The 57,671-nt window shown below is 31.7% G+C and carries 51 protein-coding genes and 1 tRNA gene (1 of these 52 only partly in view); 29 read left to right on the forward strand and 23 right to left on the reverse strand.

Annotated features, from left to right (window positions below; all coding sequences use genetic code 11):
* Positions 1–1,059 carry the 5' portion of a tyrosine--tRNA ligase gene (tyrS, locus tag ABD766_RS12435; RefSeq protein ID WP_344816988.1) on the reverse strand. 237 nt of this gene lie to the left of the window's left edge, so the window shows 1,059 of its 1,296 coding nt (coding positions 1–1,059); the start codon lies at positions 1,057–1,059; the stop codon falls past the left edge of the window.
* Positions 1,060–1,234: 175 nt separating this feature from the next.
* Here tyrS and ABD766_RS12440 point away from each other — a divergent pair, with 175 nt between their 5' ends.
* Complete coding sequence (locus ABD766_RS12440) at positions 1,235–2,236, forward strand: NAD-dependent epimerase/dehydratase family protein (RefSeq protein ID WP_298304872.1); 1,002 nt, start codon at positions 1,235–1,237, stop codon at positions 2,234–2,236.
* Here ABD766_RS12440 and ABD766_RS12445 read toward each other — a convergent pair whose 3' ends face one another.
* From ABD766_RS12445 to ABD766_RS12455, 3 genes are read right to left on the reverse strand one after another with little or no spacing between them, the layout of a single operon-like run.
* Complete coding sequence (locus ABD766_RS12445; RefSeq protein WP_344816989.1) at positions 2,237–2,611, reverse strand: DUF4296 domain-containing protein; 375 nt, start codon at positions 2,609–2,611, stop codon at positions 2,237–2,239. It abuts the gene before it with no gap.
* 3 nt (positions 2,612–2,614) lie between these two features.
* Positions 2,615–3,955, reverse strand: a complete 1,341-nt coding sequence (locus ABD766_RS12450; RefSeq protein ID WP_344816990.1) for a dihydroorotase — start codon at positions 3,953–3,955, stop codon at positions 2,615–2,617.
* 7 nt (positions 3,956–3,962) lie between these two features.
* Positions 3,963–4,688, reverse strand: a complete 726-nt coding sequence (locus tag ABD766_RS12455; protein ID WP_298304877.1) for a polyprenol monophosphomannose synthase — start codon at positions 4,686–4,688, stop codon at positions 3,963–3,965.
* 104 nt (positions 4,689–4,792) lie between these two features.
* Here ABD766_RS12455 and ABD766_RS12460 point away from each other — a divergent pair, with 104 nt between their 5' ends.
* A complete protein-coding gene (locus ABD766_RS12460; protein WP_344816991.1) occupies positions 4,793–5,458 on the forward strand; it encodes a DUF4271 domain-containing protein in 666 nt (221 codons plus the stop codon).
* An 18-nt stretch (positions 5,459–5,476) separates the two neighbouring features.
* Entirely contained in the window at positions 5,477–6,226 is a 750-nt protein-coding gene (locus ABD766_RS12465) for a uroporphyrinogen-III synthase (protein ID WP_298305033.1), read from the forward strand.
* Between the two features lie 79 nt (positions 6,227–6,305).
* On the opposite strand, the gene pckA is transcribed toward ABD766_RS12465, so the two are convergent.
* Both pckA and ABD766_RS12475 read right to left on the reverse strand, forming a co-directional pair.
* Positions 6,306–7,931 (reverse strand): phosphoenolpyruvate carboxykinase (ATP), encoded by a 1,626-nt coding sequence (pckA, locus tag ABD766_RS12470; RefSeq protein WP_344816992.1) that lies wholly within the window; start codon positions 7,929–7,931, stop codon positions 6,306–6,308.
* Between the two features lie 80 nt (positions 7,932–8,011).
* On the reverse strand, positions 8,012–8,398 hold the full coding sequence (locus tag ABD766_RS12475) for a DUF423 domain-containing protein (protein WP_344816993.1): 387 nt from the start codon (positions 8,396–8,398) through the stop codon (positions 8,012–8,014).
* Between the two features lie 124 nt (positions 8,399–8,522).
* On the opposite strand from ABD766_RS12475, the gene ABD766_RS12480 reads away from it, so the two are divergent.
* The 5 genes from ABD766_RS12480 (at position 8,523) to ABD766_RS12500 (ending at position 11,962) form a co-directional block, all read left to right on the forward strand.
* Positions 8,523–9,284 (forward strand): DUF3108 domain-containing protein, encoded by a 762-nt coding sequence (locus ABD766_RS12480; protein WP_344816994.1) that lies wholly within the window; start codon positions 8,523–8,525, stop codon positions 9,282–9,284.
* A gap of 24 nt (positions 9,285–9,308) precedes the next feature.
* Entirely contained in the window at positions 9,309–9,644 is a 336-nt protein-coding gene (locus ABD766_RS12485; protein ID WP_344816996.1) for a hypothetical protein, read from the forward strand.
* Between the two features lie 106 nt (positions 9,645–9,750).
* Positions 9,751–11,127, forward strand: a complete 1,377-nt coding sequence (locus tag ABD766_RS12490) for a saccharopine dehydrogenase family protein (RefSeq protein ID WP_344816998.1) — start codon at positions 9,751–9,753, stop codon at positions 11,125–11,127.
* Positions 11,128–11,180: 53 nt separating this feature from the next.
* Positions 11,181–11,651, forward strand: coding sequence for an Lrp/AsnC family transcriptional regulator (locus ABD766_RS12495; RefSeq protein ID WP_298118511.1), 471 nt, complete (start codon positions 11,181–11,183; stop codon positions 11,649–11,651).
* Between the two features lie 32 nt (positions 11,652–11,683).
* On the forward strand, positions 11,684–11,962 hold the full coding sequence (locus tag ABD766_RS12500) for a hypothetical protein (protein WP_344816999.1): 279 nt from the start codon (positions 11,684–11,686) through the stop codon (positions 11,960–11,962).
* Positions 11,963–12,010: 48 nt separating this feature from the next.
* On the opposite strand, the gene ABD766_RS12505 is transcribed toward ABD766_RS12500, so the two are convergent.
* The 4 genes from ABD766_RS12505 to ABD766_RS12520 all read right to left on the reverse strand — a co-directional run bounded on the left by ABD766_RS12505 (position 12,011) and on the right by ABD766_RS12520 (position 16,846).
* Positions 12,011–12,700 carry a zinc metallopeptidase gene (locus tag ABD766_RS12505; protein ID WP_298304899.1) on the reverse strand — a complete coding sequence of 230 codons (690 nt, stop codon included), beginning with the start codon at positions 12,698–12,700 and terminating at the stop codon, positions 12,011–12,013.
* Between the two features lie 73 nt (positions 12,701–12,773).
* Entirely contained in the window at positions 12,774–12,959 is a 186-nt protein-coding gene (locus tag ABD766_RS12510; RefSeq protein WP_344817000.1) for a hypothetical protein, read from the reverse strand.
* Positions 12,960–13,008: 49 nt separating this feature from the next.
* Positions 13,009–13,680 carry a hypothetical protein gene (locus ABD766_RS12515; protein WP_344817001.1) on the reverse strand — a complete coding sequence of 224 codons (672 nt, stop codon included), beginning with the start codon at positions 13,678–13,680 and terminating at the stop codon, positions 13,009–13,011.
* Positions 13,681–13,861: 181 nt separating this feature from the next.
* Complete coding sequence (locus ABD766_RS12520; RefSeq protein WP_344817002.1) at positions 13,862–16,846, reverse strand: leucine--tRNA ligase; 2,985 nt, start codon at positions 16,844–16,846, stop codon at positions 13,862–13,864.
* 220 nt (positions 16,847–17,066) lie between these two features.
* Here ABD766_RS12520 and ABD766_RS12525 point away from each other — a divergent pair, with 220 nt between their 5' ends.
* From ABD766_RS12525 to ABD766_RS12545, 5 genes are all read left to right on the forward strand, one after another.
* Entirely contained in the window at positions 17,067–17,942 is an 876-nt protein-coding gene (locus tag ABD766_RS12525; protein ID WP_298304910.1) for a cell division protein FtsX, read from the forward strand.
* Positions 17,943–18,027: 85 nt separating this feature from the next.
* A complete protein-coding gene (locus tag ABD766_RS12530; protein WP_298304913.1) occupies positions 18,028–18,273 on the forward strand; it encodes a DUF3098 domain-containing protein in 246 nt (81 codons plus the stop codon).
* 80 nt (positions 18,274–18,353) lie between these two features.
* A complete protein-coding gene (locus ABD766_RS12535; RefSeq protein WP_344817003.1) occupies positions 18,354–19,163 on the forward strand; it encodes an undecaprenyl-diphosphate phosphatase in 810 nt (269 codons plus the stop codon).
* Positions 19,164–19,166: 3 nt separating this feature from the next.
* Complete coding sequence (gene truB, locus ABD766_RS12540; RefSeq protein ID WP_298304919.1) at positions 19,167–19,850, forward strand: tRNA pseudouridine(55) synthase TruB; 684 nt, start codon at positions 19,167–19,169, stop codon at positions 19,848–19,850.
* A gap of 3 nt (positions 19,851–19,853) precedes the next feature.
* A complete protein-coding gene (locus ABD766_RS12545) occupies positions 19,854–20,453 on the forward strand; it encodes a hypothetical protein (protein ID WP_344817004.1) in 600 nt (199 codons plus the stop codon).
* A 6-nt stretch (positions 20,454–20,459) separates the two neighbouring features.
* Here ABD766_RS12545 and ABD766_RS12550 read toward each other — a convergent pair whose 3' ends face one another.
* Positions 20,460–21,050, reverse strand: a complete 591-nt coding sequence (locus ABD766_RS12550) for a thioredoxin family protein (RefSeq protein ID WP_344817005.1) — start codon at positions 21,048–21,050, stop codon at positions 20,460–20,462.
* Positions 21,051–21,278: 228 nt separating this feature from the next.
* Between ABD766_RS12550 and ABD766_RS12555 the strand changes: the two genes are divergently transcribed.
* The 4 genes from ABD766_RS12555 to ABD766_RS12570 all read left to right on the forward strand — a co-directional run bounded on the left by ABD766_RS12555 (position 21,279) and on the right by ABD766_RS12570 (position 26,028).
* Positions 21,279–22,064: a patatin-like phospholipase family protein gene (locus ABD766_RS12555; protein WP_344817006.1), complete on the forward strand. Its 786-nt coding sequence runs from the start codon at positions 21,279–21,281 to the stop codon at positions 22,062–22,064.
* A gap of 78 nt (positions 22,065–22,142) precedes the next feature.
* Complete coding sequence (gene pyrH / locus ABD766_RS12560) at positions 22,143–22,850, forward strand: UMP kinase (protein ID WP_298304931.1); 708 nt, start codon at positions 22,143–22,145, stop codon at positions 22,848–22,850.
* Positions 22,851–22,883: 33 nt separating this feature from the next.
* Positions 22,884–23,444, forward strand: a complete 561-nt coding sequence (gene frr, locus ABD766_RS12565) for a ribosome recycling factor (RefSeq protein WP_344817007.1) — start codon at positions 22,884–22,886, stop codon at positions 23,442–23,444.
* A gap of 103 nt (positions 23,445–23,547) precedes the next feature.
* The gene (locus ABD766_RS12570; protein WP_344817008.1) at positions 23,548–26,028 is read left to right on the forward strand and encodes a DUF5686 family protein; all 2,481 of its coding nucleotides are present in this window, start codon (positions 23,548–23,550) and stop codon (positions 26,026–26,028) included.
* 1 nt (position 26,029) lies between these two features.
* On the opposite strand, the gene ABD766_RS12575 is transcribed toward ABD766_RS12570, so the two are convergent.
* Positions 26,030–28,297, reverse strand: coding sequence for a cation:proton antiporter (locus ABD766_RS12575; protein ID WP_344817010.1), 2,268 nt, complete (start codon positions 28,295–28,297; stop codon positions 26,030–26,032).
* A 188-nt stretch (positions 28,298–28,485) separates the two neighbouring features.
* Between ABD766_RS12575 and ABD766_RS12580 the strand changes: the two genes are divergently transcribed.
* The 4 genes from ABD766_RS12580 (at position 28,486) to ABD766_RS12595 (ending at position 34,616) form a co-directional block, all read left to right on the forward strand.
* A complete protein-coding gene (locus ABD766_RS12580; RefSeq protein ID WP_344817011.1) occupies positions 28,486–30,906 on the forward strand; it encodes an efflux RND transporter permease subunit in 2,421 nt (806 codons plus the stop codon).
* Positions 30,907–30,981: 75 nt separating this feature from the next.
* Entirely contained in the window at positions 30,982–32,415 is a 1,434-nt protein-coding gene (asnS, locus tag ABD766_RS12585; protein WP_344817012.1) for an asparagine--tRNA ligase, read from the forward strand.
* A gap of 90 nt (positions 32,416–32,505) precedes the next feature.
* Positions 32,506–33,972 (forward strand): RNA polymerase factor sigma-54, encoded by a 1,467-nt coding sequence (rpoN, locus tag ABD766_RS12590; protein ID WP_298304949.1) that lies wholly within the window; start codon positions 32,506–32,508, stop codon positions 33,970–33,972.
* Positions 33,973–34,010: 38 nt separating this feature from the next.
* Complete coding sequence (locus tag ABD766_RS12595; protein ID WP_344817013.1) at positions 34,011–34,616, forward strand: hypothetical protein; 606 nt, start codon at positions 34,011–34,013, stop codon at positions 34,614–34,616.
* Here the strand turns inward: ABD766_RS12595 and ABD766_RS12600 are convergent.
* The 5 genes from ABD766_RS12600 to ABD766_RS12620 form a co-directional block, all read right to left on the reverse strand.
* The gene (locus tag ABD766_RS12600; protein ID WP_344817014.1) at positions 34,611–35,309 is read right to left on the reverse strand and encodes a porin family protein; all 699 of its coding nucleotides are present in this window, start codon (positions 35,307–35,309) and stop codon (positions 34,611–34,613) included. The two genes, ABD766_RS12595 and ABD766_RS12600, sit on opposite strands and share 6 nt — an antisense overlap.
* 385 nt (positions 35,310–35,694) lie before the next feature.
* A tRNA-Ser gene (locus tag ABD766_RS12605) sits at positions 35,695–35,781 on the reverse strand.
* Positions 35,782–35,830: 49 nt separating this feature from the next.
* Positions 35,831–36,856, reverse strand: a complete 1,026-nt coding sequence (locus ABD766_RS12610) for an asparaginase (RefSeq protein WP_344817015.1) — start codon at positions 36,854–36,856, stop codon at positions 35,831–35,833.
* Positions 36,846–37,982: a 1-acyl-sn-glycerol-3-phosphate acyltransferase gene (locus ABD766_RS12615; RefSeq protein WP_344817052.1), complete on the reverse strand. Its 1,137-nt coding sequence runs from the start codon at positions 37,980–37,982 to the stop codon at positions 36,846–36,848. The genes ABD766_RS12610 and ABD766_RS12615 overlap by 11 nt, the downstream gene beginning before the upstream one ends.
* Positions 37,983–38,179: 197 nt before the next feature.
* Positions 38,180–38,947, reverse strand: coding sequence for a TatD family hydrolase (locus tag ABD766_RS12620; protein WP_344817016.1), 768 nt, complete (start codon positions 38,945–38,947; stop codon positions 38,180–38,182).
* 160 nt (positions 38,948–39,107) lie between these two features.
* Between ABD766_RS12620 and ABD766_RS12625 the strand changes: the two genes are divergently transcribed.
* Positions 39,108–39,545, forward strand: coding sequence for a retropepsin-like aspartic protease (locus ABD766_RS12625; RefSeq protein WP_344817017.1), 438 nt, complete (start codon positions 39,108–39,110; stop codon positions 39,543–39,545).
* A 69-nt stretch (positions 39,546–39,614) separates the two neighbouring features.
* Positions 39,615–42,251 (forward strand): T9SS type A sorting domain-containing protein, encoded by a 2,637-nt coding sequence (locus ABD766_RS12630; RefSeq protein ID WP_344817018.1) that lies wholly within the window; start codon positions 39,615–39,617, stop codon positions 42,249–42,251.
* Positions 42,252–42,326: 75 nt separating this feature from the next.
* Here ABD766_RS12630 and ABD766_RS12635 read toward each other — a convergent pair whose 3' ends face one another.
* From ABD766_RS12635 to ABD766_RS12650, 4 genes are all read right to left on the reverse strand, one after another.
* A complete protein-coding gene (locus ABD766_RS12635) occupies positions 42,327–43,544 on the reverse strand; it encodes a TCR/Tet family MFS transporter (protein WP_344817019.1) in 1,218 nt (405 codons plus the stop codon).
* An 87-nt stretch (positions 43,545–43,631) separates the two neighbouring features.
* Entirely contained in the window at positions 43,632–44,852 is a 1,221-nt protein-coding gene (odhB, locus tag ABD766_RS12640; RefSeq protein WP_344817020.1) for a 2-oxoglutarate dehydrogenase complex dihydrolipoyllysine-residue succinyltransferase, read from the reverse strand.
* A 71-nt stretch (positions 44,853–44,923) separates the two neighbouring features.
* Positions 44,924–45,514, reverse strand: a complete 591-nt coding sequence (locus ABD766_RS12645; RefSeq protein WP_298304998.1) for a hypothetical protein — start codon at positions 45,512–45,514, stop codon at positions 44,924–44,926.
* 3 nt (positions 45,515–45,517) lie between these two features.
* Positions 45,518–48,289: a 2-oxoglutarate dehydrogenase E1 component gene (locus tag ABD766_RS12650; protein ID WP_344817021.1), complete on the reverse strand. Its 2,772-nt coding sequence runs from the start codon at positions 48,287–48,289 to the stop codon at positions 45,518–45,520.
* A gap of 115 nt (positions 48,290–48,404) precedes the next feature.
* On the opposite strand from ABD766_RS12650, the gene ABD766_RS12655 reads away from it, so the two are divergent.
* Complete coding sequence (locus ABD766_RS12655) at positions 48,405–48,947, forward strand: hypothetical protein (protein WP_298305003.1); 543 nt, start codon at positions 48,405–48,407, stop codon at positions 48,945–48,947.
* Positions 48,948–48,997: 50 nt separating this feature from the next.
* Positions 48,998–49,360: a hypothetical protein gene (locus ABD766_RS12660; RefSeq protein WP_344817022.1), complete on the forward strand. Its 363-nt coding sequence runs from the start codon at positions 48,998–49,000 to the stop codon at positions 49,358–49,360.
* Here ABD766_RS12660 and ABD766_RS12665 read toward each other — a convergent pair whose 3' ends face one another.
* Both ABD766_RS12665 and ABD766_RS12670 read right to left on the reverse strand, forming a co-directional pair.
* Positions 49,361–49,711, reverse strand: coding sequence for a hypothetical protein (locus tag ABD766_RS12665; protein ID WP_344817023.1), 351 nt, complete (start codon positions 49,709–49,711; stop codon positions 49,361–49,363).
* Between the two features lie 86 nt (positions 49,712–49,797).
* Positions 49,798–50,772, reverse strand: a complete 975-nt coding sequence (locus ABD766_RS12670) for a polyprenyl synthetase family protein (RefSeq protein WP_344817024.1) — start codon at positions 50,770–50,772, stop codon at positions 49,798–49,800.
* A gap of 169 nt (positions 50,773–50,941) precedes the next feature.
* Between ABD766_RS12670 and ABD766_RS12675 the strand changes: the two genes are divergently transcribed.
* From ABD766_RS12675 to ABD766_RS12690, 4 genes are all read left to right on the forward strand, one after another.
* Positions 50,942–51,535, forward strand: coding sequence for a TetR/AcrR family transcriptional regulator (locus ABD766_RS12675; protein ID WP_298305012.1), 594 nt, complete (start codon positions 50,942–50,944; stop codon positions 51,533–51,535).
* A 10-nt stretch (positions 51,536–51,545) separates the two neighbouring features.
* Positions 51,546–52,868, forward strand: a complete 1,323-nt coding sequence (locus tag ABD766_RS12680; protein WP_344817025.1) for a TolC family protein — start codon at positions 51,546–51,548, stop codon at positions 52,866–52,868.
* Between the two features lie 51 nt (positions 52,869–52,919).
* Complete coding sequence (locus tag ABD766_RS12685) at positions 52,920–54,065, forward strand: efflux RND transporter periplasmic adaptor subunit (protein ID WP_344817026.1); 1,146 nt, start codon at positions 52,920–52,922, stop codon at positions 54,063–54,065.
* 75 nt (positions 54,066–54,140) lie between these two features.
* On the forward strand, positions 54,141–57,611 hold the full coding sequence (locus ABD766_RS12690) for an efflux RND transporter permease subunit (protein ID WP_344817027.1): 3,471 nt from the start codon (positions 54,141–54,143) through the stop codon (positions 57,609–57,611).
* The last annotated feature ends 60 nt before the right edge of the window (positions 57,612–57,671 follow it).

Raw genomic sequence — 57,671 nt, forward strand, 5'->3', positions numbered from 1 at the left:
GGCATTTGGCACACCTTCAAAAACTTCTACAAAAGTAGCATCATCCAATTGGGCTAAATCGTCCATAGTTGGACTAAAAAAAGCATTCGAAGCAAAAATCGCTCTTTCCAACTCTTCTTTTCCGTGAACAAAAGTAGTTACTTCTTCTGCTAAACGTTTTTGTAAAACACGTAAATGTGGTGCTTCACGATGTTCTGCGATTAAAGCATCTACTGTGTTTTTATCTAAAAATGTGAAAATCTTAATGTACTTTTCAGCATCAACGTCGGTTGTATTCAACCAAAATTGGTAAAATTTATAAACCGATGTTTTATCGGCAGTCAACCAAACATTTCCACCTTCTGATTTTCCAAATTTAGAACCATCAGCTTTAGTAATTAATGGACAAGTCATTGCATAAGCTTTTGCTCCTTCTCCGTTCATTCTTCTCACTAATTCTGTTCCTGTAGTAATATTACCCCATTGGTCAGAACCACCCATTTGCAACAAGCAATTATGTGATTTGTACAAATGATGAAAATCATAACCTTGAATTAATTGGTAAGTGAACTCTGTAAAACTCATTCCTTCGCCAGTTTCTCCACTCAAACGTTTCTTTACAGAATCTTTTGCCATCATATAATTTACCGTGATTCGTTTTCCGACGTCACGAGCAAAGTTTATAAACGAGAAGTCTTTCATCCAATCGTAGTTGTTTACTAAAATTGGAGCATTAGCTGCAGTTGAATTAAAATCTAAAAAACGAGATAAAACACCTTTTATTCCGGCAACATTTTTTTCTAAAGTAGCTTCATCAAGTAAATTTCTCTCATCAGATTTTCCTGAAGGATCACCAATCATTCCAGTAGCACCACCAACAAGAGCAATTGGTTTGTGTCCAAATTTTTCTAAATGAACCAATAAAATAATTGGCACCAAGCTTCCAATATGCAACGAATCACTTGTTGGGTCAAATCCAATATAGGTCGTTGTCATTTCTTTTAAAAGTTGCTCTTCTGTGCCTGGCATAATATCGTGCACCAATCCGCGCCATTGTAATTCTTCTACTAAATTCCTCATTTTATTCGATAATTTGCGCAAATATAGTTCTAAGATTTCAGATTTCAGATTTCAGATTTCAGATTTTGAATTATTTTGCTAGAAAAATATTGAATACCACTTCTAAACTCCTAAACCTTTAAACTTTTAAACCTTTAAACTTTTAAACTTATTTCATAAATCCTATCTTTACAAAATGATATTAGTTACTGGTGCAACAGGATTAGTCGGAGCTCATTTAGTACTTCATTTGTTAGAAAATGGTGAAGAAAATATTCGTGCCCTTTATCGAAATCCAAAAAATATAGAGAAAACAAAATCTCTTTTTGATTTGTATAAAAAAAGTGAACTATTCTCTAAAATAAACTGGACACAAGGTGATATTCTAGATGTTCCTTCGTTAGAAATTGCTTTTGAAAATATTGATTATGTCTATCATTGTGCGGCATGTATTTCTTTCAACCCAGATGATGAAGATCAACTTCGAAAGGTAAATATTGAAGGAACCGCCAATATTGTAAATTTTTGTATTGACAAAAACGTTAAAAAACTATGTCACGTTAGTTCAATTGCTGCTCTTGGAGATTTAGCACAGCACGAAACCATCATTACTGAAGAAACAGAATGGAATCCTGAAGTTTTGCATAGTGATTATGCTATTTCAAAATATGGCGCCGAAATGGAAGTTTGGCGAGGTCAGCAAGAAGGATTGAATGTAGTAATCGTAAATCCGGGAGTTATTTTTGGACCTGGTTTTTGGCAACAAGGTAGCGGTGCTTTTTTTACCTCTATTGAAAAAGGAATTCCATTTTACACTTATGGTTCCTCTGGTTATGTTGCTGTTACAGATGTTGTGGAAATAATGCATAAATTAATGAACTCTGATTGTAATGGAGAACGATTTGCATTGCTGTCTGAGAACATTACTTACAAAAATATTATCTACAGTATCGCTGAAAAAATAAAGGCTAAAAAACCAAAAATTGAGGCAAAACCCTGGATGCTCAATATTGGATGGCGATTGGATTGGGTGCTCTCTTCTATTTTTAGAACCAAAAGAAAAATATCTAAACATGCGGCGCAATCAATTCTAAATAGTGATGCGATTTCAAATGAAAAAATAAAAAACTATTTGAATTATGATTTTGAGGCTATTGACTCTTACTTAGATAAAATTGTAGTTCATTATAAAAAATAATTACTTCACAATTCCCTCTTCAAGATTTTGAACCGGAATTGGAGCACCGCTTAACTTCTTATTTTCTTTATCTAAGCGCTCTTTAACTTCTTCATACATTTTTTTATACTCTTTAATATCTGAAGCATAATATTGAGTACTTTTTGCGAAAGTTAAACTATCTACTTTATATTTTTCTTTTAAAAAGACACTTGCTTTAGGATAATTTCGAGTAGCCGAACCTTGATTTCTAGCCGCTTCCAGAATTGCTAAATCATAAATAATCTCTTTCATCTTATCCTTGTCGATAAGATTATCTGGCTTTTCAATTATTTCATTTTTGCAACTTGGTAGTACAAATGAAATTATAAATAAAATAAATACTATTTTTTTCATTTCTTATCTATCAAATAGTAAACGTTTTCCGGCTTTAATTTCTTTGACTTTAGAATTTTCGTAAACCAATTGTCCGTTTACAAAAGTATGTGTAATTCTTGATTTAAAATTGGTTCCTTCAAATGGTGACCAACCGCATTTGTATAGAATATTTTCTTTATTTACACTCCAAGGCATCGCCGGATTAACAATTGCCAAATCGGCATAAAAACCTTCTTTTATAAAACCTCTATTTTCTATTTTGAAAATCTTAGCTGGATTGTGAGCCATTTTCTCAACGATTTTCTCCACAGAAATTTTACCTTGATGATGCGCTTCAAACATAGCCACAACAGCGTGTTGAACTAATGGTCCTCCTGATGGTGCTTTTGTGTAAACTTGTTGTTTTTCTTCTAATGTATGTGGTGCATGATCTGTAGCTATAACATCAATTCTATCGTCTAACAATGCTTTCCAAAGTCCTTCTCTATCTGCAGCGGATTTTACTGCTGGATTCCATTTGATGAAATTTCCTTTAGTAGCATAATCTTCGTCTGAAAACCATAAATGATGGATACAAACTTCAGCTGTAATTTGTTTTTCTTCCAACGGAATTTTGTTGGTAAACAGATCCAACTCTTTTGCCGTTGAAATGTGAAATACATGTAACCGTGCACCAGTTTCTTTAGCTAACTTAATTATCTTTTCAGTAGATTTATAGCAAGCTTCAACACTTCTAATTTCAGGATGTAGCGCTACAGGAATATCGTCTCCGTATATAGCTTTATAATGTTCTAAATTACTTTTTACAGTATTTTCATCCTCGCTATGAACAGCAATTAATAATTTTGTGCTTGAAAATATACTTTCTAAAGCGGCAGAACTATCAACCAACATATCACCAGTTGAAGATCCAAGAAATAATTTTAACCCAGCAACATTTTTGGGATTTGTCTTAAGAATTTCTTCTAAATTATTATTGGTTCCGCCCATCATAAAAGAATAATTGGCATACGAAGTTTGAGCAGCAATTTGATATTTATCTTCTAATAATTCTTGTGTAACAGCATTTGGAACTGTGTTGGGTTGCTCAATAAAAGAAGTAATTCCACCAGCAACAGCCGCACGACTCTCTGATTCAATAGTACCTTTGTGCGTTAAACCTGGTTCACGAAAATGCACTTGATCATCGATTGCTCCTGGAATTAAATAATTTCCTTCGGCATCGATAACTTTACAATTGGAACTTTTGTGGCTAATACTTTCGGCAATTTCTTTTATAAATTCGCCTTCAATAAGAACATCGCCTTCAAAAATTTTGCCCTCATTTACAATCCTTGCATTTTTAATTAAAACGGTATTCATATATTTTCTATAATCTATTAAATAATTTTTTTATTCTAAGTGATAAAACTCCAAAAATGGCTTCTTTAATAATAGAACCACTCATTTTAGATTGTCCTTTGGTTCTATCGGTAAAAATTACTGGCACTTCTTGAATGTTGAAATTCTTAGAAAATGCTCTGTATTTCATTTCAATTTGAAAAGCATATCCAATGAATTTAATTTTATCAAGATTAATTGCTTCTAAAACTTCTCTGCTATAGCAAATGAATCCTGCAGTAGCATCCATAATTTTCATTCCGGTAATCATTCTCACATAAACTGAAGCAAAATAAGATAGCAAAACTCTACTTAAAGGCCAGTTTACAACATTCACTCCGGTAACATATCTTGAACCAATGGCTAAATCGGCACCACCAAAATGACAAGCATCATACAATCGTTCTAAATCATGAGGGTTGTGTGAAAAATCGGCATCCATTTCAAAAATAAATTCATAATCATGAGCTAGTGCCCATTTGAATCCATGAACGTAAGCAGTTCCTAATCCGGCTTTTTTTGTTCTAACTTCAAGAAAAAGTTGATTTGGAAATTCTTTTTGAAGTTCTTTTACTTTATCTGCTGTTTTATCTGGCGAATTATCATCTACAATAAGAACATGAAAAGGTTTATGTAAAGAAAATACAGCTCTCACTATACTTTCAATATTTTCAATCTCGTTATAAGTTGGAATAATTACAATGCCGCAATTCATGTTTATCGATAAAAGTTTGTGCAAAAATACTCATTTTATTACTTCATAATCTTAATAATATTATAATACTAATCAACAAATAAAATTTAGTAATTTTGCGGTTCATGATAGCATTAGAATTACATCCACGAATTATAGAAAACAAAGATTGGGCAACAATTATTTTTGTGCTTTCCTTATTTCTAATTGTTTTAGCAAAATCAGTCTTTGAAACGAGATTTAACGATTATATTCGATTAATTGTATCAGATAAATATACAAAAATATATCGAGAAAGTAGTCATTTAATGAGCGGATTTAATGTAATTCTATTTATAGTAAATATAATTTCACTTTCGTTTTTTATTCAATTAGTTTTAGTACACTACAATTATGGTATTAAAACCGATTGGATTCTTTTTACAAGAATTTTTACCCTATTGACAGTTTTTATACTTTCTAAATTTCTTGTAGAGAAGATTATTGCCGCAACATTTGGGATTGAAGAAATCATCGAGCAGTTTAATTTACAGAAAGTTACCTTCAGAACCTACATTGGATTACTACTATTACCAGTTTCAATTATCCTGTTTTATGGTAATTATTCAACGAATTCTTTAATTATTACCGTAATTAGTATATTATTAATAATAAATTTAGTAACTTATCTTATTTCTTTGAAGAATTATCAAAATTTAGTATTCGGTAAGTTGTTTTATTTTATTTTGTATCTTTGCGCACTTGAAATAGCTCCATATTATTTCATATTTTATTTGATTACAAAAAATTAGAGTTTAAACATGGCAAATTTGAAAGTAAGAACGATTTTGGTTTCGCAACCAGAGCCAAAAGTAGAAAATTCGCCTTATTTTGATTTACAACAAAAGCATAAGGTAAAGATAGATTTTCGTTCTTTTATTCACGTAGAAGGCGTAAGCGCGAAAGATGTTAGAGCTCAAAAAATTGACCTTAACAATTTTACTGCAATCATATTAACAAGTAGAAATGCAGTAGACCACTTTTTTAGAGTGGCTGAAGAAATGCGTTATAAAGTTCCAGAAGATTTGAGATATTTTTGTCAATCAGAAGCTATTGCTTTTTATCTACAGAAATATGTGGTTTATAGAAAACGTAAAATTTATGTTGGTCAAAAAGATTTTGCAGACATGAGTTCACTTTTCAAAAAATATAAAGATGAAAAGTTTTTACTTCCTGCTTCAGATCAATTAAATGCTGACGCGCCTGTGACTTTAAACAACCTAAAAATCAATTGGACGCAAGCAGTTTTCTACAAAACGGTAATGAGTGATTTATCTGATTTAGCTGATGTTTATTACGATGTTTTGGCATTTTTCAGTCCAACTGGAATTAAATCATTATTTAAAAACTTCCCAGATTTTAAACAAAATGATACCAGAATAGCTGTTTTTGGAAGCACTACTCAAAAAGAAGCTTTAGAACATGGATTAAGAATTGACATTCTTGCTCCAACACCAGAAACACCTTCTATGACAATGGCTTTAGAAAAATATGTAGCCGAAGCTAATAAAGGAAAATAAAATTTTATTTATAGTTATCAAAAAAGCCCAACATCACTGTTGGGCTTTTTCTTTGTTTAGGTATAGTTTGTTTGTTATTTTATAATTGTGGTCCAGCATTTACTAAATTCTGTCCCTCAGCATTGTCTGTATATTGAACGAAGTTTTTAATGAATCTTCCGGCTAAATCTGTTGCTTTAGTTTCCCATTCAGAAACATCTGCATAAGTATCTCTTGGATCTAAAATAGCAGAATTAACATCATGTAAAGATGTTGGAACCTCAAAATTGAACGTTGGAATTACTTTAGTTTCTGCTTTCTCAATTGAACCATCAAGAATAGCGTCAATAATTGCACGAGTATCTTTTATAGAAATACGTTTTCCTGTTCCATTCCAACCAGTGTTAACCATATAAGCTGTAGCATTGTGTTGCTCCATTTTTTTCACTAATTCTTCACCATATTTAGTTGGATGCAATGATAAAAATGCTTTTCCGAAACAAGCCGAGAAGGTTGGTTCAGGTTGTGTAACACCTCTTTCAGTTCCAGCTAACTTAGCCGTGAAACCTGATAAGAAATAATATTTAGTTTGCTCTGGAGTTAACTTAGAAACTGGAGGCATAACACCAAAAGCATCTGCAGTTAAGAAAATCACTTTTGTTGCATGACCAGCTTTAGAAACTGGTTTTACAATATTGTGAATATGATTAATTGGATAAGAAACACGAGTATTTTGTGTTACAGAACCATCTTTAAAATCAATTTTTCCGTTGGTATCAACTGTTACGTTTTCTAATAATGCATCTTTTTTGATGGCGCCAAAAATATCTGGCTCATTTTCTGCACTCAAATCGATTGTTTTTGCATAGCATCCACCTTCAAAATTGAAAACCCCATCGTTATCCCAACCATGTTCGTCATCACCAATCAATTCACGTTTTGGATCTGTAGATAAAGTTGTTTTTCCTGTTCCAGACAATCCGAAGAAAACGGCTACATCGCCATCTTTTCCTTTATTTGCTGAACAGTGCATAGAAGCAATTCCTTGTAATGGTAAATAGTAGTTCATCATTGAGAACAATCCTTTTTTCATCTCACCACCATACCAAGTTCCACCAATTAATTGTACTTTCTCAGTAAGGTTGAAAGCTACATAAACTTCAGAATTTAATCCATGAGCTGCGTAGTCTTTGAAACTAGTTTTTGAACCATTCATTACAATAAAATCTGGTTCACCAAAATTTTCAAGTTCTGCATCAGTTGGACGGATGAACATATTTTTCACAAAATGTGCTTGCCATGCTACTTCCATAATGAAACGAACTTTCAAACGAGTATTCTCGTTAGCGCCACAAAAAGCATCAACAACAAACAATCTTTTTCCTGAAAGTTGATTTACTGTTGTTTCTTTAAGAGCATTCCAAGTTGTTTGAGAAATTGGTTTGTTATCGTTTACCGCTTTTTCAGAATTCCACCAAATAGTATTTTCTGTAACAGCGTCTTTTACAATGTATTTATCTTTAGGCGAACGACCCGTGAATTCACCAGTCATTACGTTTACAGCTCCAAGTTCAGTCAATTGACCTTTTTCGTAACCTTGTAAACTTGGACTTAATTCTTCATTATATAAAAATTCAAAAGATGGATTGTATATAATTTCTTGGACATTTTTGATTCCATATTGTTCTAACGAAATCGATTTCGTAGATTGGGCAGTATTCTCCATAAAATTGTATTGTGTTGCAATTAATAAATTGACTGCAAAGGTAAAAATTAATTATTACAACGTTGTAGTTTATTAAAAAATTATGATTTTTTCTTTAAAAAATGTATTGTCAATATCGCCCAAGCCATTATTAATAGCAGTCCGCCAATAGGAGTTATAAATCCAATTATTTTAAAATTAAAATCATTTAAACTATCTGTAGCCAATAAATAAATAGAACCAGAAAAGAAGATAATTCCTAAAATAGTAAGCACTAAAATTGTTTTTTTTGTATTAAAACTCAGATGATTGTTTAATCCTAAAAACAGCAAAAACAAAGCATGATACATTTGATATTTTACTCCAGTTTCAAATGTAACTAATTGATCAACAGTTAAAACTTTCTTTAAAGCATGAGCACCAAAAGCTCCTAAAACAATTGCTGTCATTCCGAAAAAACCTGCTGCAGAAAATATTTTCTTGTCCATAATAATCGTTCTTAATAATTTTTAACAAAAATATCAGTTATATATGGAATGCTAAAGGATTTTTATGTTTTCCTTTAGATTTTAACAATTATAAAATTTTATATTTGTACCATAATTTTAAGAAATGAAAAAAGCAACATTTATTATCGCTACTCTATTGATTTTCTGTTCATTTAAAGCAGATACGAAAGTAGTTATTCCATCAGGTGAAAAATTAGTTTATGCTGGTTCTTATAATATGAGTGGATTGATGACACAATTGGCTCAAGTAACCATGTCAACAGAAACTCAGAATACTTCAAAAAACACTTATTTACATTTGAATTGTGAATTAGCAACGTTTAGCAAATGGGATAAGTTTTTCAAAATAAGAGATATTTATGAAGCTTACGTAAACCCGACCACTTTAAAACCAAGTTTATATAAAAGAAGTGTTGACGAAGGTGGTTACACTAAAAAAGAAAAATACGTTTTCAAAGGAAATTCTGTCACAAGCACCTCTAAAAAAAGGAATAATCCCGAAACAATTCGTACTTTCAATATTGGTGCTTCGACTCTAGATGTAGTATCGTTACTTTATAAAGTAAGAACTATCGATTTTTCCAAAATGAAATCAGGACAAACTAAATCATTTACCATTGTTTTTGACGAAAAAGAGATTCCTGTTACATTGAAGTACATGGGAACAGAAAGCGTTAATGCCGGGAATCTTGGACAAAAAGAATGCTACAAATTATCTATTGGCGCAAAAACTAACAAGCTAAAAGGAACAGACAAAAACTTAATTTGGCTTACTGCTGATGCAAAAAAAGTACCAGCATTAATGAAATTTAGCATTCCTGTTGGAACAGGACAATTAGCATTAACTTCTGCAACTGGAATTTAATTACTGAAATAAATTCAGCATAAAATGAGAAAGGCTTTATTAATTTTATCTTTTATATTTGTTATCTTGAGTATTGTTTTTTCAATTCTTCCATTTGACACTTTAGCTCTTTTACCAATTGGAGTTGCCTTGATTTTGATTTTTATAACTTTCAAAAAATCAGATACTAATCAACGTAAACTTGTTAAATGGTTGTTTGCATTAACTTATATCTGCGCAATATTTGTATTGGGAAAAACTTATCTAATAAAAGATGAAGTGGAAAAAGATCAACAATTTGAACAACAAAAAATTGAAACTAAACAAGAAGCAAAAAAGGAACTTGAAGATTTAGAAAAAGACCTTGAAGGTTTAGAATAAAATATCAAATTCTAAAATATAAATTCCAAATTCCGATTATAAATGTTGGGATTTGGAATTTTTTTATTGGAATTTCTTTAGTTTTGTATCCAATTACAAACAAACCATGAGAAACATTCTTATCATAGGAGCAGGTCGTTCGGCTTCATCTTTAATTCAATATCTTTTAAACAAATCTGTTGAACAAAATCTTCATATAACTATTGGTGATTTATCTTTAGAATTGGCTAAAAGAAAAACCAACAACCATCCAAATGCAACAGCAATTCAATTGGACATCAACAATGAAACACAACGTCATGCAGAAATTCAAAAAGCTGATATTGTAATTTCGATGTTGCCAGCTCACATGCATATTGAGGTTGCTAAAGATTGTATCACTTTCAAAAAACACATGGTAACTGCTTCTTATGTTTCAGACGCAATGCAAGGTTTGGATGCTGCTGCGAAAGAAAAAGGATTGATTTTCATGAATGAAATTGGGCTTGACCCAGGAATTGACCACATGAGTGCCATGAAAGTCATTGATGAAATTCGTGAAAAAGGTGGAAAAATGATTTTATTCGAATCCTTCTGTGGTGGATTAGTTGCTCCAGAAAGCGATAATAATCTGTGGAATTATAAATTCACTTGGGCACCAAGAAACGTAGTTTTAGCAGGTCAAGGTGGCGCAGCAAAATTCATTCAAGAAGGTAAATATAAATACATTCCTTACAATAAATTATTTCGTAGAACCGAGTTTTTATTAGTAGAAGGCTACGGAAAATTTGAAGGTTACGCCAACAGAGATTCTCTAAAATACAGAAGCGTTTATGGTCTTGACGACGTGTTAACTTTATATCGTGGAACTATCAGAAGAGTTGGTTTTTCTAAAGCTTGGAACATGTTTGTCCAACTCGGAATGACCGATGATACTTACGTAATGGAAAACTCTGAAACGATGAGTTTCCGTGAATTTACTAATTCTTTTTTACCTTATCATCCAACGGATTCTGTTGAAATTAAAATGCGTTTGGCTCTAAATATCGAGCAAGATGACATTATGTGGGACAAATTATTAGAATTAGATTTATTCAACCCAAACAAAATTGTTGGTTTAAAAAATGCAACTCCTGCACAAATTCTAGAACGCATCTTGAATGACAGTTGGACTTTGCAACCCAACGACAAAGATATGATTGTAATGTACCATAAATTCGGTTACGAATTAGAAGGAAAACAACAACAAATTGATTCTAAAATGGTTTGTATTGGTGACGATCAAACTTACACTGCTATGGCAAAAACTGTTGGATTACCTGTAGCTATGGCAACTTTACAAATCTTAAACGGAAATATAAAAACACCTGGAGTTCAATTACCAATTAGAAAAGAAGTTTACGAACCTATTTTGAAAGAATTAGAAGAATTTGGAGTGATTTTCAAAGAAACTGTTATGCCTTACATTGGATATAATCCTGATAAATTGGTAACAACTAACTAATATTTGTTTTAATTTAAAACAAAATATATACTTTTGCTTTAAAATTACAACCAATGAAAATCAATCAGCTTCAAATTGAAATTGACGGAATCGATAAAGAAATTCTTCGTTTCTTGATGGAAGATGCTCGAAAACCAATTTTGCAAATCGCCAATAAAATAGGGATTTCAGGAGCTGCTATTCACCAACGATTAAAAAAATTGGAAGATGCTGGTGTGATTTCGGGTTCTAAATTTATCGTAAACAACAAAGTTTTAGGATATAAAACCATGGCTTTTATTGGTGTTTACTTAGAAAAAGCGGCGTCCAATGCTGAGGCTGTAAAAGAATTAAAAAAGATTCCTGAAGTTTTAGAATGTCATTACACTACAGGAAATTGGAGTATTTTAATCAAAATTATTTGTAGAGATAACGAACATTTAATGCAACTTTTGAATAAAAAAATCCAACCTATTGATGGCGTTTCTCGAACAGAAACTTTTATTTCATTGGAACAACAAATAGAAAGACAGATACAACTTTAGATATTAGATTTTAGATATTAGATATTAGATATATGAACCTCAACAAATTTTCAAAAGAAAACCTTACAATTGCTTTTTACACTATCTATATTTTGATAGCAGGTATTTGTTATGAACTTTTTCCTGGTGATGCAAAAACTCCTAACTTTGGTGTGCTTTTGTTCTATTTATTTGTTCCTATTAGTTTGATTTACTTTATGGTGCATTTAATTCGTCAATTGTATAGTGGAAAAAGTCATGTGAAATGTCTTATCATACATGGAGTAGTTTGGTTGTCAATATTGATTATTTTATCAACCTTTGTAAAATAAAAAAATCCGTCTGTTATAGACGGATTTTTGTTTTAAACTTTATTCAAATTATTCATCATTACTTCTACCCATAAAGATAGAAATGTAATACAGTAATGTTCCTATCGAACCAATTGCGGCTACAACATAAGTTCTTGCTGCCCATTTTAGTGAATCTTCTGCTCCTGCATATTCGGCTTGGTTTACCATGTTTTTGTTTTTCAACCATGCTAAAGCTCTATTACTTGCATCGTATTCAACTGGTAAAGTGATTATTGTAAACAAAGTTGTTGCAGAGAAAATCACAATTCCAACAAGTAATAACGATGGAAAAGTATTTACCATTAGTATTCCAGCAAGTAAAATCCACTGAACAATATTGGATGCAAAAGAAACTATTGGCACCAATTTAGAACGTAATTGCAACATACTATAAGCCGTTGCATGTTGCACAGCGTGTCCACATTCGTGCGCGGCAACTGCAGCAGCAGCAGCATTTCTTTGATTATAAACTGACTCACTCAAGTTAACTGTTTTATCAGCTGGATTGTAATGATCCGTTAATTGTCCTGGTGTTGAAATTACTTTTACATCATAGATTCCGTTATCTGCTAGCATTTTTTCAGCAATTTCAGCACCAGACATTCCGTTTTGTAAATGCAATTTTGAATAAAACTCGAATTTGCTTTTCAATCGGTTGCTTACGAACCAACTCATTAGCATGATAATTCCAGCTAAAACCATATATCCCATTCCCATAATTTTATTTTTAAAGTTTATAAAGTAATATCAAATTACAAGCCAAATTTAAAAAATGACAAGTTGACATTTATTATCTACAAATAGTTATAAACGCAATCAACTCACTAGCTTCATAATAAGTAAAAGAAATATTGACTATTCCATATCCTTCATTTACTTTTTTATCAAGAAAATGTTCTACTTCTTTAGCTAATTCTTCTTTCATTCCGCCAAAACCAGCAGTTTTCTTTAGAATGTGGACTTCGTGTTTTTTCATTGTACTTGTTTCTTACTTATACGTAAAAAATGAAAAATGTTACAAAATTCTACAATAAAGTAATCCCAAAAACTAAACGATTATTTCCTTGTTCCTTAACAGTGTTGTTCACATCGGCGTAATCTGATTTCCATTTTCCGTTTGTAAATGCAAATTCATATCCAACATTTAATCTCAGTTTGGTAGATTTATTATTAAAAAGATACAACGATGCTGATGGTCCTACAAAGAACATATTATTTCTTAAAGACAGATTTCCAACATTATTGGCTGGTGTTAAATCATTAAGATCAATAAGGTTATTTTTAGTGAAAACTACCAATTCTCCTGTAGTATTTGAAAGATTTAACCCTGTTGTGAAGGCAACTTTTTCTTTATTTATTAAATTGTAGTGAACTCTTAATCTGGTGGTAAAACCTGTATATCTATTTTCATTATTTCCGACCTCATTTTTAGAATTTAAAAATCCAAAATCGATGTCTCCAGAATATTTTTTTCCAAACAAGGTCATACCTATAAAAAACTCTGGAGTAAAACTATTAACCTCAGGAAGTCCGGCAGCTTTCAGCTTTTTATCAATGCTTAACTCATCCTGAACTTGAGCATTTATTCCATAAGTGAAATAAAATTTTGCTTTATTAGAAGTTGTAGTTTCTTCTTTTTCCTGAGCAAATGACCAACTAACAAAAAATAATGCGATTAAAACTTTTAAATTTCTCATATTTAGTTTGATTAATGTTATTTATTCAAAGTTACTAATCAGATTTTTTTTCTAGTTCATTTTTAACTTTAAATTATAAATTATCTAACGTTTATTTTTTGGCAAAAAACTCAATAAAAAAGCCACAGATTCACTGATTTAAAATTAATCTGCGAATCTGTGGCTATTACTCTTTTTAAAATTATCCCACCAAGTTAATCACTTTTCCAGGAACAATAATCACTTTATTTGGTGTTCTTCCGTCCAATTGTTTTATAGTACGTTCGTCTGCCATTACAATTTCTTGAATTTGCGGAACGGTTAAATCTAAAGATAATTTAATCGTGAAACGCATTTTACCATTAAAGGAAACTGGGTATTCTTTTTCAGATTCAACTAAATATTTTTCTTCACAAATTGGAAAAGCAACTGTTGAAACCGAACCTTCATGACCTAATTGCGACCATAATTCTTCAGCAATATGTGGCGCATACGGCGAAACCAAAATCGCTAATGGCTCCAGAATTTTTCTACTATTGCATTTCATTGTTGCCAATTCGTTTACACAAATCATAAACTGTGAAACCGATGTGTTGAACGAGAAATTCTCAATGTCTTCAGTAACTTTTTTGATGGTTTTGTGTAACGATTTGTACATTTCTGCTGTTGGTTCGTCGTTAGTTACAATCAAACCATTATCATCAAAATACAAACGCCATAGTTTTTTCAAGAAACCAGAAACTCCAGTAATTCCTGCAGTATTCCAAGGTTTTGCTTGTTCCAATGGGCCTAAAAACATTTCATACAAACGCAATGTATCTGCACCATAATCATTACATATTTCATCTGGATTGACCACATTGTATTTTGATTTTGACATTTTTTCTACTTCTCGAATAACTATTATTTCATCAGTATCAATCACATCATTTCCATCAAAGTATGATGCATTTAACAATAGTTTATATCTTTCATCTTTTGAAAGATTAGTTAAATTAATTTCATTTTTCAAATTGACATAACTCACATCAATTGCAGATTTAAAACAAACAAAATTTCTTTCTAAACCTTCTAATCTATTATTTGAACTTTCAAATAAAGATAATCTCTCATCTAAAAACTGATATAATTTATTAGGCAAAATATCTATTGAACCTCCATTTATAAAGTTCTTGTAAGTATCAAGATTTAGTAAAACTTGATCAGGAGCATTTTCATCTCCTAATTTAGTTTGCAAAACAAATACAAAAGCACTTTCTCCCAAAATCATTCCTTGATTGATCAATTTTTTGAATGGTTCTTCTGTTGGAGCGTAACCTCTATCTTTTAGGAATTTGTTCCAAAAACGAGAATATAATAAATGTCCTGTTGCGTGTTCGCTTCCACCAATGTATAAATCTACGTTTTCCCAATATTTTAGTGCATCGGCTGAGGCAAATTCGTTTTCATTGTGTGCATCCATATAACGCATCCAATACCACGAACTTCCTGCCCAACCTGGCATCGTGTTTAATTCTAAAGGGAAAATAGTCACGTTGTCAATCAACTGATTACTGACCACTGAACACTGAACACTATTCCACGCCCAAGTTGTTGCGTTTCCTAATGGCGGTTGTCCGTCTTCGGTTGGTAAATACTTTTCTACTTCTGGCAAGACAATTGGTAAATATTTGGCATCAATCATTTGTGGCAATCCATTCACATAATACACCGGAAATGGTTCACCCCAATATCTTTGACGAGAAAAAACCGCATCACGCAAACGGTAATTGGTTTTGCCTTTTCCTTGTCCGATTTTTTCTAGTTCTTCGATGATTTTTTTCGTTCCGTCTTTGTAACCCAATCCGTTTAAGAAATCAGAATTTACTAATTCGAAACCACCTTTTTCACCATAAGCTGCTTCAGAAATATCTTGATTGAAAATATTTTTAATTTCAGGCATTCCGAGCGTTCCTTTGAAGAAATTCGCGAAAGCATAATCACGTTCATCACCACATGGAACTGCCATAACAGCACCTGTTCCGTAACCAGCCAAAACGTAATCGCCAATCCAAACCGGAATTGGTTCTTTGGTAAATGGATGTTCGGCAAACGCACCAGTGAAAACTCCTGAAATGGTTTTTACATCGGCCATTCTTTCTCTTTCAGAACGTTTTGCAGTGGCTTCCACATAAGCGTCAACCGCAGCTTTTTGTTCTGGCGTTGTAATCTGAGAAACCAATTCGTGTTCTGGAGCCAAAGTCATGAAAGTTACTCCGAAAATAGTATCAGGTCTTGTCGTGAAAACAGAAATTAATTTATCTGAATTTTTTAATTTGAAATCAACAGAAGCTCCAACTGATTTTCCAATCCAGTTTCTTTGCGATTCTTTTATCGATTCACTCCAATCGATAGTATCTAAACCTTGTAATAATCTTTCGGCATAAGCAGAAATTCGCATCGACCATTGTGTCATTTTTTTACGAATAACTGGATGACCGCCACGTTCTGAAACTCCGTTTACGATTTCGTCATTTGCCAAAACGGTTCCTAATGCTGGACACCAGTTCACTTCGGTTTCTGCTAAATACGTTAATCTATATTGTAAAAGAATTTTTTGTTGTTCTTCTGATGAAAACGAATTCCATTGTGAAGCTGAAAATGGTGCAATGTTATCATCACAAACTGCATTTACAGAGGCATTTCCTTCTTTTTCAAAAATGGAAACTAAAGTTGCAATATCTTCCGCTTTATCTGTATTTTTATTGTACCACGAATTGAACAATTGAATGAAAATCCATTGTGTGTGTTTGTAATAATCGGCATTTGAAGTGCGCACTTCTCTACTCCAATCGAATGAAAATCCGATTTTATCTAATTGTTCACGGTAACGCGCAATGTTTTCTTTGGTTGTTGTATCTGGATGTTGCCCAGTTTGAATAGCATATTGTTCTGCTGGTAAACCAAACGAATCGTAACCTTGTGGATGCAACACATTAAAACCTTTGTGACGTTTGAATCGAGCTACAATATCGGATGCAATATAACCTAGCGGATGCCCAACGTGTAATCCTGCTCCTGATGGATAAGGAAACATATCCAAAACATAGTATTTTGGCTTTTCGCTGTTATTTGATGCAGCAAAAGTTTGGTTTTCTGCCCAGTATTTTTGCCATTTGGCTTCGATTTGTTCGTGAAAGTATTTCATTCGTCCTTTTTACATTAAAATTTTAGTGGCGATAAACAATACTATTGTAAGAATTTACTTTGTTAATTTTTTTACTTAAAACCTTGAAAGTTAATCGAAAGTTAATGTCTACGCTAATTGGCCACAAATTTACATTTATTGTACTAAACTCAAAACTTTAAACGTTATAAACTATGAATAAACAAATTCTTTATTATTTTTACGGCTTAAATTACAATGTATGTCATCAAATTTCGATAAATTTCAAAAAAGGAGAGTAATCACTTCCTATGTTTCAGTTGTGATGAGTGTGTTTTTAGTATTATTTTTACTAGGAATGCTTGGTCTTTTCATTATCAATTCTAAACGTTTATCAGACAACTTTAAAGAAGATATTGTAATGACTGTTTTCTTTAAAAACGAAGCCAACGACACTGTTTTCAAGCAATTTGAAGCCGAAATGAAGGCAGGAAAATTCGCTAAAGATTACAAATATGTTTCAAAAGAAACTGCAGCCAAACAACATAAAGAAGTAATTGGAGAAGATTTTATGCAATTTCTTGGAGTAAATCCATTGCAAAACTCTTACGATATTCACCTTAAAGCAGATTATGTAACCAATCCTGGTTTTTCTAAAGTGGAAAGTCAAATTCGTAAAAATCCTCTGGTTGCCGATGTAGTTTATGACAAACAATTAATCACATTAGTAAACGATAATGTTAGAACCATAAGTATGTGGGTTTTAATTGTAAGTGGTGTTTTTGCTTTTATTTCTGTTTTGCTAATTAATAGTTCGATGCGTCTTTCTATTTATGCCAACAGATTTATTATTAAAACCATGCAGATGGTTGGTGCAACAAAATCATTTATTAGAAAACCATTTGTAAAAAGAAGCATTATTTTAGGAATTATTGGAGCTGCTTTGGCTGTATTAGCATTACTTGGAGTTCTTTTATATGTATCAACAAACTATCCTGCATTGGATATTTTTAAAGATATTGAATTAACTATTGTAGTTTTATTGGGAGTTTTAGTTCTTGGAGTTTTAATAACTTGGATAAGTACTCACTTTGCGACACAACGTTTCTTAAATTTAAGAACTGACGACCTTTATTAGTATTAAGAATTAAGTACAAAGTATTAAGACTTTGAAAAAATATTTATAAATATTCAGCAGAGATGCTAAAATAAATTCAGCATAAATGAAAAATAACGAACAAAAACCAGATTTTCTTTTTGATCAAATCAACTATAAATTTCTTTTAATAGGAATTGCAGTTATTGCCTTAGGATTTATATTAATGTCTGGAGGCGGAAGCACTGATCCAAAAGTTTTTAATGAAGATGTATTTAGTTTCAGAAGAATTAGATTGGCTCCAACAGTGGTGTTAATTGGTTTTGGAATTACAATTTACTCTATTTTCAAAAATCCTAAATCTAGTAAATAGTCAATTGTAATTTGTGAATAGTTTTATAATTCTATTTTCTAATTACTTTTTACTTATCACTCAACACTAATTACTAAAAAATGGATTTACTTCAAGCAATTCTTATTGCAATAGTAGAAGGATTAACAGAATATTTACCTGTATCTTCAACTGCTCACATGATTTTTACAAGTTCTTTCTTTGGTATTCAAGAAGATGATTTTGTAAAATTATTTCAAGTTTCAATTCAATTTGGAGCCATTCTCGCAGTTGTAGTTTTGTATTGGAAAAAGTTTTTTGACTTTACAAAAATCAATTTCTATATCAAATTGGCTTGTGCTGTAATTCCGGCATTGGTTCTTGGAAAAATATTTGATGATAAAATTGATGCCGTTCTAGGAAATCCTATTCCAATTGCTATAGTTTTAATTCTTGGTGGAATTGTTCTCCTATTTATTGATGGACGATTTAATACTCCAACAGTTGCTAACGAAGAAGATATTACAATCAAAAAAGCCGTAACTATTGGTTTTTGGCAATGTTTAGCGATGATGCCAGGAACAAGTCGTTCTGCTGCCTCTATAATTGGAGGAATGCAACAAGGATTAACAAGGGAAACGGCTGCTGAATTTTCATTTTTTCTTGCAGTTCCTACAATGTTAGCAGTTACTACTTATTCGCTTTTCCTTAAAACTTATGAAGTTTCACAATTAAAAGGATATGAATTGTTAACCCAATCAAGTGAGAATTTAAAATTGTTCATAATAGGAAATATTATTGCCTTTGTTGTTGCAGTAATTGCTATAAAATTCTTCATCGGAATCATTAAAAAATATGGTTTTAAACCTTGGGGTTACTATAGAATTATAGCTGGAATTATTTTATTGACTTATTTTTCTTTAAACAAATAAAATTTGAAAACAGCCGAAGATTTTCTTGAAGGTCAAATTCTTTTAATTGACAAGCCGTTAACTTGGAGTTCGTTTCAAGCAGTGAATAAGTTGAAATACATTTTAAAAAGAAAATACGATTTACCTAAAAAATTCAAAATAGGTCATGCCGGAACTTTAGACCCTTTGGCGACTGGTTTATTAATTATTTGCACAGGAAAATTCACCAAGAAAATTACAGAAATTCAAGCGCAAGCTAAAGAATATACAGGAACAATTACAGTTGGAGCAACTACGCCAAGTTACGATTTAGAAACTGAAGTTGATGCTACTTTTCCAACCGAGCATATTTCTGAAGCCTTAATTCTAGAAACAACTAAACAATTTCTTGGAGAAATAGACCAAAAACCACCTGTTTTTTCTGCTATCAAGAAAGATGGAAAACGATTATATGAACACGCACGTGCAGGAGAAGAGGTTGAAATTGCCTCAAGAAAAACAACAATTCACGAGTTTGAAATTACAAGAATTGCACTACCTGAAATAGATTTTAGAGTGAAATGCAGTAAAGGAACTTACATCCGCTCCTTAGCTTTTGATTTTGGAATTGCACTTAATTCAGGAGCGCATTTAACAGCTTTGCGAAGAACAAAAATTGGTGATTACGATGTAATTAATGGCGTTTCGCCTGAAGCATTTGAAAATTAATTTATGAGAAAAATATTCTTTTCCCTTTTTACTTTTTTGTCAATAACCACTTTTTCACAAACGCAAAAAGACACTTTAACTGACAAAAAAAGTCATTTAGAATCCTATAAAGAACAAGAAAAATCAAAACCCTTAAGTGATAATGGTCAATTTTTTATATTTGACATAAGTGTTCCGTTCAGAGGAAATGAAACCTATGGTGAAATTGATGAAAATGGAAATCGAAGTGATTACTGGTTTCTTCCTGATGGAATTGGAGCAAAATTTGGCTACGGAATTCATTTCAGCGAATGGATTGGACTGAGTTTGAACACCGGATTTGATGTCGTTGCTCAACAAAAACTATTTAGCGTTCCTGTTTATGCTTCCATAGTTTTAACACCAAGAATTAATGATGACGTTTCTTTATTATTTCAATATGGTTTCGGAAAATCTTTCGCAATTGGACGTGGTAATCTCTCTGGATTTTACAACAAATTTAGAGTTGGTGTAGGTGACGAAATTATCATTTTTGCCGATGTCAGTTTAAATGGATTTGCAGTTAGAAACATTGAAAACACCGGAAGTATCAGTTTGGGATTGACCATTCCGGTATTCAAATAATAACTATTAAAGTAACTCCATAATTTCCTTTTGAGTAGAAATTCCTTTGTCTTGCAAGTACCATTTTTGTAGTTCAATTTTAGCTGTTTCGTCAACAATTCCGTGTGCAGCTTTGTAATCTAAAATTAGTTGTTTAGCGCCTTTTGGTCTAGGTCCAAAATCATTTACAACTTCGTTAGTAGCTTTATCAATAATAATTAACTTTGGTATTGATTTGGTTCCATTTGTCAAAAACAAATTCATCAAATCTTCATTATCATCACGAAGTACAATTCTTAAATCTATTTTATTTGAAACTTCTGCCATTTTATTAATAACCGGAAGAATTTGCGCAGCATCACCACACCAACTTTCTGAAATAACCAACCAAGTATATTCTTTAGACAGATTTTGTAAAACAGTTTTTACTTCATCAACAACTTGAATGGTTTTATCCAATCGATGCAATCTTGCTTCGTTCAATTGCGTGTAATGTATTAGATCTTCTCTTTGTTCATGACCAGTAGTTTTACCTTCTTTAGCCAAATCAGTTACAAAATCTCTATATTCTTGGTATGAAAAACTAACTTTCAAGCTTTTCTCTATAATTGAATTCATATGTAAATATTATTTGTTTTTTGGTGCATATGTATCGCTATTTTCATTGGTGTTTATCTCACATTTTATATTAATTTTCATAGGTGTTCGATGATTTTTAATTGCAAGCAAACAGGTTTGTATATGGCGATTTCATTTTTGTTAAATTTATTCTGCAAAATTAGTTTTATTTTTACAAATGAAATGTAACAATAATTACACTGAGGCGTTATCTAAAAAAAAACAGTAATGGATTTACAATCAAAATCAATCGGTTTAGCTTTATCTGGTGGAGGTTCGAAAGGAATTGCTCATGCTGGTGTTTTAAAATTCCTTGAAGAACAGAACATCAAACCAACACAAATTGCAGGTTCAAGTGCAGGAGCCGTTGTTGGTTCGTTGTATTCTTGGGGTAAAACTCCAGAAGAAATTTTATCTTTTTTTAAATCAATTTACTTTTTCCATTGGAAACATTTTACCATCAAAAAAGCTGGAATAATAGATTCTGAATCGTTCAGAAAATATTTTGAAGAAATTTTTCAAGATGCAAAAATGAGTGATTTGCCAATTCCAATGCATGTAACTGCTACCGATATGGTAAAAGGAAAACTGAAAATTTTTAATAATAGTTCTCGAATTGTTGATGCTATTCTTGCCTCTTCTGCAGTTCCGGGTGTACTTTCTCCTTATGAAGTTAACGGAAATTTATATAGTGATGGTGGTATTCTAAATCATTTTCCAACTGATGTTTTGCAAGGAAGGTGCGACAATATTATTGGTGTTTATGTTAGTCCGATTCAAAAAATTGAAGCTAAAGATTTGAATTCTATCAAAGCTGTTACTACAAGAGCGTTTGATTTACTTTCTGCTAATTCTAATTTTCAGAAATTCAATCATTGTGATTGGGTTATAGAACCTGAGGAATTAGTGAACTTTAGTACATTTGAAACCAATAAAACTAAAATGGATAGCATTTTTGAAATTGGTTACCAAGCTGCAAAAAAATCATTTGAACAATTGAAGGATAATTTTTGATTTACTATTTCATAAAATCATATAATAACTATATTTGCACTAGAAATACACAACCTTGTTCAAAATAAATAACTACTAATGAAATACAAAAGAATACTTCTAAAACTGAGTGGTGAGGCATTAATGGGTGAAAGACAATATGGAATCGACCCAAAAATTTTAGCCGAATATGCTAACGAAATTAAGCAAATTCACGACAAAGGTGTAGAAATTGCAATAGTTATTGGAGGTGGAAATATCTTTAGAGGTGTTGCTGGAGCAAGTAACGGAATGGACAGAGTGCAAGGTGATTATATGGGAATGTTAGCAACCGTTATCAACGGAATGGCATTGCAAGGAGCACTAGAAGACAAAGGAATGTTGACTCGTTTACAAACAGCCTTAAAAATTGAAGCTATTGCTGAACCATACATTAAGAGAAGAGCTGTTCGTCATCTAGAAAAAGGAAGAATAGTTATTTTTGGTGCAGGAACAGGAAATCCTTATTTCACAACTGATACCGCTGCGGTTTTACGTGGTGTAGAAGTTCACGCTGATGTAATATTGAAAGGAACTAGAGTTGACGGAGTTTATACTGCCGATCCAGAAAAAGATAAATCAGCTGTGAAATTTGATTATATTTCATTTGAAGATGTACTTAAAAAAGGATTGAACGTAATGGACACAACAGCTTTTACTTTAAGTCAAGAAAACAAATTGCCAATCGTGGTGTTTGATATGAACAAAAAAGGAAACTTACTAAAAATCTGTGAAGGCGAAAATGTTGGAACAGTAGTAAATATATAATTAGAAAACTTTTAGAATAAAATCTGAAATACAATGGAAGAAATTGACTTTATAATTGATGAAGCTAAAGAAGCAATGAATGGTTCTGTAGCACACTTAGAAAAATCTTTTTTAAATATTAGAGCTGGAAAAGCTTCGCCACAAATGTTGGGTAGCGTTTTTGTTGACTATTATGGTTCGCAAACACCTCTTTCACAAATTGCAAATGTTAATGTTCCAGATGCAAGAACTATTACTATTCAACCTTACGAAAAAAGCATGTTAAACCCTATTGAAAAAGCAATTATGGTTGCTAACTTAGGTTTTAACCCAATGAATAATGGTGATTTAATCATCATCAGCGTTCCGCCACTTACTGAAGAGCGTCGTCGTGATTTAGTAAAGCAAGCTAAAGCCGAAGCTGAAGATGCAAAAATTGGTATCCGTAACCATAGAAAAGATGCCAATACAGATATCAAAAAACAAGAAAAAGAAGGTGTTTCTGAAGATGTTTGTAAAGTAGCGGAAGAAACTATCCAAAAACTAACCGATAGTTTTATTAAAAAAGTAGAAGAGCATTTAGTTCAAAAAGAAGCTGAAATAATGAAAGTATAATTTTCGTTAAATGTATATTAAAATCCGTTCGATAGTTCGAGCGGATTTTTTTATTCCTACATTTGTCATAATTCTTTTACACGATTTAAACAAAATCATCTTAATGAGAAAATTTTGGGTTTTTCTATTTATTCTTTTTTGCAATTATGCTGTTTCGCAAAAAATAATGCAAGGTCAAGTAATTGATTATGACACTACTGTACCAATTGCTTTTGCAAAAATCACTCACAATAACAAAACTATTTCATCCAATTGGGAAGGTAAATTTACTATTACAATAACCGATGATAAGAAACCAATAGTAGTCACATACAAAGGATATTATGATAAAAATTATCATTTAACTGTTGGCGCCAAATTTCTAATCATAAAAATGGTAAATAATAATACCATGAAAGAGAAAGAAATTTTTTCGGAGAATCAAGTAAATCTTATCATCAAAAAAGTCATTGAAAACAAGAAAAGCAATCAACCAGAAAAAGCTTTAAATACTTTTGAATATAAAAATTACGAACACTTACTGGTAACTGCAAATCCAGATTCTATTTCCAGTAAAATTGATACACTTTACAAAAAATCACTTTTTGGAAGAAAGAAAATGCAATTTGATTCTACCAATTATAAATTTAAAAAACTAGTTGAAAACCAACATATTTATCAAACTGAGAAAGTAAATTTATTACAACACAACAATTCTGGCACCAAAGAAACCTTGATAGCTTCAAGAATGGCTGGATTCAAAAAACCGCTTTATGAATATTTGGGATTAAATTTAGTTTCCTATTCTCTTTACGAAAATAGCTTGGATATTCTTGAAATTCCTATTCGAAATCCAATTTCTAGTTATGGTAGAAAATTGTTTGTTTTCAAAATTATTGATACTGTAAAAATACAAGACCGAACTGTTTACAGAATTTATTTTCAACCTAAAAAATTAAATTCAAATAAGTTAAGAGGATTATTGTTTGTTGATGCTGAAAATTTCGCCATTGCAAAAGCATTTTATAGAATTTACGGAATTGTAAATATTAATGCTACTTACACATTTAATTATCTAAAAGAACATAAAGTTTGGTTTCCTGAAAAAAGAAAATTTATCGTTATAAAAGGAAACAATAGTGAAGATTTAAAAATATTTGGTGGTACCATAAAATTCAATTCAAGCATTGAAGGTTTACAAAAAGATGCTTCCGACCAAATGTATCTCAAACTAGAATCTACACCATACGATGTAAAAATAAATGAGGTCGTTTCCTTCAAAACACCAAGCATCAAGATTGATGTTCCAGAAGCCAGTATGTCTAAGCCAGACTCCTATTGGGTGTCTTTAAAAAAGGACACTTTAGACAGAAGAAAATTGCGTACTTATACCAATCTAGATAGTTTATCTGTAGCGGAAAACATTGAACAAAAAATCTTTTTGGGTAAAAAAATAATCAATGGTTATGTTCCTGTAAGTTTTGTAGATATTGACTTAAAAACGTTGATAAAATTCAACAATTATGAAGGTTTTAGATTAGGAATTGGTGGCGTTACAAACAATAAACTATCAGATAAATACAAAATTAGTGGCTATGTTGCTTACGGATTTAAAGATGATAAATTCAAATATGGTATAACTCCATCCTATTTATTACACAAAGAAACCAATACATGGATAAGCGCTTCTTATGTTGATGATTTAAATGAAATTGGTCAAATTCAGTTTGCTACTCAATCACGCCGATTTAGAATTTATGATCCGAGACCAATAAACATATCTACTTTTTACAATAACAAGACCTATTCTTCTTTTATAGAAAGTAAGTATGTGCCGAAAACCGATATTTATTTTGGAATTGCACGAACAGAAATCCAACCACTTTTTGATTACACATACAACGTTGATAATAAATCGTATACCAATTTTAACTTCACAACAGCACAATTTGCAATACAATGGAATCCATTTAGCAATTATATGCAAACTTCGACAGGTAGATTAGAAATTGATAAACGTTTTCCAAAATTCTCATTTCAATTTACAAAATCATTTGAAAATATTCTCGACAGCGATTTTGACTTTACAAAAATAGATTTGCGTATTAGTCACGAAATTCCTTTCCTTTCTGGACAAAATACATCTTTAATTTTTCAAAGCGGATTTGCTTTTGGAAACGTTCCATTGACACATTTATATAGCATTGCGCCAAATAATTTAAATCGTGAAACGTTGTTTAAACGAATCACCTTTGCTGGAAAAAACAGTTTTGAAACCATGTTTTTCAATGAGTTTTTCTCAAGTAGTTATGTGAGTTTTCACGTAAAACATACTTTCAACAAAGTGAAATTAGCTTATAAAATAAAACCACTTATTTCTGTTGTAACACGAATGGCATGGGGTGAAATGGACAAACCAGAACAACACATCGGACTACAATACAAAACTATGGAGCGAGGTTTTTTTGAAAGTGGCGTTGAAGTCAACCAAATTTTTAAAGGATTTGGATTAACCTTTTTTATGAGATATGGTCCAAATGCTTTGCCAAAATTTGAAGATAATTTTGCTTTGAAATTGAGTTATGTTTTAGATTTAGGATTTTAAACTATGGCTTAATAATCAAAACCGAAGGGATATTACTCAACCAAACGCTTTCTGAATCAACTAGATTTTTCCAACTTTCTAATGATATCATCATCATGTCTTGTTGTAAAAGAAAACCAGCTTTCATTTGACTTTCATCAATTATTGAGATTTTATCAGCATAAGAATTTTGAAGCGCATTAATTGCGTTTTCAATTACAAAATTATTTTTTACCTGATTATTAATGTCTAAAATGGTGATTTTTGTATCGTTATTATAAATCAACTTTTGCGAATATTCCATAAGAAAAGTATCATCTGAACCAAATATTGGAACAAAAACTTCGTCTACTTTTACTAAGTCTTTATCAATTAAAATTCCAAGTGGTTTTTTAGTCTTTGAAATCACTAAACGAGTTCTGTCATCAAAAGGAGAATTTTCAAACAAACCTTCTTTTCCAGTGAATTTGTCTAACAACCTATCTGGATTGATAATTCTGGTTGTAAAACCAAGTACTTTTCCAAGAAACGAACCTTCAAAAATTGATTTCCCTAAACCAACCAAAACCAAATCATATTCACCTCTTACAGCAATATCTGCAATGTCAGTTTCAATATCAATAGTTGATTTGAATATGGTAGTCAACTTTTGATTTAAAACTTCAGATTCTTCCAAAATGGGTTCAAAAGTTTCTTTCTCGTATTCCTCAAGATTATAAGAATGAACTTCATCACTCAAAGACAAGTGTAGAGCAGTAACGTTGCAATTTTCTTTTTGTTTTTTTACAAAACTATTAGCCAAACGCAATAGTGATTTCCCTTTTTCATTGTTTCCAAAAGATATTAAAATTTTAAAACTACTATTACTAATTTCTTTAGGAATAATAACTTCTCTTCGCTTGAAAAAATAATTAATAATATCAATCGCCGGTCCTGTCATGAAAGTTGTTACCAAAGCCATGATGACCATCATTGTAAAAACTTCAGCAGAAAGCACTCCTAAATCGTAACCAATATTAAGAACAACTAATTCCATTAATCCTCGAGTATTCATTAACGCACCAATGGTTAAACTATCACGCCAATTTTGTCCAACAAACCTTGCTGCCAAAGCACTTCCAACAAACTTTCCTACAACAGCAACAAGAATAATCCATCCTGTGATTTTCCACAAATAAGGGTCATTGATTAAGCCAATTTGTGTACGCAAGCCTGTAAAAACAAAGAATAGTGGGAGCAATAAAATCAAGGCAACGTCTTCTACTTTATCAATAAAAATTTTCCTAATATTGATAATGTCTGGCATAATTGCGCCTGTCATAAAAGCACCAAAAAGCGCATGAATTCCGATAATTTCAGTCAAGTAAGAGGAAATTATTAAGGTTAAAAGAAAAATGGCTACAACGGGTTTACTCAAATTATCTCTTTTCGCATATAAATCTCCAATTTTTTTAAAAAAAGGTTTTACAACAAAAAGCATCATTAAAACATAAACTGTTGCTAAAAGAATGATGTAAAGCGAACTCATAAAAGTTCCAGCTTTTACAATTGCAATAACAGCGGCTAACAAACACCAAGCAGTAATATCATCGGCTGCAGCACATGTAATTACAATAGTTCCTAGTTTGGTTTTATGAATTCCTCTTTCTTGAACAATTCTTGCTAAAACTGGGAAAGCAGTGATACTCATCGCAATTCCCATGAACAAACTAAACGATAAAAACTCAACACCTTGCGGTGCAAATTTGTAATAAATAAAATAAGATAATCCAATTCCTAAAGCAAAAGGAAACACAATACTTGCATGACTTATAACCACAGCTTCGTTGGCTTTGTTTTTTAAGACTTTCAAATCAAGTTCCATTCCTATCACAAACATGAAAAGAATCAAACCAATTTGACTTAAAAACTGTAAATTCCCTAACGATTCAACAGGGAAAAGCATAGCAGAATATTCTGGCATGTACATTCCAACAACAGATGGTCCAAGAAAAATTCCTGCAATGATTTCACCAATAACACTTGGTTGACCAATTTTTCTGAAAATCCAACCAAAGAAACGAGCTACAATTATTATAGTGATAATTTGCAATAACAATATAGCTAAAGGATGTTTTAAATTATGAACTAAAGAATTGACAAACTGACCAAAAAAAGTGTCATTTGATGTTTTAGTAATAATATCACGACCAATTTCTAAAGACTTTCCTTTGGTAACTATCCAAAACATAAGCGCAATAAATCCGCCTGTTACACCAAAGTAGAATAATGCATTCTTAAAGTTTTTCATTCTTGTCCAAAGCTTTTTTTAACGATACAAATATGGTAAAAAGTTAATCATAAATTGTAAAATGGATATAAAATTAATATAAAATTAAAATTTATAAAATTTATACCTATTTTCACTTAAAAGATGACTATAAGTTCTATTGTTTTAAGCGGTTTTCACTACCTTTGCACTCGTTTTTAAATCTTCAAATGAAAAAATTATCAGGTATAGGTTTTTGGGAATTAATTGCCCGAATTATCCTTAGAAATAGAATTTTACTCTTGTGCTTAGTTGTATTGATTACAATTCTAATGTCTTTTCAGTGGAAAGATTTGAAATTTACCCATACAGAAGCCAACTTAATTCCTGCTGATGACAAGGTAAATCTAGACTATAATAGTTTTCTAAAAAACTTTGGTGAAGAAGGAAATCTTATAGTTATTGCTACAAAAGATAAAAAATTATTTACTCCAGAAATTTATAAAAAATGGAGTGAATTAATGCATCAAATCAAATCCGACAAAGAAATTGAATTGGTAATCTCAGTTGATAATCTTCAAAAACTTACCAAAAACGACTCATCACAAACATTTGAACTAAAACCTTTAGTTGATCAATCAAAAACGCTTGACGAAAATTATTTAAAACAAATAAAATCGGAATTGTTCAACAAAATGCCTTTCTATGAAGGTTTGTTGTTCAACAAAAAGTCAGGTGCCATCCGTTCTGCGGTTTATTTAGATAAGAAAATTGTAAATACTGTTGCTAGAAAAGAATATGTTTTACATAATCTGATTCCGAAATTAAATAAATTTAAAGAAGAAACAGGAATTGAATTGCATACTTCCGGAATGCCTTATATTAGAACATTAAATGCAAAAACTATCGTTGACGAAATTGGAATATTTATTGGAGCAGCTTTATTGATTACCTCCTTAATTTTCTTCTTTTTCTTCCGTTCGTTTAGAGCTACTTTAATTTCTTTGGTTATAGTAATTATCGGTGTAATGTGGTCGTTCGGAATCATTGCATTAATGGGTTATGAAATCACAGTTTTAACTGCTTTAGTTCCAACTTTAGTAATTGTAATTGGAATTCCGAATTGTATCTTCTTCATCAATAAATACCATCAAGAATATCAAAAACACGCCAATAAAGCCAAAGCACTTCAACGTGTAATTACAAAAACTGGAACGGCAACGTTGATGACCAATTTAACTACTGCGTTTGGTTTTGCTACTTTTATTGCTACAAATAACACTTTGTTATCAGAATTTGGAGTAGTAACATCAATAAATATCATCGCTATTTATTTACTTTGTTTGATTATAATCCCAATTTTCTTTAGTTACATTCCTGCTCCAATTCCAAGACATCTTGGACATTTAGAACGAGAATATTTAACTTCATTCATGAATTGGATTGTTCGCACAGTAAAATACAATCGTGTTGGAGTCTATGTAACAGCAGTAATTCTACTAGTTTTTGGAATTATCGGAATTTATGAAATACGAATTTCGGGAAGTATTATCGAAGACATGCCTAAGAAAACTGCTTTCTTTGACGACATTCGATTCTTCGAAAAAGAATTTGATGGCGTAATGCCTTTGGAAATTATGATTGACACCAAAAAGAAAAATGGTGCAACGAAGTTGACCAATTTGCGAAGAATGGAAGATTTAGAAGAAACCATAACCGATATTCCTGAACTTTCTAAACCATTGTCTGTAGTAAATGTTGCCAAAAGTTTCAACCAAGCTTACTATAACGGAAATCCAGATTTTTACACTTTGCCTTCACCAAATGAAGAGTTTGCATTGTTGCCTTATATCAAAAATTCTCTTAAAAATTCGAAAGACAATCAGTTGAAAAGTTACATTTCTGATGATGGAAGTGTAGCCAGAATCACCACCTTTATTAAAGACGAAAATGGTGAAAAGATGAAATCAATTGAAACGCAATTGAGAAATAAAATCAACAAAATATTTCCATCACCTAAATATGAAGTGATTATCACTGGAAAAGCATTAGTTTTCCAAAAAGGAACTAAATATTTATTAGATAATTTATTATCATCATTATTGTTTGCATTTTTAATTACAGCAGGATTAGTAGCAATAATGTTCCGTTCGTTTAAAATGGTTTTGGTTTCTATTATTCCAAATTTATTACCTCTTTTAATGACCGCAGGTTTGATGGGATTTTTAGGAATTCCTTTAAAACCATCAACAATATTAGTATTTGGAATTGCTTTCGGAATGTCAGTTGATGACACGCTGCGATTCTTAGCTCAATATCGATTAGAGCTTTCTAGAAACGATTGGAAGATAAAAAAATCGGTTTTTGCTACTTTTGACGATGCCGGAATTAGTATGTTTTATACATCAATTGTATTATTCTTTGGATTTTCGGTATTCATGTTATCAAGTTTTGGTGGAACCATTGCCCTTGGTGGATTGGTAGCTTTAACCTTATTTTTCGGAATGTTATCTAACTTAGTTTTACTACCATCATTAGTATTAACGTTGAATAAAACATTAGCAAACGAACAAGAACTAAAAGAGCCAACTTTCGATATTTTGGAACATACTGATGAAGAGTTGGACGAATTAGAAAAGAAAAATAATTAATTTATATTTGCATAAGATTATTTAACATAAACTGTCACCCTGAGCACAGTCGAAGGGTAAAATCTAAATATTAAAATGAAACATACAAAAGTTAAAGACTTATTAAATAGCTCGAAAGCGAATTATGAAGTAAATGCAAAAGGTTGGGTTAGAACTTTTAGAAACAATCAATTTATAGCGTTGAACGATGGTTCGACAATTAATAATATTCAATGTGTTGTAGATTTTGAAAACACACCTGAAGAAACTTTAAAAAGAATTACAACTGGTGCTGCAGTTTCAGTAATTGGCGAATTAGTAGAAAGCAAAGGTGCTGGTCAGAAATATGAAATTCAAGTTTCTAAATTAGAAATTTTAGGTGATTCAGATGCTGAGAAATTTCCAATGCAACCAAAGAAACATTCTTTAGAATTTCTTCGTGAAAACGCACATTTAAGAGTTAGAACTAATGCTTTTGGAGCCATCATGAGAGTTCGCTCTGTTTTGGCTCATGCGGTTCATACTTATTTTCAAGAAAAAGGATTTGTGTATGTAAACACGCCAATCATCACAGGTTCAGATGCTGAAGGTGCTGGAGAAATGTTTAAAGTTACCGCTTTACCATTTGACAACACACCAAGAACAGAAGACGGAAAAGTAAATTACAAAGAAGATTTCTTCGGAAAAGAGACTAATCTAACGGTTTCTGGACAATTAGAAGGAGAAACTTTTGCTATGGCATTGGGTCAAATTTATACATTCGGACCAACATTTAGAGCTGAAAACTCTAACACTTCTCGTCACTTAGCAGAATTTTGGATGATTGAACCAGAAGTAGCTTTCAATGATTTGAACGACAATATGGATTTGGCAGAAGATTTTATCCAATACGTAATTAAATATACGATGGAGAAATGCCAAGACGATTTGAAGTTTTTAGAAGGTCGTTTGTTGGAAGAAGAAAAGTCAAAACCACAAGCGGAACGTAGCGAAATGGCTTTGTTAGAAAAACTAAATTTCGTTTTAGAAAACAATTTCAAACGTGTTTCTTACACTGAAGCTATTGATATTTTAAGAGATTCTACTCCGAATAAAAAGAAAAAATTCAATTATATCATCAACGAATGGGGTGCAGATTTACAAAGTGAGCACGAAAGATATTTGGTTGAAAAACACTTCAAATGTCCAGTAATTTTGTTTGATTATCCAGCTAATATCAAAGCATTTTACATGCGTTTGAACGAAGATGGAAAAACGGTTCGTGCGATGGATATTTTGTTCCCAGGAATTGGAGAAATCGTTGGTGGTTCGCAAAGAGAAGAACGCTACGATGTTTTAGTTGAAAAAATGAAAGCGTTAGGAATTGACGAAGAAGAACTTTGGTGGTATTTAGATACAAGAAGATTCGGTTCTGCAGTTCACTCAGGTTTCGGATTAGGATTTGAAAGGTTGGTATTGTTTGTTACAGGAATGTCTAATATTAGAGACGTAATTCCTTTTCCAAGAACGCCACAAAACGCAGAGTTTTAAAAAAGTTTAATGTTGTTTAAAATTGTTTAAAGTTGTTTAATCGCAACGAATTTAAACTCTTAAACCTTAAACCTTTAAACCATAATAAAAATGTTAAAGCAAAACTTACAATTCAAATTATCTCAAAAATTATCTCCTCAACAAATTCAGTTGATGAAGTTGATTCAATTGCCTACGTTGGCATTTGAGCAACGATTATTGGAGGAAATGAATGAGAATCCGGCATTAGAATCGGGTAAAGATGAAGAAGAAGTTTATGAAAAGGATGAACTTGACAACAATGACGAATATGATGATTATGAAGGAAGCGACAACATTGAAGCTGATGACATAAACATCGATGAATATTTGAGTGACGACGAAACACCAGACTACAAACTTCAATCAAATAATTATAGTGACGACGACGATGATCGTGAAAGTCCATTTGCTGCACCTGTAAGTTTTCATCAAGATTTAATTAATCAATTGAATACTTTTATACTTTCAGACGAGCAAAGAGATATTGCCGAATTCCTTGTTGGAAGTATTGACGATGATGGTTATTTAAGACGTGATATTCAAGATATAGTTGACGATATGGCTTTTACTCAAGGTATTTATACTGATGAGAAAATGGTTGAAAAAATGTTGCACATCATTCACGAATTAGAACCTGCAGGCGTTGGTGCACGTGACTTACAAGAATGTTTGTTATTGCAATTGAAACACAAAACTCCAACAGAATATGTTGATTTAGCCATTGATATCATCGGAAATCAATTTGATGCTTTCACCAAAAAACATTACGATAAATTATTACAGAAATACGGAATTTCTCAAGATCATTTGAAAAAAACAATTCATGAAATTGAAAAATTAAACCCAAAACCAGGAGGTTCTTTTACAGGAAATAATAAAGTTACCGAAAATATTGTTCCCGATTTTGCTATCAGAATTAACGATGGTGAATTAGAATTAACTTTAAATGGACGAAATGCTCCATCATTGCACGTTTCTAAAGACTATCAAGAAATGATGCAAACCTATAAAGATTCTAGAGACAAATCGAATTCTCAAAAAGATGCCGTTCAGTTTATTAAGCAAAAATTGGATTCGGCTAAATGGTTTATTGACGCTATAAAACAACGTCAGGAAACACTATTTGTTACCATGAATGCCATCATGCATTTTCAACAAGAATATTTCCTTGATGGAGAAGAAACTTCAATGAAACCAATGATTTTGAAGGATATTGCTGATATGGTTGGTTTAGATATTTCAACTGTTTCTCGTGTGGCAAACAGCAAATATGTTGACACGCCTTATGGTACAAAATTGATAAAAGAATTCTTCTCTGAAGCCATGAAAAACGATCAAGGCGAAGATGTTTCTACTTTAGAAATCAAAAAAATTCTTCAAAATACTATTGAAGAAGAAGACAAAAGCAAACCGCTACCAGACGATCAATTGGCAGAAATTTTAAAAGAAAAAGGGTATCCAATTGCACGAAGAACTATTGCAAAATATCGTGAGCAATTAGATATTCCTGTGGCTCGAATGAGAAAGAAGATTTAATTCAAAAAATCTTATATTTGTTTATCAAATAACTCATTTTGAAAAAAATACTTCCTTTTTTTTCGTACCTCTTCCATCCTATTTTCATTCCGATATTGGGAACGGTTTTTTATATACTTTTTGGAGGTAATTATTACATAACAGAACAATATTATTTGCTGATGCTTCAAGTAATTATAATTACATTTTTCCTTCCACTGTCTTTCTTTTATTTACTTAGAACTTTTGGAAAAGTAGACACCATAATGCTCTCTGACTTGTCGCAAAGAAAAATTCCGTTGTTAATGCAAATGATTTTAACTGCAGTTTTAATTCAGAAAAGTGTTACCATAGAACGATTTCCTGAATTGTATTTTTTCTTTCTTGGAGGAATTGGTAGCACCTTTATTGCCTTCGCATTAATTTTTGTCAAAATCAAAGCAAGTATTCACATGATTGCAATGAGTGCTCTTAGTTTTTTTGTAATTGGATTGAGCATGCATAATGAGTTAAACATCATTTATACCATTGCATCATTGTTTTTAATAACAGGAATTGTTGCTTCATCGAGATTAGTAATGAAAGCTCATACAATAGAAGAATTAATTATAGGATATGCAGCAGGAATGCTTCCGCAGGTTCTTTTGTGGATACTATGGCTATAAAATATAAAATTGTAACCCAAGGTTAAAAGTGGTCATTTTTATATCTTCTCCATTAATTTTTGCCGATTTATATATAGGACTTAATCCGTAATAAGCATAAAAATTCCAAGTATTCCAACCAGCTGCCATATAACATCCATATTGGAATTTATTCAAATCAGTATTAGACTTGTAAACTTTTGTTTGAACATCATTCACAAATTTATATCTATCACCAATTAAATAACTCAATTTGAAACCAGTATAAATTCTCCAAAATCTATGAGAATCTGGAGTTGAAGAACGCCATCTAAATTCAATTGGCAAATCTAAATAATGTAGAGAAGTTTTATTCTTGTCATAATAAATATCAGCCGACAATATTTCATAAGTGTTTTCAGTTTTACCAGTAACTTCTAATCTATTTTGATATAAATTATCGTTATAAATATTTAAAGAATAACCCAATCCAGCTGCGATTGCAATAGTTCTGTTTTTATTAATTGGCATGTCTCTCAAAAAACCAAGACAAAAACCTGAAGAAAATTTATTTTGATTAATTCCTTTTAAATTATTCAAATTATTGTAAGTGAAATTCAAATAAAATTGATCTTCTCTGTATAAAGAATCTAACACCTTTTTTTCCACAACTTCTTCTTGCGCAAAAGCACTAAAAAAGAAAATTAAAGTTATTATGGAAAAATAAAATCGCATAAACTGAGAATTATTTTGATTAGGATATAGAATTTGAAAACTTCTTTTAATTAATTTTTAGCAACTAAAATGGGATTCGAACTCCTGCTTTAATTAATTTTTTCTAAAAATTTAAAAACATCTTAGCAACTAAAATGGGATTCGAACTCCTGCTTTAATTAATTTTTTCTAAAAATTTAAAAACATCTTAGCAACAAAATGGGATTCGAACTCCTGTTTTAATTAATTTTTTCTAAAAATTTAAAAACATCTTAGCAACAAAATGGGATTCGAACTCCTGTTTTAATTAATTTTTTCTAAAAATTTAAAAAAACATCTTAGCAACTAAAATGGAATTCGAACTCTTCTTTAATTAATTTTTTCTAAAAATTTAAAAACTTCTTAGCAGAGAGGATGGGATTCGAACCCACGATACAGTTACCCATATACAAACTTTCCAGGCTTGCTCCTTCAACCACTCGGACACCTCTCTAATTGTTATGCAAAGAACAATAAAAATTAGCAATAATCAAAGCGAAAGGTTAATCCATTTCACCGCGTAATGACGTTTCAAAAATGGTTTTAAAAACATTTGAAGCTACTTTTTGACCTAACAAATACATTAGTTTTGTAATTGCTGCTTCCGTTGTAATATCTTTTCCAGAAATTAATCCGATTTTTTTTAATTGTGTGCTTGTTTCATATTGTCCCATGCTTACACTTCCTCCTGAACATTGGGTTACATTGATGATATACAAACCATTTTTGATGGCTTTTTTCAAAATTTGAATAAACCATTCTTCCGTAGGAGCATTTCCAGAACCATAGGTTTCCAAAATAATTCCTTTCAAATTTGGAATTGAAACAATAGCAGAAAACACCGATTCACTTATGCCAGGAAACATTTTTACAACTACAACATTATCATCTAATTCTTTGTGAACGAGAAGTTTTTTGGTGTTTTTTGGTAATAAAGAAGCATTATTTACATTCAAATGAACTCCTGATTCTGCCAAAGCAGGATAATTCGGAGAAGTAAACGCGTTAAAATGTTCTGCATTTATTTTAGTCGTTCGGTTACCGCGATATAATTTGTACTCAAAATACAAACATACTTCTTGAACGACCGGTTTTCCTTTTTGTTGTAGTGATGCAATTTGAATTGCAGTGATTAAATTTTCTTTGGCATCCGTTCTTAAATCTCCTATTGGCAATTGTGAACCTGTAAAAACAATAGGTTTAGAAACATTTTCAAGCATAAAACTCAATGCAGAAGCAGAATAAGACATCGTATCGGAACCATGTAACACTACAAAACCATCAAATTGAGCGTAATTGTCTTCGATAACTGAAGCAATTTGAACCCATTTTTCAGGATTCATATTCGAAGAATCTATAGGTTTTTCAAACGAAAAAGTTTCAATTTGACAATCTAATTGTTTCAATTCTGGAATTTTATCCAACAATTGATTAAAATCAAATGCTTTTAAAGCACCTGTTTCAAAGTCTTTCATCATACCAATAGTTCCACCGGTATAAATCAGAAATATTTTTGGTTTAGATTGCATTCTCGTATTTGGATTTATTCACAACAGGATTGGCATACATATTCAAAAAACTTTCTACCATAAAATCATTAGTTACATCAATCTTCATTTCCAATCTTCGCTCAAATAATGATTTTTCGTCTTCCGTATATTTGTCTGAATATTTATTGGTTTTATTCAATAAATCGTAGGCGATATAATTAGTTGGCCACAATTTATAAGATTGCAAAATTGAATCATCAATAACTTGCACCAATGCCTGAATTTGTTTGTTTGCATTATCATTTTCAGCCGAAATCAAATCCAATTCAGTATCCAAAACATCTCCAACGTGAATGTGAATTCGCTTTTTCTGACCAATAATTCCGCTTAATAAATTTACGAAATCTTCATTTTTATCTTTTACATAAACCTCATCGTTAGCTTCTGCCATAAGTTGAGGCATTTTCAAGGCATCCGTTGGATCATATTCATATGATATTGAAACCGGTACAATTTTTAATTTCTTAAAATAATCCATTAAATTGGCACCATCAGAACCCATTCCGAGCATTTTTAAAACTCCTGAATGTGTGGCGTCATTTCCATCTTTAGTTCTTCCTTCGCGTTGTGCTATCCAAACGGAACGGTTTTCTCTTAAAAGCAAATGACCAATATATTCTGACATTAACTTAGAACTTTGCAACAATTCTCTTGGAGACAAACCTCTTTGAACCAAAAAATTACGATTTAATTTTGCCAAAGTATTCATGAAATCTCTTTTCACAAGATTATCACCAATAGCAGAAGCCGTCATCACTAATCCATGATCAAACAAACAAACATTTAACAAAGAAGTGTCTAAAATAATATCACGATGATTAGAAATAAACATATAAGAAGTGTTTTTTTCTAATTTTTCAAATCCAGAAGTAGATAATCCTTCCGATGATTTTTGTAATACTTTTTGAATCGCTTGATAGATAAAATTGCATTGAAAATCTCTAATAGAATGAGTGCGTTTCAGTTGCTCTTTCCATACCTCATCATCGACATCAGGAAATGTAAAATTCATTATCGCTTTCATCATCGGATGATTTAACGAGGCTTTTATAGCATCATTAACCTCGGTTTCATAAAACGGACGAATGGCGTCAAATTTTTGCATTTTAAATTTCATTTTTAAGAAAAACAAAATAACAAAAAATTTATGACTTTTTGATTATATAATGGTTAAATGGATTAAAGTTGACACGAATTTCACGAATTATCACAAATTTAAAATTCAAATAAAATTACACGAATTTAGAAAGCATAATAATTAGTTCTACCTTAGGGGAAATTTTTAAATTAGTGTGAAAAAAATTAAATCCCAAAAATATCCTTGGAATTTTCTGTAGTAATTCGAGCAATCTCTTCAATGGGAAGATTATAAATTTCAGCCAATTTTTGAGCTACCAAAACGGTATAACTGCTTTCATTTCGTTTGCCACGATGTGGATTTGGAGCCAGATAAGGCGAGTCGGTTTCGAGAACAATATGTTTTAAATCGATATCTTTCAAGAACTGATCAATCTTTCCGTTTTTGAAAGTTGCAACGCCACCAATTCCGAGTTTTAATCCTAAAGAAATAGCACGTTCAGCTTGTGTAAAATCGCCAGTAAAACAATGAAAAATTCCGAACAAATCATTGCTTTTTTCACCTTCAAGAACTTCAAAAGTTTCATCAAAAGCATCTCGACAATGAATATTTATTGCTAAACCTTGCTTCTTTGCCAATTGAATTTGCTGTTGAAAAGCAAATTGTTGTTCTTTCAAAAAAGTTTTATCCCAAAATAAATCAACCCCTATTTCACCAACGGCATAGAATTTTCTTTTGGCAAATTCTGCTTCCACATGAGCCAATTCTTCAAGATAATTTTCTTTCACATAACAAGGATGTAATCCCATCATCAGGAAAATATTCTCAGGAAATAAGGCTTCCAAATCATACATTTTCTGAGTATAAGTTGAATCAATCGACGGAATAAAAAATCGAGAAACACCTGCATCAATAGCTCTTTGAATAGTTTCTACTCTATCGTCTTGAAATTGGGAAGAATATAAATGCGTGTGTGTATCGGTAAAAATCATTTTTTGTATTGTAAGTTGAACACTTCGACTCGCTTAGTGTAAAAGTTTCGAGTTGCAAAAGTAAGGAAAGAAAATGTGAAAAAATACTGTAGATTTTACAATTAAAATTAGGGCAATTGTTTTGTTTGACTATTTTTGTTTGAATGTTAACTATGAATACATGAAAGACTTTCAAGATGTACTTAAAAAAGCAAAATACAAAAAAATTGCTTTCAAAGTTTCTAAAACACAGCATTTACTGATAAAGGCAAGTATTAACGGCGTAAAAGGAAACTTTATTCTAGATACTGGTGCAAGTAATAGTTGTGTTGGATTTGAGAGTGTTGAATTATTTCAACTAATAGCAAAAAAATCTAAAACTAGAGCTGCTGGAGCTGGTGCCACTGGAATGTTTACACAAGTTGCAAAAAACAACACCTTACAACTTGGCAGATGGAAAGAAACTGATTTTCATTTGGTGATTTTCGATTTATCGCATGTAAATGAAGCGTTGCAACAATACAAAGCCAAACCTGTTCATGGAATTATTGGCGCCGATATTTTATTACAAGGAAAAGCTATTATAGATTACTACAATCATTGTTTGTATTTGAAGTAATTCTAAATATCATTTAGAAGAACAATTCTTACATATTTTTTAATACATTTGATACTTAATTATTTGATTATGAGAAAATTTTACACTTCAATACTTTTATTTTTTCTATTGACATTGTCTTTAAGTTCTTTTGGGCAAATTAATGCTGTTGATGACATCTCCTTTCCAATTCAAACACCAAGTACAACAATTGCAACAACAGTTGGTAACGTTACTGCAAATGACACATTAAATGGAGTTCTTGTAACGCTAGTCAATACAAATGTAACACCGATTACTACAGGACCATTGAGTATTGATTCAGAAGGCACTTTAACATTAGCGCCAAATACAACATCAGGTACTTACACTATTACTTACGTATTATGTGAAGTAGGAACTAATCCAGCGAATTGTGATACAGCTACTGCTGCAGTTGTAGTTTTTAATCCAATTGAGGCGAATGATGATGTATATCAGGTTTCTAATGCTACAACTACAATAATTGGTAATGTAACTAATAATGATACATTTAATGGTGTTGCGGTAATTTCATCATTGACAGATGTAACACCGATTACAACAGGACCATTAAGTATTGATGTAAATGGAGTTTTAACATTAGTACCAAATACACCTTCAGGCACTTATACTGTTACTTATCAATTATGTGAAGTAGGAGCAATACCAGCAAACTGTGATCTTGCAACAGTCACTGTTATTGTTGCAGGCCCAACATCCATAATCACCGCAGTCGATGATACTCTTGTTTTTAATTCTTTAGGTGGAATTACTCCAAGTGTTTTAAACAATGACACAATTGATGGAGTACCAGTAATACTTATTCCTCCTCCTGGTATACCAACCACTCCAAATACTGTTTTTGCAACTGCTATAAGTGTTCCTGCTGGATTGATATTTAATCCTGATGGAACCATAAGTGTTAGTCCAAATTTACCAAGTGGAACCTATCCTGTAGTTTATCAAATTTGTCAAGTTATAAATCCAACAAATTGTGATACTGCTGTGGCGACTATTATTATTACAAATCAGCTAAATATAGATATGGTAGGCACTTATAATGATTTTAATAATGACGGATTTGTAAATGTTGGTGATGTAATTAACTATCAAATCACACTAACAAATAACGGTACTACCACAATGACTAATCTAACTGCTTGTCAATATTCGATGACTGTAGTTGGCGGAACGCTTGCAAGCTTAAATGCAGGAGCTTCCAATAGTACTTTTTTCACTGGTGTTCATGTCATTACTCAAGCAGAAATAAATGCAGGAAATGTATTTGGAGCCATTTGTATTTGTGCAGGTTCAGGAGAACAAAATTGTTTAGACGGAATCAATACACCTTTGAGTCAATCTAATGGTATAAAACTTCAAGCATTTATTGACAGTAATTCTAACGGAATAAAAGATGCTTCCGAAAATTTCTTTTCTGGAGGAAACTTCAATTATTCAATAAATGGTGGCGCAACAACCAATTTATATTCAAGTACAGGAATAAATTATTTGTATGAAAGTAATCCAACTACTAGCTATAATTTAAGCTATACAACTCCTCATGCTGGATATGTCTGTACAACTACCTATACCAATATAACTGTACCGAATGGTTCTGGAATAACCACTTATAATTTTCCTGTTACTATGGTTCCTTATACTGATGTAGCTGTTAATCTTTACTCAAACTCTGCACCTCCAAGGCCAGGTTTTACTTATAATAATTTAATCTATATAAGAAATAATGGAACTCAAACCATAACTTCAGGCACATTAACGTTTACTAAAAACAATGTGGTGAGTATTGTTTCCATTCCTGCTGGTTCAATTGCAAATCCTAATGGTTTTACTTTAAATTACAGCAATTTATTACCAAACGAAATACGTTCTTATTTAGTAACCATGCAAGTTCCTACAATTCCTACAGTTGCTTTGGGACAACAATTAACTAATACTGCAAGTGTGACAATTCCTACTAATGACATCGCGCCTTCAAATAACACTACAAGTATTACACAAACTATTGTAGGTTCTTATGATCCAAACGATAAGCAAGAAACTCATGGTGGAAGAATTGTACATAGTACATTTACATCAAATGATTATTTAACTTACACTATTCGATTTGAAAATACTGGAACTGCTGAGGCAATAAATGTTAGAGTAAACGATGTTTTAGATAGTAAACTAAATCCAAACACTATTAAGATGATTGCTGCATCGCATCCGTATGTTTTGCAGCGTACTGGAACAGAATTAAACTGGAAATTTGACGGCATAAATTTACCGCCATCAGTTCCAAATACGCAGATTGGACATGGTTATATTACGTTTCAAATAAAACCTACTGCTGGTTATGCTATTGGTGACATCATTCCAAATTTTGCTAGTATTTATTTCGATTTTAATCCACCCATTATCACCAACACTAATTTAACCGAGTTTGTAACGACTTTAGGCAATAATACTTTTGCATTTAATGAACTAAATTATTATCCAAATCCAGTGAAAAATAGTTTATCAATTGCTAACGCTTCATTAATAGAAGAAATCGAAATTACTTCACTACTTGGACAAAGAATTCTAACGAAAAAAATTAATGAATTACAAACAGAACTTAATTTGAGTGAACTTTCAAATGGAGTTTACTTTGTAAAAGTGAGTAGTGAAGGTCATGAAAAAACAATCAAAATAATTAAGGAATAAAATAATAATAAATTCCAAAGTTTTAAATTCCAAAGTTTACAATGGGATTTGGAATTTTTTAATGGTAATTGATAATTATTTATTATTCTTTTTAAAAGAAAAGTAAGCAATAATGGTGCTTAAAAACATCAAAATTCCACCTAATACAAATGGCGCACCAGCAAACTGAAATGGAGCTTCTTTATGAGTAAAATAATAAAAAACGGTACTCATCATTGGTGGTCCAACAATAGCCGAAGCACTCATCAAACTTGACAATGTTCCTTGAATTTCTCCTTGCTCATTAGCTGGTACTTGACTTGAAATAACAGCTTGCATTGCAGGTCCAGCAATTCCTCCAAGACAATAAGGAATTAGAAAGGCAAACATCATCCAACTTTCGGTTGCTGTTGCAAAAAGAAACATCCCAACAGTATAAAGTGCCATTCCTACATAAATACTTTTTTCGTTTCCTAATTTTGGATTTATAACTCGTATTAATCCGCCTTGTACAATTCCGACCAAAAGTCCGATAGCTCCAAGTGAAATTCCTACCATTTTTTCATCCCAATTGAATTTGTACATCGTAAAATAACTCCAATTACTGTGAACAGCATGTGAAGCCGTATAAAGCAAGAAAATAGAAACTACAAGCCCAATTAATTTTGGATATTTTCTCAAATTCATAAAAGCACCAATTGGGTTAGCTCTTTTCAAACTAAATGCTCTTCGGTTGTCTTTTGATAAAGATTCAGGTAAAATAAAATAACCGTAAAGGAAATTCAACAAACATAAAACTGCTGCTGCGTAAAACGGAACTCTCGAACCATATTGTCCTAAAAGTCCACCGATTACTGGTCCGATGATGAATCCTAATCCAAAAGCTGCACCAATCATTCCGAAGTTTTTGGCTCTATTTTCTGGTGTGCTGACATCAGCAATATAGGCAGAAGCTGTTGTGATACTTGCACCTGAAATTCCTGCGATTATTCTTCCAATAAACAGCCAGGTGATAGTTGGCGCAAATGCTAACAGTAAATAATCCATTGAAAAAGCAAAAAGCGACAATAATATTATAGGTCTTCTACCAAATTTATCACTTAAATTACCAATAAATGGTGCAAAAACAAATTGTGTTATGGCATAAGCAAAAGTTAACCAACCACCAATTTTTGCGGCTTCACTAACATCGCCATGAATTAACTCCTTAATTAACTTCGGAATCACCGGAATAATAATTCCCCAACCAGTAATGTCGATAAGCATGGTTATAAAAATAAAACCTATTGCTGCCGATTTTTTGTTTGATGCCATAAAAAGTATTGGTTAGTGAACACAAATAAACGAAAAAATCCCAAACTCTTTTGGAATTTGGGATTTGTATTTTGAAATTTTAATTTTTTACAATTCTAATGCTTTTTTAGCATTTCCGCCCATTAAATGTTCTACTGGATTTTCTAATGCTTCTTTTACAGCAACCAAGAAACCAACTGACTCACGTCCGTCAATGATTCTGTGATCATAAGATAAAGCAACATACATTACTGGAGCGATAACTATTTGTCCGTTTTTCACGATAGCTCTATCAACCACATTGTGCATTCCTAAAATTCCTGATTGCGGAGGATTGATGATTGGTGTTGACAACATACTTCCGAAAACACCACCATTAGAAATAGTAAATGTTCCACCTGTCATTTCATCAACAGTAATTTGTCCGTCACGAGCACGAATTGCTAATCTTTTGATTTCAGCTTCAACACCACGGAAAGATAATGTTTCAGCATTTCTCATTACAGGAACCATTAATCCTTTTGGACCAGAAACTGCTACTGATATATCACAGAAATCATAAGAAATTTTCTCTTGACCATCAATCATTGAGTTCACATCTGGGAATAATTGTAAAGCTCTTGTAACCGCTTTAGTAAAGAAAGACATGAAACCTAAACCTAATCCGTGTTTCTCTTTAAATGCATCTTTATATTCAGCTCTTAAAGCATAGATAGCCGTCATGTCAACTTCATTGAATGTAGTTAACATTGCTGTTTCATTTTTAGCAGAAACTAATCTTTCAGCTACTTTACGACGTAACATTGATAATTTTGTTCTCTCAGAACCACGATTTCCGGTAGTTGGAGTTCCCATAGATGGCACTGCATTTACAGCATCATCTTTAGTGATTCTTCCACCTTTTCCTGTTCCAACGATTTCAGTTGGTTGGATGTTTTTCTCGTCTAATATTTTTCTCGCAGCTGGAGATGGAGCTTGGGTAGCATATGTTTTTTCAGCAACTGGAGCTGCTTTTACCTCAGCTTTTGGAGCTTCTACAACTGGTTTCGCTTCTTCTTTTGCTGGTGCTAGTGCATCACCTGATGGTTTAGCTGCACTTGTATCAATCAAACAAACAACCGCACCAACAGCAACCGCATCACCTTCTTCTGCTTTTAGGGTAATAATTCCGCTTGCTTCAGCAGGTAATTCAAGAGTTGCTTTGTCTGAATCTACTTCAGCAATTGCTTGGTCTTTTTCTACGTAATCGCCATCTTTTACTAACCAAGTAGCAATTTCAACTTCTTTTATAGACTCGCCTGGAGAAGGCACTTTCATTTCTAAAATCATCCTTTTATAATTTTATATGTGTGTTATTATCAATTATCTTAAGTCAAAAAATTTGACTTCTTTTTAAAGTTTTATTCTTTTTTGGTAAAATCTTTGTCAACAAAATAGTCTTTGTCAAAAAACATTCCGTCGGTTAAAATCCCGATTCTATCTGACCCTTCGCTTTTGAGTTTTTTGAATTTTTCCATTCCTTTAGCTGTAAGATCTTTAATTTCTTCGGCTTCCTTATTTATATCATCTTCTGAAGGTAAATAACGAGTCCCATTTTCTAATGATTTAAAAATTCTTTTTTTATATCGGTCGTAATTAGACAATTCTTTATTAAAAATCACAAGATTTACTCCGGCTTTTATAGCGCCCACTTGAGGTCTTGAATCAATAATATAAACTCTTCCAGCTTCTAATTCGGCTTCAACAAAATCAAAATTTTCAGCTTTTGACCAAAAAATGTGCTTTCCTGGTTCACATTCATAAACCATGTATTTACCATGATTAAACTTTCCTAAATACTTATCGCCATCAAAATATTTAAAATTAATTAAAAATCCTGTCGCATCATATCTTGTAAAGTACACTAAAACTTTTCCTTCTTTTGGCGTGTCTAATTCTTGAGCAAAAGCAAAATTCGTAATGAATAAAAATAAAACCAATAAATTTTTCATAAATTATCTAAATAAATTTTTATCAAAAACCATTCTAATTGCATCTGCATGACGACGTCTATCTCTTGTGTGACTTCCTGCTGCTGGTGCTGCGTATGCTTTTAATGAAGCTAATCTCCAAGGCACTAAATCGAAATTCATCAACATATAGCTATAAGCTCCCATGTTTTTAGGCTCTTCTTGTGCCCAAACATAATCATCAGCATTTGGATAACTAGCAATAATTGCTTTTAATTGTTCAACTGGTAATGGAAATAATTGCTCTATACGAACCAAAGCTACATCATTTCTTTCTAATTTTTCTCTTTCGGCAAGAATATCATAGTAGAATTTTCCAGTAACGAAAACAACTGTTTTTACTTTTTTCTTATCTACTGAAATATCATCAATTGTTTCTTGAAATTGTCCGTTGTACAATTCTTCTTGAGTAGAAACACACAATGGATGACGCAACAAACTTTTTGGTGAAAAATGGATTAATGGTTTACGGAACTTCGTTTTCATTTGTCTTCTCAACAAGTGATAGAAATTGGCTGGCGTTGTACAATCTGCAACGTACATATTATGACGTGCACAAAGTTGTAAATAACGTTCCATTCTAGCCGAAGAGTGTTCCGCACCTTGACCTTCATAACCGTGAGGTAATAAAAGAACGATACCATTTTGGTTGTTCCATTTGTCTTCACCACATGAAATGTATTGGTCAATCATGATTTGCGCACCATTAGAAAAATCTCCAAATTGTGCTTCCCAAATTGTCAACGCATTTGGATTTGCTAAAGCATAACCATAATCAAAACCTAAAACACCATATTCTGAAAGGAAGGAATTAAACACATTGAACTTTCCTTTTTTATCTTTAAGTGAATTTAAAAGAATTACTTCTTCTTCACTATCTTCTACTTTTACAACAGCATGACGATGAGAGAACGTTCCTCTTTCAACATCTTGTCCTGAAATTCTAACATCATAACCTTCTGTTAACAATGAACCATAAGCAAGTGATTCAGCTGTTCCCCAATCGATAACATTGTTATCATACATTGTTTTTCTATCGGTGATAATTTTTGTGATTTTGCTTATGAACTTTTTATCTGATGGCAAAGTTGAAATTTCATTGGCTATTTGATCTAATTTCTTTTTATCAAATTTAGTATCAAATTTTTGCAACATAACATCATCAGAAACTTGTTCGAATCCTTTCCATTCGTCTTGCAAGAAAGGTTTGATAATCGTCAAATCTTTTTTACGAGACGCTTGAAGATTCTCATCTAATTTATCTTTGTATTCGTTTTCGATTTTTGTGATATAAGCTGCATCAACGATACCTGCAGTAATCAATTTCTCTGCATAAATATCTCTTGGATTTCTATGTTTAGCAATGATTTTATATAAAACTGGTTGTGTGAAACGTGGCTCATCACCTTCGTTATGTCCATACTTTCTATATCCTAACAAGTCGATAAATACATCACGACCAAACTGCATACGGAAATCTAAAGCAAATAACATAGCGTGAACAACTGCTTCAGTATCATCAGAATTAACATGAAGTACCGGAGAAAGTGTCACTTTTGCAACGTCTGTACAATAAGTAGATGAACGTGCGTCTTGGTAATTAGTAGTAAATCCAACTTGGTTGTTGATTACAATGTGAATTGTTCCTCCTGTTTTGTAACCATCAAGTTGCGCCATTTGAACAATTTCGTATACAATTCCTTGTCCAGCAACAGCAGCATCACCGTGAACGGCAATTGGTAAAACTTTAGAGAAATCGTCTGGTGTATATTTATCTTGTTTAGCACGAGCTATTCCTTCAATAACTGCACCAACAGTTTCAAGGTGCGAAGGATTTGGAGCTAAATTGATGTTGATTTTTTTACCTGATTTGGTTTTTCTTTCAGAAGTTAAACCTAAGTGATATTTTACGTCACCATCAAAGTATTCTTTATCGTAGTCTTTTCCATCAAATTCTGAGAAAATATCTTGAGTTGCTTTTCCGAAGATATTGGCTAAAATATTTAATCTTCCTCTGTGCGCCATTCCCATTACGAAATGTTCTACACCTTTTTCTGCTGCAGATTCAATTAAAGCATCAAGTGCAGGAATAATACTTTCTCCACCTTCAAGTGAAAAACGTTTTTGACCTACATATTTTGTATGAAGAAAGTTTTCAAAAGAAACCGCTTCGTTTAGTTTTCCTAAAATGTGTTTCTTTTGTTCGCCATCAAAATTTGGTAAGTTATCGTTAATGTTGATTCTGTTTTGAATCCATTGAATAACCTCTGGTTTTCTCATGTACATGTACTCAATACCAATATGTTGGCAATATACATTTTTAAGATGAGCGATTATTTCTTTTAAAGTTTTTGGCTGATGACCAAGTACTTTTGCAGCATCAAAAACAGTATTCAAATCTGCATCGGAAAGTCCAAAATTTATCAAATCTAAATTTGGTTCGTAAATTCTTCTTTCTCTAACAGGATTTGTTTCAGTAAAAAGGTGACCACGTGTTCTGTAACCATCAATTAACTTAAGAACATTAAATTCTTTTTGAAGTTTTTCAGAAGCTTGTCCGTTATCTATAGAAGTTGCAGCATAATTGGCTACATATTCTCCTGCGTTTTCTTCATTGAAAGTTGCCATTCCAAAGTCGAAACCTTGAAAAAAGGCACGCCAACTTGGTTCAACACTATCAGGATTTACCAGATATTGGTCGTATAATTGTGCGAAAAATTCGGTGTGAGCTGCGTTTAAGAAGGAAAATCTATCCATGATTTAAGATAAAATAATCGTTGTGTTAAAAAAATTTATGCAAAAGTAAAATATTTATAACAATCTTTCAATGTTTTTACTACTTTTATGTCGCTAATTAACTATATATATACGTATGAAAAAGAATGCCTTACACAATTTAACAAAAAGATTAACATTTCTATTTTTTATTGCTGTCAGTTTATCTGTTTCTGCACAAGAAACCCAAGAAACAAAACCAAAAAGTGAGTTTTGGAAAAAAGTGCAGTTTGGTGGTGGATTAGGACTTGGATTTGGTTCAGGCTTTACTAATATTGCTGTTTCACCAACAGCTATTTACAATATCAATTCTTATGTAGCTTTAGGAACCGGATTGCAGTATAGTTTCTTAAAGCAAAAAGGGTTTTACTCTTCAAATATCTATGGCGCAAGTTTTATTGCACTTTTTAATCCTATTGAAGAAATCCAATTATCTACAGAATTAGAACAATTACGAGTAAATAGAACGTTTGAAGGAGTTGCATCTGGTAGTGAAAATTTTTGGAATACAGGACTTTTTGTAGGAGCTGGTTATCGAATGGAAAATGTAACTATTGGAGCGCGTTATAATTTATTTTTCAAGACTGATAATGGGGTTTACGGTGATGCATTTATGCCTTTTGTGAGAGTGTTTTTTTAAAAGCAACAATTTTTAAAATTTATTTTTAAATAATTTAAACAATTAACGTTATGAAAAACATTTTCATTTTTATATTTATATTAACGTCTTCTTCGGTATTATGTCAGAATCAATTTAAAAGTTTGCCAAAGTTACCTTCAACCTTTGTGAATTTTTCTAACAACACTTACTCACTAAATTTTACCTACAAAAAACCAAGCAGTTTGTATCGACTTTCAATTTACAATCCTACAACCAATTTGAATGATAATTACTATTTAGTAGGTGGAAAGTATTATATGAGTAACACTAAATCTTTTTCTTTTTTTGGGCCAGATGGACAAAGGATAGATTCATTTAATCCTAGTGGAACAAATGATTTTAAAAGTGCTCTTATAACTGGAGCAATAAATTCGATTATCAAAAAACTTTAATTAATATCGGTTTCTAAACCACACCTTCATCCATTCGCGTTTTAAAATTAAAAACGAGACTTGTTCGGAAAGCTCCATAATATCGGAACCATCTAATTTTTTTACTTGATCTTCTGGAACATCAACTATATAAAGTAAACTTAAGTATTCGGCGAACTTATATTGAATTAAACGGTAAATTTTTTCGTGAAGTTGAATTTTAAGTTCATCAGGTTTAGTGCTTGAATGAAAATCTACAGGTTCATTTGCAAAATTGAAATCCTTATTTAATTGCTCAATAAGTTTTTGATATAAATTTTCCTTCTCTGCTTCAGAAAGTAAGTGGTCTGTTGATATTGGTGCTACATACATATTAAATTCCAATATTAAAATTCTAAATTCCAAACATAAATAAGAGCTCCCATTGGAATTTGGGATTTATAAAATTGGAATTTCTATTAAACATTTCTATTCATTAAATTTTCACCAAATGCTTTTAACATTTGTTTTTTATCACTAGAAATGTTCATTTTTTCTAAGGTTTCAAATGCTTTAAATGTATATTCTTGAATAGCTTTTTGAGTAGCTTCTGAGGCTTTAGTTTGATTAAAAATTGATTTTACAGATTCAATTTTATCCGAATTATCACTTGGTTGAATCGAAAATAAATGTGTCAATTGCTCTTTTTCATCAGCATTGGAAAACTCCATTGCTTTCAAATACAAATAGGTTTTTTTGTTTTCAATAATATCACCACCAACTTGTTTTCCAAAGGTTTCTGGATTTCCAAAAGCATCTAAATAATCATCTTGTAATTGAAAAGCTATTCCTAAATTCAAACCAAAATCATAAATCAAATTGGCGTTTTCTTCAGATGTTTCTGCAACAATTGCACCCATTTTCATAGCGGCTCCAACCAAAACAGCCGTTTTATATTCAATCATTTTTAGATATTCTGGAATGGTAACATCTTCTCTTGTTTCAAAATCGACATCATATTGTTGTCCTTCGCAAACTTCAAGAGCAGTTTTGCTAAACAATTTTGCTAATTCTCTGAAAATTTTTGGTTCGTATTCTTCAAAATGTTGGTAAGCCAAAATCAACATTGCATCACCTGAAAGAATTCCGGTATTAACGTCCCATTTTTCGTGAACTGTTTCATTTCCTCTTCTCAATGGCGCATCATCCATAATATCATCATGAACCAACGAGAAATTGTGAAAAACCTCAATTGCTGTTGCTGCTGCCAATGCTTTTTTACAATCAACATCAAAAACCTCTGTCGCCATTAATGTTAAAATTGGTCGCATTCTTTTTCCACCTAAATGAAGAATGTATTCGATTGGTTCATAAAGATTTTTAGGTTCTTTATTTAAATGCAATTCTGTGAAATAAACTGAAATAAGTTCTTGATAGTAAGAAAGTGCGTGCATTAATTCTGAGTTTAATTTTTAATGTTTCAGGATTACAAAAGTAAGTCAAAAAAACTTTAATGAGTAAAACCTACTCTTTATCAAATGTTAAATTTATGTAAATACTATGGAAACTATTTTTGTATTCAAAGTTTCCAACGTACATTTGCAATCGAAATTTAGAAGAAAAATGAAAGAAAAAATCATCAAAAAAGCAACAGACATGTTCCTGAAACTTGGTTTCAAGAGTGTTACTATGGATGATATTGCTTGTGAAATGTGCATTTCTAAAAAAACAATTTACAAATATTTTAGCAACAAAGAGAAATTAATTGAAGAAGGAACTGAAGTTATTCATCAAAAAATTCATTCGTTAATGGACGAAGTTGTTAGTAAAAATTTTAATGCAATAGAAGAAAATTTTGAAATGCGAAAAATGTTTAAAGAAATGTTTCAATCTTTTGATCATTCACCAGCGTATCAATTGAAAAAACATTATCCTGAAATTTACGAAAAAATGATGGCTAATGAAATTGAAGATTGCAATAAAATGTTTTCTCAAAATATTGTAAAAGGAATTCAACAAGGACTTTACAGGCAAGAAACAGATGTTGAATCGGCTACTAAGTTCTATTACACGCTTATTTTTTCTATAAACGAAAACACACAATTAGAAAGTGATGCCTACAAACTAGAAGGAAAAGCATTAGAATATCACACAAGAGCCATCGCAACACCAAAAGGAATAATAGAATTAGAAAAACAATTAATAAACTACATATAATCATCAATCCATGAAAAACAAAATCATTCTAACCTTACTTTTCTTTGCTTCAATTTTGCAAGCACAAGAACAAAAAGAGAGTTACTCATTCTCTTTGAAACAAGCAATTGAACATGCCATTCAAAACAATTATTCTGTTTTAAATGCTAATAGAGACATTGAAGCCGCAAAACAAAAAAAATGGGAAACTACTACAATAGGTTTACCTCAAATTAATGGAGCTGTTGGCTATCAAAATAATTTTAAATTACAAACCAATATTATTGATTTTGGTGGTGTTCCAACAGCATTAACTTTTGGAACAAAGCACAATATGAATGCTTCTGCCACATTGAGTCAATTAATTTTTGATGGCTCTTATTTGGTAGGATTGCAATCAGCAAAAACCTATTTGAAAATATCTGAAAACGCAAAAGTAAAAACTGCACAAGAAATAAAAGAAATAGTAATCAACTCCTATGGAAATGTTCTGTTGGCAGATGAAAGTATTTTGATTCTTCAAAAAAACAAAGGTATTTTAGAAAAAACACTTTCCGACACTAAAGAAATCTACAAAAACGGACTGATTGAAGAAGAAAATGTGGAACAACTACAAATCACATTGTCATCAATAAATAGTTCGCTTGAAAATGTAAAGCGTCAAAAAACAATTGCAAATGATATGATGAAATTGTTGTTAGGAATAAACTTAGATAAAGAGTTAAAACTTACAGATAAGTTAGACAACCTAACACAATCGAATGTTGACTTAGCTATTTTAAAAGAAGAATTTAATGTTACAAATAACATTGATTATCAAATTGGTCAAAATCTTCAAACTAGTAAAGAGTTACTTTTAAAATTAGAAAAAAGTAAAGCATTACCTTCTCTAGGAGCTGCAGTAAATTTTGGTTACAACTCGTTTGCAAACGAATTCAATTTTTTAAATCAAGATCAAAAATGGTTTAATTATTCTAACCTTGGTATTAATTTAAACGTTCCTATTTTTAGTAGTTTCGGAAGAAGTTCTAGAACACAACAAGCAAAAATTGCTTTAGAACAATCTAAAACACAATTAACAGAAACAGAGCAAAAATTGAAATTACAATTTGAAAAAGCTAGAAGCGATTACGAATTTAGTTTAGAACAATTGACAACTTCTAAAAACAATTTGAATTTGGCAGAACGAATTGAAAATAAAAACCAAATCAAATTTACAGAAGGTTTAGCTAGTAGTTTCGATTTGACAAAAGCTCAAGAACAATTATACTCTGCTCAACAAAATTATCTTCAAGCAATGCTTGATGTAATCAATAAAAAAGCAACTTTAGAAAAATTAATAAACAAAAACTAATCCCAAAATAATATGAAATCGACGATTCACGAATTCCAAAACATAAAAGTCATGAGTAAAAAAATACTTTTAATCACTATAATATCTTTATCGATATTGTCTTGCTCCAAAAAAGAAAATGCTACAACTGTTGATGAATTAATTAAAGCTGGTAATGTAAAAGATCTTCAAACTAAAAAAGGTCTTATTCAAGCTGATTTAGCTAAAATTGATGAAGCTCTTTCAAAATTAGTAGAAGTTAAAAATCAAGAAGCCTTGGTTTCTGTGTTATCAGTAAAAGACACTACTTTTAGTCACTATTTAGAAATTCAAGGAAGCGTAAATACAAAAGAAAACATCCTTGTTCAACCAGAATTCAGTGGAAATCTTACTTCTTTAACTGTAAAAGCAGGACAAAGAGTTTCTAAAGGACAAATCCTTGGTAGAGTTGATGATGCTGGTATGAGTCAACAATTAGCAAGTTTGGAAAACCAATACGCATTGGCAAAAACATCATTTGAAAGACAAAAAAATCTTTGGGATAAAAAAATTGGCTCTGAAATTCAATTCCTTCAAGCTCAAACTCAAATGATTTCTGCTCAAAAAGCCGTTGCACAAATGAGAGCTCAAGTATCTAAAACATTAATTCGTGCTCCGTTTTCAGGAACAATAGACGAAGTTTTTGTAGAAAAAGGACAAATTGTAGCGCCAAGTCCACAAGGTCTTATGAGAATTGTAAACTTATCAAATATGTATGTTTCTACTTCTGTTCCAGAAACTTATATTGGTAAATTAAAAGTAGGAACTGTAGTTGATGTTTTCTTAACTTCTCTAGGAAAAACTTACAAAGGAAAAGTGAGACAAGTTGGAAATTTCATCAACCCAAACAACAGAAGTTTCGGAATTGAAGTAAGTGTGCCAAATCCTGAAAATTTATTGCGTCCAAACCAAGTTGCAAAACTTAAAATCATTGATTACACAAGTAAAAATGCAATTGTAGTTCCAACAAATGTGGTACAAGAAGACGGAACTGGAAACAAATTTGTTTTCACGGTAACTAATTCAAATGGTAAAACAGGTACTGCTAAAAAAGTACTTGTGAAAATTGGAAAATCATCAGATAATGTAACCGAAATTTTAAGCGGTTTATCAGCAAATGACATCATCGTAACTGAAGGTGTAAATAGTATTGCAGACGGAATGAAATTGAATTTCTAAATTTAAAATTATTGTCAGTTTTCTGTTGTCAGTTCTAAACCGACAACTGATAACCGACAACCAACAACAAAATATATGAGTCACACAAATAAAGAATTCAGTATATCAAGTTGGGCAGTAGACAATCGTGTTACTGTTTATATCTTGACCTTATTAATCGTTATTACAGGAGTAATTGCCTATATAACGATGCCTCGTGAAGATTTCCCAGAAATCATCGAGAACAAAGTATACATTTCGTCTGTTTTCCCAGGAAATTCTGCCGAAGATGTTGAAAAATTAGTAATTAAACCACTCGAAAAGGAATTCAAAAACATTTCAGGAGTAGAAAAAATTACGTCTAGTTCGTTTCAAGATTATGGAATGATTATCGTAGAATTTGCAGATAAAGTGACCATTGAAGATGCAAAAGTTAAAATTAAAGATAAAGTTGATTTTGCAAAAGCAGATACCGATTGGCCAAATCTAGACAACGGAAGTAAAGTAGAGCCAAACGTTTTCGAATTAAACATTTCGGAAGAAGTGCCTATTTTAAATATCAACTTAAAAGGAAATTATACTACACAACAACTTAAAAAATATGGTGAATTGCTTCAAGATGATATTGAAGAAATCCCTGAAGTTAAAAAAGTAGATATCCTTGGTGTTGATGACAAAGAAGTTGAAATTGCTGTAGATATATTCAAAATGACCGCAGCTCAAGTTTCTTTTGATGAAATTCAAAATGCGGTGAAATATGAAAATATGACACTTTCAGGTGGAAATTTAATTTCACAAGGGTCAAGAAATAATATTAGAATCGTTGGTGAAATAAAAGATCCTAAAGAACTTGAAAATATTATTATCAAATCATATGGAGGTGCTGTTTACCTAAAAGATATAGCTAAAATTAGTTTTAAAGAGAAAGAAAAAACTACTTACGCTCGTGAATCAGGTAAAGAAGTGGTAATGCTTAACGTAAAAAAACGTTCTAATCAAAACATGATTTCTGCGATTGAGCAAGTAAAAGAAAAATTAGAAAAAGCTAAAGCATCTTATTTACCATCTAATTTAGAATTGCAGTTAACTAATGACCAATCATCAAGAGTTGAACACCAAGTAGACGAACTTTCTAACCACATCATTTTCGGAATTGTGTTAGTAATGATTGTGTTAATGTTTACTATGGGATTAAGAAATTCACTATTTGTTGGTGCGGCAATTCCATTATCAATGTTAATGGCGTTTAGTATTCTTTCAGCATTCGGATTGACACTGAATACTATGGTTCTTTTTGGATTAGTAATGGGATTAGGAATGCTTGTAGACGACGGAATTGTGGTGGTCGACAACGTATTTGCCAACATGCAAAAAGGAATGGACAGAGTTTCGGCTTCCAAAATAGGTATTGGTGAAATCGCTTGGCCTGTAATTTCATCTACAGCAACAACTTTGATGGCCTTTTTACCTTTCTTATTATGGCCAGGTACAATGGGTAAATTCATGAAGTATTTCCCAATTACATTAACGGTTACATTAACGGCTTCGTTATTTGTGGCAATGGTTGTAAATGCTGCCATGACTGGAGGTTCGATGGATACAACAGATAAAAATGTATCTAAAAAATCGGCAAAACTATATTCAATTATTTTTACAGTAATTGCCTTAATTTTTGTTCTTATTGGAAATATCTATGATTCAAAATTCGCTAGAGCAATTGGACATTTAGCTATTATATCATTAGGTTTAATGTGGTTATACAAATTAAAATTATACCAATGGACCCAAGATTTTCAGTACAGCTTCTTCCCAAGAATGGAAGACAAATACAAAAGCTTCTTGGCTAAAATATTAACTGGTAGAAAAGCATGGCTTGCTTTAGCTGGAATAATTGGGTTGTTAATTTTCTCATTTATGTTATTGGGAATTTTCCCAAGAAAAGTATTGTTTTTCCCAGACAACATTCCAAATCAAGTAATTACTTATATAGAATATCCTCAAGGAACCGATATTTCTAAAACTAATAAAGCCACTTTATTTGTAGAAAAACAAGTAATCAATATTTTAAGCAAATATGTTGAAGAAGGTACTAATGAAAATTACCTTGCAGAATCTATTGTTTCTCAAGTAGGTGTTGGAGCAGGAAATCCTAACGTCGACGCAGGTTCAGCATCGGAAACACCATACAAAGGAAAAGTTACGGTTAACTTCTCTGAATTCAAATTTAGAAAAGGTGTAAATACAGCCGATGTTTTAGAAGAAATTCGTGCCAAAGTAAAAGGTATTGCAGGCGCTACTGTAACGGTTGAAAAAGATTCTAATGGTCCACCAGCTGGTTATCCAATTAGTATTCAATTGACAGGAATTGACTATGATGTAATGTTGAAAGAAGCAGACAAAATGATTGCTTTTATAAACTCTAAAAACATTCCAGGAATTGAAAGACTTAGCGTTGATGTAAACAAAGAAAGTCCAGAACTTGAAGTAAAAGTTGACCGAGTTAGTGCAGGAAGTTTGGGAGTTTCAACTGGTCAACTAGGATTCAATTTACGTCGTTCTGTTTATGGTCAAGAAATCTCTACTTATAAAGAAGGAGACGACGATTATAACATCACAATGCGTATGCAAGATGATCAACGTAAAAACGAAAATGTATTGTTCAATCAATCATTAACGTTCAGAAATCAAAACAATGGTCAGATGATGCAAGTGCCAATTTCGGCAGTTTCAAAAACAGAGAAAACGACTACTTACAATCAAATCAAAAGAAAAAACCAAAAACGAATCATGACGGTTTATTCTAATGTTTTGACAGGTTTTAATGGTGATGAAATTACAAAGCAAATACAAGCAGAATTAAAAGGATATGAATTACCAAAAACAGTTTCTTATTCGTTTTCTGGTGTTCAAGAAGAACAAGGAAAAAACCAAAGCTTCTTGATGTATGCTTTATTCTTAGCTTTAGCAGGAATTACGATTATTATTGTATTACAATTTAATTCAGTTTCTAAAACAATGGTAATTTTATTTACAGTTATCTTGAGTTTTAGTGGTGTATTTTACGGATATGTTATAGCTGGAATGGATTTCGTAATCCTGATGACCATGATGGGAATTATTTCCCTTGCCGGAATTGTAGTGAAAAACGGAATTGTATTAATGGACTTCTTTGTACTTTTATTAGACAAAAAAGTAGCAGAAAAACATTTAAACAGTCACGACGATTTATCATTAGAAGAAATAAAAGAAGTAATCATCGAATCTGGAAAATCGCGTTTACGTCCAGTATTATTGACTGCATTAACAGCTGTTCTTGGATTAATTCCACTAGCAATTGGGTTAAACTTCGACTTCTTCGGATTAATTACTGACTTAAACCCACACTTGTTTATTGGTGGTGACAACGTAATCTTTTGGGGACCATTAGCATGGACCATCATCTTCGGATTGACTTATGCAACCGTCTTAACTCTAGTTATGGTTCCAGTAATGTTTTACTTGGTTAAACGAGTAAAATATAAACTGAGAGACAGAAGAGAATCAAGAAGAATAGCAACTGAAGAATAAAAATTGTTTAGTTAAATAAAAAAGCTCCGAAAAATATTCGGAGCTTTTTATTTTGTACTA

This window comes from Flavobacterium cheonanense, from assembly GCF_039539185.1.
Taxonomy (GTDB): domain Bacteria; phylum Bacteroidota; class Bacteroidia; order Flavobacteriales; family Flavobacteriaceae; genus Flavobacterium; species Flavobacterium cheonanense.

Coding starts and splice junctions, on each gene's coding strand:
- ABD766_RS12455 (WP_298304877.1), bottom strand. CDS start 4,688: ATGAATTGCGGCATTGTAATTATTCCAACTTATAACGAGATTGAAAAT.
- ABD766_RS12675 (WP_298305012.1), top strand. CDS start 50,942: ATGAAAGAAAAAATCATCAAAAAAGCAACAGACATGTTCCTGAAACTT.
- pckA (WP_344816992.1), bottom strand. CDS start 7,931: ATGGAGAATACTGCCCAATCTACGAAATCGATTTCGTTAGAACAATAT.
- ABD766_RS12440 (WP_298304872.1), top strand. CDS start 1,235: ATGATATTAGTTACTGGTGCAACAGGATTAGTCGGAGCTCATTTAGTA.
- ABD766_RS12510 (WP_344817000.1), bottom strand. CDS start 12,959: ATGAAAAAACACGAAGTCCACATTCTAAAGAAAACTGCTGGTTTTGGC.
- pyrH (WP_298304931.1), top strand. CDS start 22,143: ATGAAATACAAAAGAATACTTCTAAAACTGAGTGGTGAGGCATTAATG.
- ABD766_RS12515 (WP_344817001.1), bottom strand. CDS start 13,680: ATGAGAAATTTAAAAGTTTTAATCGCATTATTTTTTGTTAGTTGGTCA.
- ABD766_RS12495 (WP_298118511.1), top strand. CDS start 11,181: ATGAAAATCAATCAGCTTCAAATTGAAATTGACGGAATCGATAAAGAA.
- ABD766_RS12625 (WP_344817017.1), top strand. CDS start 39,108: ATGAAAGACTTTCAAGATGTACTTAAAAAAGCAAAATACAAAAAAATT.
- ABD766_RS12535 (WP_344817003.1), top strand. CDS start 18,354: ATGGATTTACTTCAAGCAATTCTTATTGCAATAGTAGAAGGATTAACA.
- ABD766_RS12555 (WP_344817006.1), top strand. CDS start 21,279: ATGGATTTACAATCAAAATCAATCGGTTTAGCTTTATCTGGTGGAGGT.
- ABD766_RS12650 (WP_344817021.1), bottom strand. CDS start 48,289: ATGGATAGATTTTCCTTCTTAAACGCAGCTCACACCGAATTTTTCGCA.
- ABD766_RS12545 (WP_344817004.1), top strand. CDS start 19,854: ATGAGAAAAATATTCTTTTCCCTTTTTACTTTTTTGTCAATAACCACT.
- ABD766_RS12525 (WP_298304910.1), top strand. CDS start 17,067: ATGTCATCAAATTTCGATAAATTTCAAAAAAGGAGAGTAATCACTTCC.
- ABD766_RS12460 (WP_344816991.1), top strand. CDS start 4,793: ATGATAGCATTAGAATTACATCCACGAATTATAGAAAACAAAGATTGG.
- frr (WP_344817007.1), top strand. CDS start 22,884: ATGGAAGAAATTGACTTTATAATTGATGAAGCTAAAGAAGCAATGAAT.
- ABD766_RS12635 (WP_344817019.1), bottom strand. CDS start 43,544: ATGGCATCAAACAAAAAATCGGCAGCAATAGGTTTTATTTTTATAACC.
- ABD766_RS12690 (WP_344817027.1), top strand. CDS start 54,141: ATGAGTCACACAAATAAAGAATTCAGTATATCAAGTTGGGCAGTAGAC.
- ABD766_RS12600 (WP_344817014.1), bottom strand. CDS start 35,309: ATGCGATTTTATTTTTCCATAATAACTTTAATTTTCTTTTTTAGTGCT.
- ABD766_RS12610 (WP_344817015.1), bottom strand. CDS start 36,856: ATGCAATCTAAACCAAAAATATTTCTGATTTATACCGGTGGAACTATT.
- ABD766_RS12630 (WP_344817018.1), top strand. CDS start 39,615: ATGAGAAAATTTTACACTTCAATACTTTTATTTTTTCTATTGACATTG.
- ABD766_RS12520 (WP_344817002.1), bottom strand. CDS start 16,846: ATGAAATACTTTCACGAACAAATCGAAGCCAAATGGCAAAAATACTGG.
- ABD766_RS12505 (WP_298304899.1), bottom strand. CDS start 12,700: ATGGGAATGGGATATATGGTTTTAGCTGGAATTATCATGCTAATGAGT.
- ABD766_RS12530 (WP_298304913.1), top strand. CDS start 18,028: ATGAAAAATAACGAACAAAAACCAGATTTTCTTTTTGATCAAATCAAC.
- ABD766_RS12445 (WP_344816989.1), bottom strand. CDS start 2,611: ATGAAAAAAATAGTATTTATTTTATTTATAATTTCATTTGTACTACCA.
- ABD766_RS12685 (WP_344817026.1), top strand. CDS start 52,920: ATGAGTAAAAAAATACTTTTAATCACTATAATATCTTTATCGATATTG.
- ABD766_RS12645 (WP_298304998.1), bottom strand. CDS start 45,514: ATGAAAAATTTATTGGTTTTATTTTTATTCATTACGAATTTTGCTTTT.
- ABD766_RS12620 (WP_344817016.1), bottom strand. CDS start 38,947: ATGATTTTTACCGATACACACACGCATTTATATTCTTCCCAATTTCAA.
- ABD766_RS12615 (WP_344817052.1), bottom strand. CDS start 37,982: ATGCAAAAATTTGACGCCATTCGTCCGTTTTATGAAACCGAGGTTAAT.
- ABD766_RS12490 (WP_344816998.1), top strand. CDS start 9,751: ATGAGAAACATTCTTATCATAGGAGCAGGTCGTTCGGCTTCATCTTTA.
- ABD766_RS12660 (WP_344817022.1), top strand. CDS start 48,998: ATGAAAAACATTTTCATTTTTATATTTATATTAACGTCTTCTTCGGTA.
- ABD766_RS12575 (WP_344817010.1), bottom strand. CDS start 28,297: ATGAAAAACTTTAAGAATGCATTATTCTACTTTGGTGTAACAGGCGGA.
- ABD766_RS12500 (WP_344816999.1), top strand. CDS start 11,684: ATGAACCTCAACAAATTTTCAAAAGAAAACCTTACAATTGCTTTTTAC.
- ABD766_RS12655 (WP_298305003.1), top strand. CDS start 48,405: ATGAAAAAGAATGCCTTACACAATTTAACAAAAAGATTAACATTTCTA.
- ABD766_RS12670 (WP_344817024.1), bottom strand. CDS start 50,772: ATGCACGCACTTTCTTACTATCAAGAACTTATTTCAGTTTATTTCACA.
- ABD766_RS12570 (WP_344817008.1), top strand. CDS start 23,548: ATGAGAAAATTTTGGGTTTTTCTATTTATTCTTTTTTGCAATTATGCT.
- ABD766_RS12485 (WP_344816996.1), top strand. CDS start 9,309: ATGAGAAAGGCTTTATTAATTTTATCTTTTATATTTGTTATCTTGAGT.
- ABD766_RS12580 (WP_344817011.1), top strand. CDS start 28,486: ATGAAAAAATTATCAGGTATAGGTTTTTGGGAATTAATTGCCCGAATT.
- ABD766_RS12480 (WP_344816994.1), top strand. CDS start 8,523: ATGAAAAAAGCAACATTTATTATCGCTACTCTATTGATTTTCTGTTCA.
- odhB (WP_344817020.1), bottom strand. CDS start 44,852: ATGATTTTAGAAATGAAAGTGCCTTCTCCAGGCGAGTCTATAAAAGAA.
- ABD766_RS12450 (WP_344816990.1), bottom strand. CDS start 3,955: ATGAATACCGTTTTAATTAAAAATGCAAGGATTGTAAATGAGGGCAAA.
- ABD766_RS12475 (WP_344816993.1), bottom strand. CDS start 8,398: ATGGACAAGAAAATATTTTCTGCAGCAGGTTTTTTCGGAATGACAGCA.
- ABD766_RS12665 (WP_344817023.1), bottom strand. CDS start 49,711: ATGTATGTAGCACCAATATCAACAGACCACTTACTTTCTGAAGCAGAG.
- ABD766_RS12680 (WP_344817025.1), top strand. CDS start 51,546: ATGAAAAACAAAATCATTCTAACCTTACTTTTCTTTGCTTCAATTTTG.
- ABD766_RS12550 (WP_344817005.1), bottom strand. CDS start 21,050: ATGAATTCAATTATAGAGAAAAGCTTGAAAGTTAGTTTTTCATACCAA.
- rpoN (WP_298304949.1), top strand. CDS start 32,506: ATGTTAAAGCAAAACTTACAATTCAAATTATCTCAAAAATTATCTCCT.
- asnS (WP_344817012.1), top strand. CDS start 30,982: ATGAAACATACAAAAGTTAAAGACTTATTAAATAGCTCGAAAGCGAAT.